Genomic DNA, 57,671 nt, shown 5'->3' on the forward strand with positions numbered 1-57,671 from the left:
TTACAGAGCGATTACGTTTGCAGCAGAAGGGCCTTTGGCACCGTTAGTGATTTCGAACTCTACGCGCTGACCTTCAGCAAGAGTTTTAAAACCATTAGTCTGGATTGCAGAGAAGTGTACGAACACGTCTTTGCTGCCGTCTTCCGGAGTAATGAAACCGAATCCTTTGGACTCATTAAACCACTTAACGTTACCTTTAATCTTAGACATCAAAATTACCTTTACATGAAAAATAGACACAAATGCTGTGTCGGTTACCAGTACACCAATTGTGGTACGCTTTGTCCAGTGCAACTTTACTAAAAAGTGATAAAAGTCGCGTTATTTTTGATGTTAATTATTTTACCCATTGATTTTAAAGAGTTTACTAAAATTTCATTTGTCTCAAAACTGAAAGCGCATCCAGGCAAAGTACACATTGCCATTGTTATAGGTACCCGGAATGTAGGTCATCTGAAAAGTCACTGGACCATAACCCACAGAGGCCAATGGCAGTAGAACCGGGAGAGGGATGTAATTCCAGTTATCGCGTGCCGTTACGCCAGCGGTGAATCCCAGTCCTAAATGAAAATTTTCATCCGCCAGCGGTCGCCAGGTACTTTCCCATCCGTATCCGGCAATCGGTTCCCATTTGTTCCACGAGTCCTTAAATGCCATGGCATACAGGCCATGCCAGTTTCCTTTTTCATCCCATCGCGACTGACCAAAACCGCCACCCCACGGTCGCTCGTTATAGCGATCGGTTTTTTCTTTGTCGTAAGCGAAACGTGCATGCCAGGTGATGGCAGGAATATATAAATCATAATGTTCAGGCTGTTGCCAGGTTTGAGCAATATTTTCTCTAAACGTTGTCATCCACTCATCTGCGTTAGCAAAAACTTTACCAACGCTGATTAACTGAATAAAAACAAAGGAAAAGATAGCAACATATTTACTCACGTTCATTTGTGACCATAAAACATTTATCAAAAATCTACTACTAGCATAGCAAAGCTACAATTAACATAACCTTAATAGCCCCAACATAAAGAACAATCTGAATAGCTGCTCTATTTATTTCCGCTTGTTTAAGTTAAATATTTCCGCGCATCGATTAAAGATGATGTATCGTTTTCTGCGATGGGAATAGTCATAAAAAAACCAAGTCTTTTTTGATGACAAAATACAACCAAGAAAAAATTACTTTATTTTTTAATAGGATACAAAAAACCTCTTAACGAAGAATATATTATATATCGTCAACCTATGCTCATGTTAGATTGTTTTTTGAGCGCACAGCCGCAGCTAACACCATTGCAATTAACAAATTTGCATCAATCCACCATCAATTTACACACATTATTATGTGATAATTGCCAACCGCTAAATATGCGTTTTGTTATCTATGTATAAAAACAGCAAATTCAATGTCTTAATGGCAGTTTTTCTTGATTTTAATCAGCATTCATCGCCAATTTATTGGGCATATTTTTTCCTTAAGCTTTAGGAATTTTTTATTATTTACTTTGGGGCCTGGAGACAGGAAAAATTATGCTGACATTCATTGAACTCCTTATTGGGGTTGTGGTTATTGTGGGTGTAGCTCGCTACATCATTAAAGGGTATTCCGCCACTGGCGTGTTATTTGTCGGTGGCCTGTTATTGCTGATTATCAGTGCCATTATGGGGCACAAAGTGTTACCGTCCAGCCAGGCTTCAACAGGCTACAGCGCCACGGATATCGTTGAATACGTTAAAATATTGCTAATGAGCCGCGGCGGCGACCTCGGCATGATGATTATGATGCTGTGTGGCTTTGCCGCTTACATGACCCATATCGGCGCGAATGATATGGTGGTCAAGCTGGCGTCAAAACCATTGCAGTATATTAACTCCCCTTACCTGCTGATGATTGCCGCCTATTTTGTCGCCTGTCTGATGTCTCTGGCCGTCTCTTCCGCGACCGGTCTGGGTGTTTTGCTGATGGCAACCCTGTTTCCGGTGATGGTAAACGTTGGTATCAGCCGTGGTGCAGCTGCTGCTATTTGTGCCTCCCCGGCGGCGATTATTCTCGCACCGACTTCAGGGGATGTGGTGCTGGCGGCGCAGGCTTCCGAAATGTCGCTGATTGACTTCGCCTTCAAAACGACGCTGCCTATCTCAATTGCTGCAATTATCGGCATGGCGATCGCCCACTTCTTCTGGCAACGTTATCTGGATAAAAAAGAGCACATCTCTCATGAAATGTTAGATGTCAGTGAAATCACCACCACTGCTCCTGCGTTTTATGCCATTTTGCCGTTCACGCCGATCATCGGAGTGCTGATTTTTGACGGCAAATGGGGTCCGCAATTACACATCATCACTATTCTGGTGATTTGTATGCTGATTGCCTCCATTCTGGAGTTCATCCGCAGCTTTAATACCCAGAAAGTTTTCTCTGGTCTGGAAGTGGCTTATCGCGGGATGGCAGATGCGTTTGCTAACGTGGTGATGCTGCTGGTTGCCGCTGGGGTATTCGCTCAGGGGCTTAGCACCATCGGCTTTATTCAAAGTCTGATTTCTATCGCCACCTCGTTTGGTTCGGCGAGTATCATCCTGATGCTGGTATTAGTGATCCTGACAATGCTGGCGGCAGTCACGACCGGTTCAGGCAATGCGCCGTTTTATGCGTTTGTTGAGATGATCCCGAAACTGGCGCACTCTTCCGGCATTAACCCGGCGTATTTGACTATCCCAATGCTGCAGGCGTCAAACCTCGGTCGTACCCTGTCACCCGTTTCTGGCGTAGTCGTTGCGGTTGCCGGGATGGCGAAAATCTCACCATTTGAAGTCGTAAAACGCACCTCGGTGCCGGTGCTTGTTGGGCTGGTGATTGTTATCGTTGCTACAGAGCTGATGGTGCCAGGAACGGCAGCCGCGGTCACAGGCAAGTAAATAGTCATGCCGGAGGCAAGTTTCCTCCGGCTTTATCATGTCACCCACTGTGGTATATGCGTTGCGGTCTGCCAACTTTGCCGTGAACAATTTCAGCAATAATCAGATGGCGGCTGGCGCAATATTCAAGATAACGTCTGGCAGTGGTGCGGCTGATAGTCAGTGCCTGCGCCACCGTTTCTGCCGTATGTTGCACACCAGGCTCTTTAAACAGTTTTCGCACCGCGTTTAGCGTCAAGGGGTCAATGCCGGTCGGCAGTTCGTCTTTGGGTTCACCGCGAGCATAGGCATTAAACATCTCATCAATTTGCTTCTGGCTGGCGCTATCAATACTTTCCAGCATATGTTTACGCTGGCGGAAACGGGTTAGCGTTTGCCCCATCCGTTCATAGGCAATTGGCTTAATGAGATAATCAAATACACCACAACGTACGGCCTCAGACACCGTTTCCATATCGCTGGCTGCAGTGGTAAACACCACGTCGCCGGGATAATGCGCCTGCACCAGTTCATGCAGTAAATTAATCCCTCTACCGTCAGGAAGATAGTTATCGAGCAAGATTAGCCCCGGCTTAAAACGCTCGATCATCATTCGGGCCTGCGCCAGGTTTCCCGCCAGTAATATCTGACTGAATCCGGGAATGTGACGAATATATTCCGCATGCATCTCTGCCAGCGGCGTTTCGTCCTCAACGATCAATAGGGTTAATGGAGCTGTCATTAGGTTTCACTTTCGGAATATAGATTGAAAATAAGGTACCGCAGGGATCATTATCTTCGAGAGTGATAACACCACCGCAGCGCGTTACGTAACTGGCAATCAAGTACAACCCAATGCCATGTTCGCCGGGCTCGTCAGCACGCGTACTGACACCCTGCTCAAATATTTTGTCTCGTAGAGACTCTGGAACGCCGCAGCCCTGATCGGCGACTTCAATCACCACATCATCGCCTTCATCGCTGAGGAATAATTCAACGATCTTGTTTCCTTCATCGCTACGCAGGCTGGCTTCGAAGGCGTTATCAAGTAAATTGCCAACAATGGCTGCAAACTCGGTGCTGTCCAGTCCTGGCGGCAGTTGCGAAAGCTGACTTCCGGGGACGATGACCATTTTTAGCCCCAGTTCGCGGGCGCGCTGCACTTTACCAAAAAGCAGCCCCGCCACCTGGCGATCGGCAAACGCCTCGCGCAGGCTATCAATAAGCTGTTGCTGGGCCTGAGACTCCCCCTGCACCATCGCCAACACGCGATCATACTCTTTCATCTGCAACAGACCATTGAGCGTCGACATCCAATTGAGATGCTCGTGTCGCAATGTGCGCAGGCTCTCGACGTATTGTTTAATTTGCGTCAGTTGCGCATTGAGGGTGGATATTTCGTCTTTACTACGAAAGCTGATAATGGCCCCCAGCAAATCATCACCTGAACGAATAGCTTCCCGGTTGGCAATAACGCTCAGACCGTTAAAGTTCGCCACCACATCCTGACGTTTTTCATCAATCTGTTCGGTAAAGAAATCGGCGGGCCTGACCACTTCAGCAATGGGTTTACCCAACCATTGCCGTCCGGGGGAACTCAGACCCAGCATCTTTCTTGCGTTACGATTGATGGCGGTAATGTAACCATGCGGATCCACCGCAATGAGCCCTTCATAAACCGAACTAAACAGCGCCTCTTGCTGACGGACCACGCGTGCGATTTGCTTTGGCTCCATGCCCATCATCTGCCGACGGATATGCGCGGCCAGGAACCACGATAGCAACATCAGAATCCCTAACAGCACGACAAACACGCCAGCCATCGGTAATAAAAACTCAGCCCGCCAGCTATCGATTTTACTCACCAGGTAGCCAATCGACACCACGCCGATGACTTTTCCATCGTCATCAAAGATTGGCGTTTTGGCACGCATCGCCATGCCAATTGACCCTTTCCCGGTGATGAAGTAGCTCTCCCCTTTCTCCAGCGCGCCCGGTTTGGTGAACTGCATAGGATAACCAATTTTCTCCGGATTAGGATGGTAAAGACGAATCGAGTGCCGATCGCCAATCACCACATAATCGAAATCAGTATCTCTTTGTAATTTGTTAGCGATGGTCGCCAGCCTCTTGTAGTCACGCGTTTTCACTGCGCTGATGATACTGTCATTAGAAGCAATAATTTTTGCCTGATTCATTGCCATGTCGCGCACATGAAGCGTTAAATAGTCCTCAAAACTGGCCGTAAAATATTGCGCCAGGGCTGCAATGACAAATATTGAGAACACCAGAATCAGCAAAAAGATACGCAGCGGAAATGCCAGTCTTTGGAAAAATGCAAACTGTTTATTCTCGTTAAGCTGCAACATTGTTTTCCTTGCGGGTTGTCCCGAGCCTCTTTGACGGATGTAATTAAAATGTTGAATCAAAATACATAGATATTAAATATAATCGTGGCAAATTTTATTCATTAAATCAATTAAATCACTTAAACCTGCGGGTCATTTCGTAATTACATTAATTAAAAAACTTAAAACCATTAAATAAATAAAAAACCACTAACTCTATGTGAAATAAATCAAAATTTCACGCTGCAATACTCCTTAGGATGTATAGCGAAAGGAGAAAAAGATATACCTCGATCGCCCCCCTTTCTCCCAAGTGAAAATAAAAGGTTATCAGTTTGCAACATCGAACAACATTCGTTGCAAATCGATAACAACATGCACCTTCAGGATACTATTTATTATGTTCGGCAATGATATTTTCACCCGTGTAAAACGTTCAGAAAATAAAAAAATGGCGGAAATCGCCCAATTCCTGCATGAAAATGATTTGAGCGTTGACACCACAGTCGAAGTATTTATTACCGTAACCCGCGATGAAAAGCTTATCGCGTGCGGTGGAATTGCCGGAAATATTATTAAATGCGTTGCTATCAGTGAATCCGTTCGCGGTGAAGGACTGGCGCTGACATTAGCCACCGAGCTAATTAACCTCGCCTATGAGCGGCACAGCACGCATCTGTTTATTTATACCAAAACCGAATACGAGGCGCTGTTCCGCCAGTGCGGTTTTTCCACGCTGACCAGTGTACCCGGCGTGATGGTGCTGATGGAAAACAGCGCCACGCGACTGAAACGCTATGCCGAATCGCTGAAAAAATTTCGTCATCCAGGGAACAAGATTGGCTGCATTGTGATGAACGCCAATCCCTTTACGAATGGTCACCGTTATCTGATTCAACAGGCTGCAGCACAGTGCGACTGGTTGCATCTGTTTTTAGTTAAAGAAGATTCTTCACGCTTTCCCTATGAAGACCGGCTGGATCTGGTGTTAAAAGGCACCGCCGATATTCCACGCCTGACTGTGCATCGCGGCTCCGAATACATCATCTCCCGCGCTACGTTCCCTTGCTACTTCATTAAAGAACAGAGCGTCATTAACCATTGTTACACCGAAATTGATCTGAAGATTTTCCGTCAGTACCTCGCTCCCGCGCTGGGTGTAACTCACCGCTTTGTCGGTACTGAACCCTTTTGTCGCGTTACCGCCCAGTACAACCAGGATATGCGCTACTGGCTGGAAACGCCGACTATCTCCGCACCGCCCATCGAACTGGTTGAAATTGAGCGGCTGCGTTACCAGGAGATGCCGATATCCGCTTCCCGGGTACGTCAACTGCTGGCGAAAAACGATCTCACGGCTATCGCGCCGCTGGTCCCTGCAGTCACGCTGCATTATTTGCAGAACCTGCTTGAGCACTCCCGCCAGGACGCGGCAGCTCGTCAAAAGACCCCCGCATGAGAAACAGGTGAAAAATGAAAATAAACCAGCCCGCCGTTGCAGGCACCCTTGAGTCTGGGGATGTGATGATACGCATCGCCCCACTCGATACGCAGGATATCGACCTGCAAATCAACAGCAGCGTTGAGAAACAGTTTGGCGATGCCATTCGCACCACCATTCTGGACGTTCTCGCCCGCTACAACGTGCGCGGCGTACAGCTGAATGTCGATGACAAAGGCGCACTGGACTGCATTTTACGTGCACGACTGGAAGCCCTGCTGGCACGCGCCAGCGGTATCCCGGCTCTGCCATGGGAGGATTGCCAATGATTTCCGCTTCGCTGCAACAACGTAAAACTCGCACCCGCCGCAGCATGCTGTTTGTGCCAGGTGCCAATGCCGCGATGGTCAGCAACTCATTCATCTACCCGGCTGATGCCCTGATGTTTGACCTCGAAGACTCCGTGGCATTGCGTGAAAAAGACACAGCCCGCCGCATGGTTTACCACGCGCTGCAACATCCGCTGTATCGCGATATTGAAACCATTGTGCGTGTAAACGCGCTGGATTCCGAATGGGGTGTTAACGACCTGGAAGCCGTCGTTCGCGGTGGTGCGGACGTTGTGCGTCTGCCGAAAACCGATACCGCTCAGGATGTTCTGGATATCGAAAAAGAGATCCTGCGCATCGAAAAAGCCTGTGGTCGTGAACCCGGCAGCACCGGCCTGCTGGCAGCGATTGAATCCCCGCTGGGCATTACCCGCGCAGTGGAAATCGCTCACGCTTCCGAGCGTTTGATCGGTATCGCCCTCGGTGCAGAAGACTATGTGCGCAACCTGCGTACAGAACGCTCCCCGGAAGGAACTGAACTGCTGTTCGCACGCTGTTCCATTTTGCAGGCCGCGCGCTCTGCGGGTATTCAGGCGTTCGATACCGTCTATTCCGACGCTAATAACGAAGCCGGATTCCTGCAAGAAGCCGCCCACATCAAACAGCTGGGCTTTGACGGCAAATCGCTGATCAACCCGCGTCAGATTGATCTGCTGCACAACCTCTACGCACCGACCCAGAAAGAAGTGGATCACGCCCGCCGCGTCGTAGAAGCCGCTGAAGCCGCCGCTCGCGAAGGCCTCGGCGTGGTTTCCCTGAACGGCAAGATGGTGGACGGTCCGGTTATCGATCGCGCCCGTCTGGTGCTCTCCCGCGCAGAACTTTCCGGCATCCGCGAAGAATAAGGCAATCAAAATGACGCAGAAAATTGAACAATCTCAACGACAAGAACGGGTAGCGGCCTGGAATCGTCGCGCTGAATGCGATCTTGCCGCTTTCCAGAACTCGCCAAAGCAAACCTACCAGGCTGAAAAAGCGCGCGATCGCAAACTGTGCGCCAACCTGGAAGAAGCGATTCGTCGCTCTGGTTTACAGGACGGTATGACGGTTTCCTTCCATCACGCTTTCCGTGGCGGTGACCTGACCGTCAATATGGTGATGGACGTCATCGCGAAGATGGGCTTTAAAAACCTGACCCTGGCCTCCAGCTCCCTGAGTGATTGCCATGCGCCGCTGGTAGAACACATTCGCCAGGGCGTGGTTACCCGCATTTATACCTCTGGCCTGCGCGGTCCACTGGCGGAAGAAATCTCCCGTGGTCTGCTGGCGGAACCGGTGCAAATCCACTCTCACGGCGGACGTGTGCATCTGGTACAGAGCGGCGAACTGAATATCGATGTGGCTTTCCTCGGCGTCCCGTCCTGTGATGAATTCGGTAATGCCAACGGCTACTCCGGTAAAGCCTGCTGCGGCTCCCTCGGCTATGCAATGGTTGATGCCGACAACGCAAAACAGGTCGTGATGCTTACCGAAGAACTGCTGCCTTATCCGCATAATCCGGCAAGCATTGAGCAAGATCAGGTTGATCTGATCGTCAAAGTTGATCGCGTTGGCGATGCTGCAAAAATCGGCGCTGGTGCTACCCGTATGACCACTAACCCGCGCGAACTGCTTATTGCCCGTAGCGCTGCGGATGTGATTGTTAACTCTGGCTACTTCAAAGAAGGTTTCTCCATGCAGACCGGCACCGGCGGCGCTTCGCTGGCGGTAACCCGTTTCCTGGAAGACAAAATGCGTAGCCGCGATATTCGCGCCGACTTCGCCCTCGGCGGTATTACCGCAACGATGGTTGATCTGCACGAAAAAGGTTTGATCCGCAAACTGCTGGATGTGCAGAGCTTTGACAGCCATGCTGCGCAATCGCTGGCCCGTAACCCCAATCACATCGAAATCAGCGCCAACCAGTACGCTAACTGGGGGTCGAAAGGCGCATCGGTTGATCGTCTCGACGTGGTGGTACTGAGTGCGCTGGAAATTGACACCCAGTTCAACGTTAACGTGCTGACCGGCTCTGACGGCGTACTGCGTGGTGCTTCCGGTGGTCACTGCGATACCGCGATTGCCTCTGCGCTTTCCATCATCGTCGCGCCGCTGGTACGCGGTCGTATTCCGACGCTGGTGGATAACGTGCTGACCTGCATCACCCCGGGCTCCAGTGTCGATATTCTGGTCACAGACCACGGTATCGCAGTTAACCCGGCACGTCCGGAACTGGCAGAACGTCTGCAGGAAGCGGGGATCAAAGTGGTTTCTATTGAGTGGCTGCGTGAACGTGCGCGTCTGCTGACCGGTGAACCACAGCCGATTGAATTCACCGACCGCGTCGTTGCCGTTGTGCGTTACCGCGATGGCTCGGTGATCGATGTTGTGCATCAGGTGAAGGAATAAGCCATGCACCTGCTTCCTGAACTCGCCAGCCACCATGCGGTGTCAATTCCCGAGCTGCTCGTCAGCCGGGATGAAAGGCAAGCACGGCAACACGTCTGGCTCAAGCGCCATCCTGTTCCACTGGTCTCCTTTACCGTGGTTGCGCCTGGGCCGATTAAAGACAGCGAGGTCACACGCCGAATTTTTAATCATGGCGTGACAGCCTTGCGTGCCTTAGCCGCAAAACAGGGCTGGCAAATTCAGGAGCAGGCTGCACTGGTTTCCGCCAGCGGGCCGGAGGGCATGTTGAGCATTGCCGCCCCGGCTCGCGACCTCAAGCTCGCCACGATTGAGCTTGAACATAGTCATCCTCTCGGGCGGTTATGGGATATCGATGTCCTGACACCCGAAGGCGAAATTCTCTCCCGCCGCGACTATTCACTGCCGCCTCGCCGCTGCCTGTTGTGCGAGCAAAGCGCAGCTGTTTGCGCGCGTGGAAAAACCCATCAACTGACCGATTTACTCAACCGCATGGAGGCGCTGCTGAACGATGTCGATGCCTGCAACGTCAACTAAAAACACAAAGCTTGCGACGTCATTAATCGATGAGTACGCCCTGCTGGGCTGGCGCGCCATGCTGACTGAAGTCAATCTGTCACCGAAACCAGGCCTCGTGGATCGAATTAACTGCGGTGCGCACAAAGATATGGCGCTGGAAGATTTCCACCGCAGCGCGCTGGCGATTCAGGGCTGGTTACCCCGTTTCATTGAATTTGGTGCCTGTAGTGCTGAAATGGCACCAGAAGCGGTACTCCACGGATTACGCCCAATTGGTATGGCTTGCGAAGGTGATATGTTCCGCGCCACTGCGGGCGTAAACACGCATAAAGGCAGCATTTTTTCTTTAGGGCTACTGTGTGCGGCAATTGGCCGTTTGCTTCAACTCAACCAGTCGGTAACGCCAATAACCATTTGTGCGACGGCGGCAAGTTTCTGCCGTGGCCTGACCGATCGCGAACTGCGTACCAATAATTCACAACTGACGGCAGGTCAACGGTTGTACCAGCAGCTAGGCCTTACCGGCGCACGCGGTGAAGCCGAAGCGGGTTATCCACTGGTGATCAACCACGCCCTGCCGCATTACCTCACTCTGCTGGATCAGGGGTTAAATCCTGAACTGGCATTGCTCGATACCTTGCTCCTACTGATGGCGATCAACGGCGATACCAACGTTGCATCGCGCGGTGGCGAGGGGGGCCTGCGCTGGCTACAGCGCGAGGCGCAAACATTATTGCAAAAAGGGGGCATTCGAACCCCCGCCGATCTCGATTATCTCCGGCAGTTCGACAGGGAGTGTATCGAACGAAATCTCAGTCCAGGCGGCAGTGCCGACCTGCTGATCCTTACCTGGTTTTTAGCACAAATTTAATTATTTAAGCACTTGATAAATTTGGAAATATTAATTTTCGGAGAACCCGTATGTCTTTAGCAAAAGATAATATATGGAAACTATTGGCCCCAGTGGTGGTGATGGGCGTCATGTTTCTTATCCCTGTCCCCGACGGTATGCCACCGCAGGCATGGCATTACTTCGCTGTGTTTGTGGCAATGATTGTCGGCATGATCCTCGAGCCAATTCCGGCAACAGCGATCAGTTTTATTGCGGTTACTATTTGCGTTATTGGCAGTAATTACCTGCTCTTTGATGCCAAAGAATTAGCTGACCCAGCGTTTAATGCGCAAAAACAGGCGCTGAAATGGGGTCTGGCTGGTTTTTCCAGCACCACGGTATGGCTGGTATTTGGCGCATTTATTTTTGCATTAGGGTATGAAGTTTCCGGGTTAGGTCGGCGCATTGCCCTTTTCCTGGTGAAATTCATGGGCAAACGCACGCTGACGTTGGGTTATGCGATTGTCATTATCGACATTCTGCTGGCACCGTTTACACCGTCCAACACCGCGCGTACCGGAGGTACGGTTTTTCCGGTCATTAAAAACCTGCCGCCGCTGTTTAAATCATTCCCGAACGATCCGTCCGCGCGTCGTATTGGCGGCTATTTGATGTGGATGATGGTCATTAGTACCAGTCTGAGTTCGTCCATGTTTGTCACCGGTGCGGCACCAAACGTACTGGGTCTGGAGTTCGTCAGCAAAATTGCCGGTATCCAGATTAGCTGGTTGCAGTGGTTCCTCTGCTTCCTGCCGGTTGGGGTTATCTTGCTTATCATTGCGCCGTGGCTTTCCTACGTGCTGTACAAACCGGAAATCACACACAGTGAAGAAGTGGCAACCTGGGCGGGTGATGAACTAAAAACCATGGGTGCGCTGACACGCAGAGAGTGGACGCTGATTGGTCTTGTATTGCTCAGCTTAGGTTTGTGGGTATTTGGCAGTGAAGTCATTAATGCTACTGCGGTAGGTCTGCTGGCAGTTTCGCTAATGCTGGCCCTGCACGTTGTGCCGTGGAAAGACATTACCCGCTATAACAGCGCATGGAACACACTGGTCAACCTGGCAACTCTGGTTGTGATGGCTAATGGCCTGACTCGTTCTGGTTTTATTGACTGGTTCGCCGGTACCATGAGTACGCACCTGGAAGGATTCTCACCAAACGCAACGGTGATTGTACTGGTTCTGGTGTTCTACTTTGCACACTACCTGTTTGCTAGCCTGTCTGCGCACACCGCAACCATGCTGCCGGTTATTCTGGCCGTCGGTAAAGGTATTCCGGGCGTACCAATGGAACAACTGTGTATCCTGCTGGTGCTGTCTATCGGTATCATGGGCTGTCTGACGCCGTATGCAACCGGTCCTGGGGTGATTATTTACGGCTGTGGCTATGTGAAATCAAAAGATTACTGGCGACTTGGTGCAATCTTCGGGGTGATTTACATCTCTATGCTGCTGTTGGTTGGCTGGCCGATTCTCGCCATGTGGAACTAATACGTTCGCCAAACGCTGAATAAATCATCACGCCCGCCAGGTAAGCCCACCTGGCGGGCTTTTTTATGATTTAATAGATAGTATTCAGTATATGTATGAGTTCCACACCCATTATGAAAGCATTCTGGCGTAACGCCGCGTTGCTCGCGGTTTCTCTGCTTCCCTTCTCTTCTGCCAACGCCGTGGCGTTGCAGGCAAAACAGTATGGCGATTTTGATCGCTATGTCCTGGCCCTCTCCTGGCAAACCGGATTTTGCCAGAGTCAACACGATCGAAATCGTAACGAACGAGATGAATGTCGCCTGCAAACCGAAACGACCAACAAAGCTGATTTTCTGACCGTACATGGTCTGTGGCCAGGATTGCCTAAATCGGTTGCTGCCCGTGGTGTTGATGAACGCCGCTGGATGCGCTTCGGTTGCGCTACTCGCCCAATCCCGAATCTGCCAGAAGCACGTGCCAGCCGGATGTGTTCATCGCCGGAAACCGGGTTATCGCTGGAAACGGCAGCTAAACTAAGTGAAGTCATGCCAGGAGCTGGCGGACGTTCCTGCCTGGAACGCTACGAATATGCCAAACACGGTGCCTGCTTTGGTTTTGATCCAGACGCATACTTCGGCACGATGGTACGTCTGAATCAAGAAATTAAAGAGAGCGAAGCCGGAAAATTCCTTGCGGATAACTACGGTAACACAGTGAGCCGCCGTGACTTTGATGCCGCCTTTGCCAAAAGCTGGGGAAAAGAGAACGTGAAAGCAGTTAAGCTAACGTGCCAGGGTAACCCTGCGTATTTGACTGAAATTCAGATCTCGATCAAAGCTGACGCCATCAACGCTCCGCTTTCTGCCAACTCATTCTTGCCACAACCACACCCAGGCAACTGTGGCAAAACCTTTGTGATTGATAAAGCAGGTTATTAATCCTCTGATTTACAAAACACGCTAATTCGTCTTCCATAAACCATGACGATTAAGATTTATACATAATGCGCTACATTGAGGAATTCCCTGAATGTGACGCAAATCACTTCAAAGAGTGAGCAACAGTCAGTATCATCATGTGAGTTAAACCCTCGCCGCCTGACGGTGAGGGTTTTCTTTTGGGTATGTTTATCTGCGACACTCGCAGTACCGACGACATGGAGTAAAAATGTCCAGACCAACTATCATCATTAACGACCTGGATGCCGAACGCATCGATATTCTGCTGGAGCAACCCGCCTATGCTGGTTTGCCAATCGCCGACGCGTTAAACGCAGAGTTGGATCGCGCCCAAATGTGTTCGCCAGAAGAGATGCCACACGACGTGGTGACAATGAACAGCCGGGTTAAATTCCGCAATCTTAGCGATGGCGAAGTGCGTGTGCGCACGCTGGTGTATCCGGCAAAAATGACCGACAGCAATACTCAGCTTTCCGTTATGGCTCCGGTAGGTGCTGCACTGCTGGGGCTGCGCGTTGGCGATTCCATTCACTGGGAACTTCCGGGCGGCGTTGCAACCCACCTTGAAGTGCTGGAACTCGAATACCAGCCAGAAGCTGCTGGCGACTACCTGCTTTAATCCCATCTGCACAAGCGATAACTCGCTTTGCCCAGAGGATGCACTCGCATCCTCTTTCCGCTCAAATATCAACCAGATTTATCATTTTGCTCTTAAGCGCAGCATTCTAATCTGAACTGGTTATTCATCTGCGGAACCTCATATGAGCGAAGCTCTCGGTATCACTGCATTTTATATATTCATAGCAGCAATTATTGTTGCTGCAGTGCTATACCTTGAACAACGCTGGTAGCGCCTGGTTTTATTTATTTTCCAGCTCAATAGCAAATTCAGATCAAATCAGCCTCGCAAATCATAGATTCATAACCAATAATGTGCTGTTATGTATACATGCAAAAACAAGGAGAGAATGCTTATGTACAAAACAATCATCATGCCAGTGGATGTTTTCGAAATGGAATTGAGCGACAAAGCGGTTCGCCACGCTGAATTCCTCGCCCAGGATGACGGAGTTATTCATCTACTTCACGTACTACCGGGGTCAGCCAGCCTGAGCCTGCACCGTTTTGCCGCTGATGTGCGTCGTTTTGAAGAGCATCTGCAACATGAAGCAGAAGAACGTCTGCAAACGATGGTCAGCCACTTCACCATCGATCCTTCCCGCATTAAGCAACATGTCCGTTTTGGTAGCGTGCGGGATGAAGTCAATGAGTTGGCAGAAGAACTGGGGGCTGATGTTGTAGTTATCGGTTCTCGCAACCCATCGATTTCGACCCATCTGTTAGGTTCTAACGCCTCGAGCGTGATCCGCCACGCCAATCTGCCGGTGCTGGTTGTGCGTTAATTGCCAGAATAAATATCCCGCCCTGCCCGGAGCCATCCCGGCGGGGCTTTTTATTGCCATAAAAAAGCCGCCAGGTTTGACCCCGGCGGCTAAGCAATTGCAGGTGAATCTTACTTCTTCTTATGCTGTTTTGGTGCGAATCAGGTAGTCAAAAGCACTCAGAGAGGCTTTGGCACCTTCGCCAGTGGCGATGATGATCTGCTTGTACGGAACCGTTGTACAGTCACCCGCTGCGAACACGCCTTTCACGTTGGTTTCGCATTTCGCATCAATGATAATCTCACCCATGCGGTTACGTTCGACTGCGCCTTCCAGCCAGTTGGTGTTCGGCAGCAGACCAATCTGGACGAAAATACCGGCCAGTTCGATGTTGTGAATATCGCCGCTGACACGATCGCGATATTCCAGACCAACGACTTTGCTGCCGTCGCCTTTCACTTCCGTGGTTTGCGCATTCAGAATAATTTCGACGTTTTTCAGGCTGCGCAGTTTGTCCTGCAGAACCTGGTCGGCTTTCATTTCTGGCGCAAATTCCAGCAGCGTTACGTGCTCAACGATACCCGCCAGGTCAATTGCCGCTTCCACGCCGGAGTTACCGCCGCCGATAACCGCTACGCGTTTACCTTTAAACAGCGGGCCGTCGCAGTGCGGGCAGTAGGTCACGCCTTTGGTGCGATACTGATCTTCGCCCGGAACGTTCATGTTGCGCCATTTTGCACCGGTCGCCACGATAATGCTGCGTGCTTTCAGTACCGCGCCAGAAGCTGTTTCAATCTGATGCAGGCCACCTTCAACCGCTGCCGGGATCAGTTTGCTGGCGCTCTGGCTGTCGATCACATCAACGTCGTATTCATCAACGTGAACTTTCAGCGCACCTGCCAGTTTCTGGCCTTCGGTCTTCGGTACAGAAATGTAGTTTTCGATATCAACGGTATCGAGGATCTGACCACCAAAACGTTCGCCCATCAGACCGGTACGGATGCCTTTACGTGCGGAGTAAATTGCTGCCGCTGCACCCGCCGGGCCGGAACCGACGATTAATACGTCATAAGCATCACGCTTGTTCAGCTCTTCTGCCGCACGTTTTTCCGCGCCAGTATCAATTTTGGCGACGATTTCAGTCAACGTCATGCGACCCTGACCAAACTCTTTCCCGTTTACGAACACTGCCGGAACGCCCATCACGTTGCGATCGGTGATTTCGTTCTGGAAGGTGCCGCCGTCAATTGCAGTGTGCTTGATGCGCGGGTTCAGTACGCTCATCAGGTTCAGCGCCTGCACCACGTCCGGGCAGTTGTGGCAAGAGAGCGAGTAATAGGTTTCGAATTCAAAATCACCGTCAATATGGCGAATCTGCTCCAGCAGAGACTGCGCTTCTTTCGACGGATGACCACCGGTCCACAACAACGCCAGTACCAGCGAGGTAAACTCGTGGCCCAGCGGGGAACCTGCAAAACGTGGCCCCTGGTTAGAACCTGGGTTGGTGATCAGGAAAGACGGCTTACGCACCGGCAAGCTGTTATCTTCTTTAAAGGTGACTTTGTCTGACAGTTCTGCGATTTCAGCCAACAGTTCCTTGATTTCTGCCGATTTAGCGCTGTCATCCAGCGTGGCAATTAACTCAACAGGCTTGGTCAATTTCTCAAGGTAAGCCTTGAGTTGAGTTTTCATATTTGTGTCGAGCATGTTTATCTCCTGGGCTTTAAACATCATCATGCAAGCGGCCTCTGCGGCTACCTGGATGCAGCTTGCATCATGGTGCGGGGAAGAAAATCGGGTGCCGCAGCACCCGAAGAATTAGGTGAATTTCCGAAGTATTTCGCGCCGGAGTTGGTAGCGCGAAAGACGAAGGAAATTTAGATTTTACCAACCAGGTCCAGAGACGGAGCCAGAGTTGCTTCACCTTCTTTCCATTTAGCCGGGCAAACTTCACCTGGGTGAGAAGCTACGTACTGTGCTGCTTTGATTTTACGCAGCAGGTCAGACGCGTCACGGCCAATGCCTTCAGCGGTAACTTCGATTGCCTGGATGATACCCTGCGGGTCAACAACGAAGGTCGCACGGTCAGCCAGACCTTCATCTTCACGCATGTTGTCGAAGTTACGGGTCAGGGCGCCAGTCGGGTCGCCGATCATCGCATATTTGATTTTAGCGATGGTTTCAGAGCTGCTGTGCCATGCTTTGTGGGTGAAGTGAGTATCGGTAGATACTGCGTATACGTCTACGCCCAGTTTCTGCAGTTCTTCGTAGTGGTCAGCAACGTCACCCAGTTCGGTCGGGCATACGAAAGTAAAGTCAGCCGGGTAGAAGAAGAAGACGCTCCAGCGGCCTTCGGTATCTTTTTCGGTGATTTCGATGAATTCGCCGTTTTTGAATGCCTGGTTTTTAAAAGGTTTAATTTTGGTGTTAATCAAGGACATCTATACTTCCTCCGTGTTTTCGATGAGATGTAAGGTAACCAATTTTTGCCGATTCGGCTAATGCGTTTCCATTATCAAATCGATAAGTTTTACCTTACAACCTTCGTAAGACAACTTTGTGAACTTTGCACCGCCAGCGGCGATAAAAAGTAAAATGGCCCCCTTTCCAGGTGACCGTGTAATCTGAACTACCCTTTGGTATCTTCAGCGCCTGCCTGCAGGCTGAGGTGTTGCCCTTACAAATGCAACAACGACATGGATTACAACACCCTCATAAACAAAGGGCAATCACCTGATCTAAGCTCTTACCTATGACAGTGATAGGTTATGCCTTTTACCCGACTTTTGCACTGACTGAAAAGGACAAATTAATGTTAAAAAAGATACTTTTACTGGCTCTGCTTCCTGCAATCGCCTTCGCAGAGGAACTTCCTGCCCCAGTAAAAGCGATTGAAAAACAGGGCATTACAATCATCAAAACGTTCGATGCTCCCGGAGGAATGAAAGGTTATCTCGGAAAGTATCAGGATATGGGCGTCACCATCTACCTGACTCCAGATGGTAAGCACGCTATCTCCGGTTACATGTACAACGAGAAAGGTGAAAACCTGAGTAACACACTTATCGAAAAAGAAATTTACGCACCAGCCGGACGCGAAATGTGGCAACGGATGGAACAATCCCACTGGCTCCTCGACGGTAAAAAAGATGCGCCGGTCATTGTCTACGTCTTCGCCGATCCGTTTTGCCCATATTGTAAACAGTTCTGGCAGCAGGCTCGCCCGTGGGTAGATTCTGGCAAAGTGCAATTAAGAACATTGTTGGTTGGCGTTATCAAGCCAGAAAGCCCGGCGACAGCAGCGGCAATTCTTGCCGCCAAAGATCCCGCAAAAACCTGGCAAGAATATGAAGCCTCTGGTGGCAAGCTTAAGCTAAACGTGCCTGCAAACGTAAGTACAGAGCAAATGAAAGTGTTAAGCGATAACGAGAAACTGATGGACGATCTGGGGGCAAATGTCACACCAGCTATCTACTACATGAGTAAGGAAAATACACTGCAACAGGCCGTGGGGTTGCCCGATCAGAAAACGCTTAATATCATTATGGGGAATAAATAAAAGATAATTCATGGATGGTTGAAATATATCCCTATTTTTCAACCATCCTAAAAAAGCATGAATTGCTCGCTCTGCCCTAAGTGGCTGTGCTATTTTAGAAAAACTTAATTCTGAGTTAAGCAAAAAAACATAATCAATAAAAATATATACGCAAAAAACATTGATTAAGTGAATATATCATGGAAGAAAAATATAACCGGAGTAGTGTATGGCCAATCTCTACGACTTGAAAAAGTTCGACTTAAATCTTCTTGTCATATTTGAGTGTATTTATCAGCATTTAAGCATTAGCAAGGCTGCTGAATCACTATATATCACCCCGTCAGCCGTGAGCCAGTCGTTACAACGCTTACGTGCGCAATTTAATGATCCTTTATTCATTCGCTCAGGAAAAGGTATCGCGCCGACGACGACAGGGTTAAATCTGCATCACCATCTTGAGAAAAATCTCAGAGGCCTTGAACAAACAATTAATATAGTCAATAAGTCCGAACTAAAGAAAAACTTTATTATCTACGGTCCTCAGCTCATTTCTTGCTCTAATAATAGTATGCTGATCCGCTGCCTACGGCAAGATGCCTCTGTCGAGATTGAGTGCCATGATATCCTCATGTCAGCAGAGAATGCTGAAGAACTGTTGGTTCACCGCAAAGCCGATCTGGTGATCACCCAAATGCCAGTGATCAGCCGTTCCGTCATTTGCATGCCATTGCATACAATTCGCAATACTCTAATTTGTAGTAATAAGCATCCGCGAATTACTGACAATAGCACTTATGAACAAATTATGGCAGAAGAGTTCACCCAATTAATATCCAAATCAGCAGGAGTTGATGATATTCAAATGGAAATAGACGAGAAGTTTATGAATCGCAAAATTTCATTTCGTGGTTCCTCTTTGCTGACAATCATTAATAGCATTGCAGTTACAGATTTACTGGGAATAGTCCCCTATGAACTTTATAACTCCCACCGTGACTTTCTTAATTTAAAAGAGATAAAACTAGAACATCCGTTACCTTCAATAAAGCTTTACATTTCCTATAATAAATCTTCTTTAAACAATCTGGTGTTCTCACGATTTATTGACCGTCTAAATGAGTGTTTTTGATATATAATTTCAGACAGCTACTATAACTTTCACCTATTTATTCACAGCGCGAATGAAAAATAAAACACTCTGCTTTTTAGTGTTTACTTTATAATTAACAGTCTTATCTCACTGATCACCCTGTAACGTTCAGAGAGCGTCTTCAGATGTCTATTTATAAAATTCCTCTTCCGCTCAATATTCTGGAAGCTGCACGAGAGCGTATTACCTGGACACTTAACACCCTACCCCGCGTTTGTGTCTCATTTTCTGGCGGCAAAGACTCTGGTTTAATGCTGCATCTGACAGCCGAACTTGCTCGACAAATGGGCAAAAAAATCTGCGTTTTGTTTATCGACTGGGAGGCGCAATTCTCTTGCACCATTAACTATGTTCAGTCCCTGCGCGAGTTGTACACCGATGTGATCGAAGAGTTTTACTGGGTTGCGCTCCCGCTTACGACGCAAAATTCCCTTTCACAATACCAACCCGAATGGCAGTGCTGGGAACCTGATGTCGAATGGGTGCGTCAGCCCCCGCAAGATGCGATAACCGATCCTGACTTTTTCTCCTTTTACCAGCCAGGCATGACCTTCGAACAATTTGTGCGTGAGTTTGCTGAATGGTTTTCACAAAAACGTCCGGCGGCGATGATGATCGGCATCCGTGCGGATGAGTCCTACAACCGTTTTGTCGCCATCGCCAGTTTAAATAAACAACGTTTTGCCGACGATAAACCCTGGACTACGGCCGCACCAGGCGGTCATAGCTGGTACATTTACCCCATTTACGACTGGAAAGTGGCTGATATCTGGACCTGGTATGCAAATCATCAAAGTCTCTGCAACCCACTGTATAACCTAATGTATCAGGCAGGCGTTCCTCTGCGTCATATGCGAATTTGCGAACCTTTTGGCCCGGAGCAACGACAAGGATTATGGCTCTATCACGTTATCGAACCGGATCGCTGGGCTGCTATGTGCGCACGAGTCAGCGGGGTAAAAAGTGGCGGCATTTACGCCGGACATGACAACCATTTTTATGGCCATCGTAAAATCCTCAAGCCGGAACATTTAGACTGGCAAGAATATGCATTATTGCTGCTCAATAGCATGCCGGAAAAAACAGCTGAGCATTACCGCAATAAAATCGCCATTTATTTGCACTGGTATCAGAAAAAAGGCATCGAGGTTCCACAAACCCAGCAAGGGGACATTGGCGCGAAAGATATCCCCTCCTGGCGGCGGATATGCAAAGTTTTACTCAATAACGATTACTGGTGTCGGGCATTATCATTTAGCCCGACCAAAGCGAAGAACTATCAGCGTTATAACGAACGGATAAAAGGAAAACGTCAGGAATGGGGGATACTATGCAACAACGATTAACGCAGGATTTAACCCAATTTCTCGCCAGCTTGCCGGAAGACGATCGCATCAAAGCGATTAATGAAATCCGCATGGCGATCCATCAGGTTAGCCCCTTTCGAGAAGAGCCAGTGGATTGCGTTCTGTGGGTTAAAAACAGCCAACTTATGCCTAATGATTACAACCCAAACAACGTGGCACCACCCGAAAAAAAACTGCTGAAAAAATCCATTGAAATAGATGGTTTTACCCAACCCATTGTGGTCACGCATACGGATAAAAATGTCCTGGAAATCGTGGATGGTTTTCATCGCCATGAAATTGGTAAAGGCTCATCATCGTTAAAATTACGCTTAAAAGGTTATTTGCCGGTGACCTGTCTGGAAGGTACGCGTAATCAACGCATAGCCGCGACTATTCGTCATAATCGCGCCCGTGGACGTCACCAAATCACTGCCATGTCAGAAATCGTCCGTGAACTCAGCCAGTTGGGATGGGACGATCATAAAATCGGCAAAGAGCTGGGAATGGACGGCGACGAAGTGCTGCGCCTGAAGCAAATTAACGGCCTGCAAGAACTGTTTGCCGACCGTCAATTTTCCCGCGCCTGGACGGTTAAATAACTACAGCTGGCGCAGGCGTTCAGCTGCTGCCAGCAACGTCGATTCCTTCTTGGCAAAACAGAGACGAATCAGTTTATGGGGGAAGGGATCGGCGCAAAACACCGACAGCGGAATCGCCGCTACACCGTGCTCCCGCGTCAGCCACTGGCAAAACTCAACGTCATCCAGGGTAGAAACCGCGCTGTAATCCACCAGCAAAAAGTATGTACCTTCACACGGTAAAATCTCCAGCCGGCTTTCATTTAAAGCATTCACCAGAATATCGCGTTTCTGGCGATAAAAGTCCGGTAACGCAAGATAATGCTCAGGTTCTGCACGTAGCATATCCGCAAGTGCCAGCTGTGCCGGGGTATTCACCGAAAAGGTCAGATACTGGTGTACCTTGCGAATTTCAGCGCTGATGGGCGCTGGCGCAACGCAATAACCCACTTTCCAGCCGGTCATATGATAGGTCTTGCCAAATGAAGAAACTGCCACCGCCCGCTCACGCAGCTGCGGATGCGCCAGCACGCTGGCATGGCCCTGTTGTGAAAAGTTGATGTGCTCGTAAACTTCATCGCTAATGACAAAAATCTCGTGCCCGCCGATCGCCTGCCACAGAGCGGAGAAATCAGCCTGCTGCCAGACAGTTGCACTGGGGTTATGCGGGGTGTTGAGGATCACCAGTCGGGTGCGCTCGCTTAACAATGCGGCAAATTCCTGCCAGTCCACGCGAAAATGCGGTGGTTGCAGTGCAATACGTTTCACTATTCCCCCCGAAAGCGCGATGGCGGGCGCGTAACTGTCATAGCTGGGATCAAAGCAGATCACTTCATCACCATTGCGCACCAATGCGGTAATCGCTGCATATAACGCTTCCGTCGCCCCTGCCGTTACGGTGATATCGCTATCGGCATCCGGTTGATAGCCATACAGACGTTCCGTTTTCTGAGCAATCGCCTCGCGCAAGGCCTGCACGCCAGTCATAGGCGCGTATTGGTTTGCCCCCTGGGCAACGTGGTACGCCAGCCGCTCCTGCAAATAGCGCGGACCATCAAAATCAGGAAAGCCTTGCGACAGGTTAATCGCCTGGTGTTGCTGCGCCAGCGCGCTCATCTGGGTGAAAATAGTGGTGCCAAGTTGTGGAAGTTTGCTTTGTGGAATCAGAGGGTTATTTGTCATTTTTATTGTACCTGACGAAGTTGCGTGTTGAAGGCACTATAACACGATGCTAGTATTTGGCAATCAAGACGTTTAGATGTCTAAATAAAACAATAAGGACAACACAACATGCCTCACAATCCTATCCGCGTGGTCGTCGGCCCGGCTAACTACTTTTCACATCCAGGAAGTTTCAATCACCTGCACGATTTTTTCACTGATGAACAGCTTTCTCACGCGGTGTGGATCTACGGCGAACGCGCCATTGCTGCGGCGCAAACCAAACTTCCGCCAGCGTTTGAACTGCCAGGGGCAAAGCATATTTTGTTTCGCGGTCATTGCAGCGAAAGCGATGTACAGAAACTGGCGGTTGACTCCGGTGACGACCGCAGCGTGGTGATTGGCGTCGGCGGCGGCGCACTGCTCGACACCGCGAAAGCCCTCGCCCGCCGTCTCGGTCTGTCATTTGTTGGCGTTCCGACGATCGCCGCTACCTGCGCCGCCTGGACACCGCTCTCCGTCTGGTATAACGATGCCGGACAGGCGCTGCATTATGAGATTTTCGACGACGCCAATTTTATGGTGCTGGTGGAACCGGAGATTATCCTCAACGCGCCGCAAGAATATCTGCTGGCGGGGATCGGTGACACGCTGGCGAAATGGTATGAAGCGGTGGTGCTGGCCCCACAACCAGAAACGTTGCCGTTAACCGTACGGCTGGGGATCAATAATGCGCAGGCCATTCGCGACGTATTGTTAAACAATAGCGAACAGGCGCTTGCCGATCAGCAAAATCAACAGTTAACGCAATCATTTTGCGATGTGGTGGATGCGATTATCGCCGGAGGTGGAATGGTCGGTGGTCTGGGCGATCGTTTTACGCGTGTGGCGGCGGCCCATGCCGTGCATAACGGTCTGACCGTGCTGCCGCAAACCGAGAAGTTTCTCCACGGCACCAAAGTCGCCTACGGAATTCTGGTGCAAAGCGCCTTGCTGGGTCAGGATGATGTGCTGGCGCAATTAACCGGGGCGTATCAGCGTTTTCATCTGCCGACTACGCTGGCGGAGCTGGAAGTGGATATCAATAATCAGGCGGAGATCGACAAAGTGATTGCCCACACCTTACGTCCGGTGGAATCCATTCATTACCTGCCGGTCACGCTGACACCAGATACGTTGCGTGCAGCGTTCGAAAAAGTGGAATCGTTTAAAGCCTGACGTACATATTTAGCAGCAGCGCGCGCCGCCTTTTCCACCGTAGCGCGCGTCCTGCCGCTCACGGAAAAACTCTTCGTAGGTCATCGGCGTTTGATCGGGATGGTTAACCCGCATATGTTCGACATAGTTGTCGTAATCAGGCATACCAATCATCAGCTTCGCCGCCTGACCTAAATATTTTCCGGCTTTTGCCAGTGAATCAAACATTAATACCTCCGGTAAACAGGTTGCTGAGAGAGTGCTATCAACGCGCTCTGTCAGTCCCCTCGCCCCACAGGAGAGAGGGTTAGGGTGAGGGGGAACCCTCGGCACTATGCCAACATTCTCCCTCACTCTGACTTTAGTGCGCGCCTTTTGCCTGCGCCACAATCTCCTCGACATTTTCCGGCATCGGCTCATACGGCGTTTCTTTCGCCGTTGGCTTCGGCTCTTTCAATGCCGCCAGTGCCGTCTTAATCGAGAACAGCGCCAGAACCACCACGACCACCATAAAGAAGATGGTTAACCCGGCATCCAGACGGTTGTTGAATACCAGTTGCGCCAGTTGTGACTCAGTATACTGCGACGGAATATTGCCGCTGTCGATCATTGCCTGGAACTTGTTAGCAATCGCCAGGAAGCCGACTTTCGCATCCGGGCTAAACGCTTTCTGCCAGCCAGCGGTCAGGGTACAAATCAGCAGCCAGGCCGTTGGTACCAGCGCCACCCAGGCGTAACGTTGACGTTTCATTTTGAACAGCACCACGGCACAAAGCATCAGCGCCATTCCTGCCAGCATCTGGTTGGCAATACCAAACAGCGGCCACAGAGTGTTAATACCGCCCAGCGGATCGACCACGCCCTGATGGAGGAAGTAGCCCCACGCCAGTACGCACAGCGCCGTTGCCAGCAGGTTAGCAGGCAGTGAATCGGTCCGTTTCAGGCCCGGAGACACCACGCCCAGCAGATCCTGCAACATAAAGCGCGCAGCACGCGTACCCGCATCCACCGCCGTCAGAATAAACAGTGCTTCAAACAGAATGGCGAAGTGATACCAGAACGCCACATCCATCATGCCGCCCAGCGCGCCGTGCAGAATGTAGGCCATCCCCACCGCCAGGGTCGGCGCACCGCCCGCACGGGAAATGATCGACTGTTCACCCACTTCGCTGGCAATCTGGTTTAGCGTATCCGGGGTAATCGCAAAGCCCCAGCTACTCACCACTTGCGCTGCAGAAGCGACCACATCCGCCGTACCTGCCGGAGCCAGCACCGCCATCGGGCTGTTCATAGCGAAGTACACACCTGGATCGATGATACAGGCGGAAACCAGCGCCATAATCGCCACGAAGGATTCCATTAACATCCCGCCGTAGCCGATAAAACACGCCTGCCCTTCGTTCGCCAGCATCTTCGGCGTGGTACCGGAAGAGATCAGCGCATGGAAGCCAGACACCGCGCCACAGGCGATGGTGATAAACAGGAACGGGAACAGGTTACCGGTCCATACCGGGCCAGTGCCATCAACAAACTTGGTCAGCGCAGGCATGGTCAGCGTCGGGCGCATGATCAGAATGCCTACCGCCAGACCGACGATAGTCCCGATTTTCAGGAAGGTAGAGAGGTAGTCACGCGGGGCCAGCAGCAACCACACCGGCAGCACCGCCGCCACGAAGCCGTAACCCACCAGCATCCAGGTCAGCTGCACGCCGGTAAAGTCAAAGTACGGTGCCCAAGTCGGGCTTTCTGCCACCCAGCCGCCAGAGATAATGGCGAAAATCAGGAATACCAGGCCAATCACCGACACTTCGCCAATACGCCCCGGACGCAGATAACGCAGGTAGATCCCCATAAACAGCGCCAGCGGAATGGTGAACGCAACGGTATACGTTCCCCACGGGCTATGAGTCAGGGCTTTCACCACGATCATCGCCAGCACGGCAAGGATAATGACCATGATCATAAAGCAGGCCACCAGCGCAATCACCCCGGCGGTTGGCCCCATCTCTTCTTTGACCAGCTCACCCAGCGAGCGACCGTCGCGGCGCGTAGAAACAAACAGCACCATGAAATCCTGCACCGCACCGGCGAGAACCACCCCGGCAAGCAGCCAGATCATCCCCGGCAGGTAACCCATTTGCGCCGCCAGCACCGGCCCCACCAGCGGGCCTGCTCCGGCAATGGCCGCAAAATGGTGACCGAACAGCACTTTCTTGTCCGTCGGCACATAGTCCAGCCCGTCGTTATGGCGCACAGCTGGCGTCATACGCGTCGGGTCAACCGCCAGCACATTTTTGGCGATATACAGGCCATAAAAACGGTAAGCGATCAGATAGATACAGACCGACGCCACCACAATCCACAGCGCGTTGATCTGTTCCCCACGATTTAAAGCAATGTATCCCAGAGCAAATGCTCCCATTACAGAGAGCACTGTCCAGACGAGGTATTTCCCTGATTTGTTCATAGTTGTTATCCGTGTGCGTGTCCATAGAGATGTTACATTTTGTTTCTATAACATCTTTGTACAATTTAACAACACAGCAACCATGTAAATCGGAGTTGAAACCAATATTTAACTTAACAATGTTAACTCGATCACTCCGTTAACCGAGTTTTCCTGCAATCTCATTTAATTCTGTCGGGCTCATCCCAAAACTGCCGTACCCAGCCGACAAGTGCAGCAACGCCGCCCCTGTTCATCGAAAACAACAATTTCCCAACTCTGATTTTGCCGCCCAAGATGCAGCGGCTGGCAGACGCCACGTACCTTGCCTTCAGACACCGGGCGATGATGGGTGGCGTTAAGTTCCGTGCCCACCACACACTGTCCGTCGCGGGTCATCATAAATCCGGCCATCGATCCCAACGTTTCCGCCAGCGCCGCCGACGCGCCGCCATGCAACAGGCCAAACGGCTGATGAGTACGGGTATCAACCGGCATTTCGGCTTCCAGCACATCATCGCCCAGACGGGTATACACAATTCCCAGATGCGCCACCATTGTGTTATCGCTGGTGGCGTTCAGCTCGTCGAGCGTTAAATGGCGTTTCCAGATCATGCTTATGCCCCCAGCGTCGAGCCGCCATCTACCACAATATCCTGTAGGGTGATATGGCTGGCGAGGTCAGAGGCGAGGAACAAAATCGTGTTGGCGATCTCCTGTGGACGGGCGATTTTCCCCAGCGGAATGCCAAGTTTAAACTGCTCGCCAAAGCCGCGAATACGCTGCTCTTCGGCGTCATCGCTTACCCACAGCGTGCGTTGCATATCGGTGTCGGTGGAGCCTGGCGAAACCACATTACAGCGCACGCCGCTACCCGCCAGTTCCAGCCCAACGCTCAACGCCAGGCTTTTCAGCGCCGCTTTCGACGCGCCATAAGCACTCATACCAATGCGCGGCGTGTGTGCGGCGTCGGACGCAACAGTAACAATCGCCCCGCCCCGCTGACGGCGAAACTGGTTCATGGTCTGCTGGAACAGGTTAAACGCACCGCCGACATTGACCGCAAAAGTCTGCTGCCAGTCTTCCTTACTGAGCTGATCGGTCGCGCCCATGCGCAATATTCCCGCCGCATTGACCAGCACGTCCAGTCGCTCCGTTTCAGCTAACAGTCGCTGACATACCTGCGCCACCTGCGCAGCATCGGCAACATCCATCACTTCGGTCGCAAAGGGATATTGCTCCTGCGCGAACGCTTGATCAAAACCAGTGACTTTCGCTCCCGCCTCAACAAACGCCAGCGCCGTGGCGTAGCCGATACCTTTCCCCGCGCCAGTTACCCAGACATTTTTACCGCTGAAATCCATTATTTCACCTCGCGGGAAAGTAGCTTCCACCAGGCGTCGATGGTCGGTTTTTTCGCCAGCATGACAAAGTCGATATCGCCATGCACTTTGCGCCAACGCGCTGCCAGCGCCATCATGCGCACCGAATCCAGACCGTAGTCGATCAGGTTGTCGTCATCGAACGGTTCATCGGACTCGTCCAGCAACGGCAGGATCACCTCACGCAGCGCCGCTTTGCTGGCGGGGACAGGTGCTGGCAGTAATTCTTCAGTCATCACCACCCGGCCAGACCGTCCGGCCACATATTTCAGCGACATCAAATGCTCGTCACGGCTGAAATCGGCCAGCGCATCTGCCACCATAAACGGTTTAATATCGCGCATAAATGCGTCCGTTGCGGTGGTCATACAGCCAATGTGGGCATATACGCCGGTAATAATCAGCTGGTTACGTCCACTCTCTTTCAGCATTTGCTCCAGCAGGGAACGATGAAACGCGCTGTAGCGCCACTTCACCAGCACCGTGTCGTCGGCATCTGGCGTCAGGCGATCCACCACCTTTTGCTGTTCCGGCGAACGGGTCAGGCCCGGCCCCCACATATCATTCAACAGCGCCCTATCTTCATCGCTTTGCTCTTTCGGCTGGGCGGTGTAATAAACCGGGATATTGTGCTGTTTGCAGTAGTCGCGTAATGCCGCAATATTCGCGATCACCTGCGCCATCATCGGGCAGTTCTCACCCCAGAAGCTGACAAAATAGTCCTGCATATCATGGATTAACAACGCGGCACGTTGCGGTTCAAAGGCCCAGTCGACTTTATTCTTAGGGATATCGTGAGACTCCGGCAGTGCGTAAGCCTGTAATTTTGGAATAGCCATCGTGTTCTCTCCTTCAGGCTGATGCGCGTGACGCCAGCCACTGACGTAATTGTTTTTTATCGACTTTCCCGACCGCCGTCAGCGGAAGTGAATCCACACACTCCACGCGATCCGGTAATTTAAATTCGGCAATACCCTGTTCACGCAGGAAACGACGCACCTGCACCGCGCGCAGCGGCTCTTTTACCACCAGATAAGCACAGCTTTTTTCGCCCATCAGCTCATCTTCCATGCTCACCAGTGCGGCGTAGATCACCGCCGGATGGCGCAGCAGCAGGTTTTCGATCTCTTCGGCAGCGATCTTCTCGCCGCCACGGTTAATCTGATCTTTCTCGCGCCCCTGCACGGTGATGTAACCCTCTGGATCAATAGAGATCAGATCGCCGGAACAGTAAAAACCGTTGGCATCAAAGGCGCTGGCATTGTGCTGCGGACTTTTGTAATAACCGCGGAAGGTGTACGGCCCGCGCGTCATCAGGCGTCCAACTTCCCCTTGCGGCAGTGGATTTCCTTCGGCATCGGCAACCCACACTTCATCGTCCGGACACATTGGGTAACCCTGGGTATGGATAATTTTCTCCGCGCTATCATCAAGTCGGGTGTAGTTCACCAGCCCTTCCGCCATGCCAAACACCTGCTGCAACTGACAGCCAATCTCAGCGGGAATACGCGCCGCAAGGGTGGCAGAAAGACGTGCGCCGCCGACCTGTAACAGTTTCAGCGAGGCAAGCTGCGCCCGGCTTTCGCCTTCAGCCAGTGCCTGCAACCACAGGCTGACTGCTGGCGGCACCAGCGCGGTAACGTTGACCTGATGTTTTTCAATCAATGGGAAGCAAAGCGTAGCGCTGGGGTCGGCAGCCAGAACGACAGTGCCGCCAGCGAGAAATACCCCCAGCGATCCTGGCGAACTCATGGCGTAGTTATGAGCCGCCGGGATCGCGCACAGGTAGCGTGTCTGTTGTGTGAACTGACAAATCTCGACGCTACGACGCACGCTGTAGTAGTAGTCGTTATGAGTGCGCGGGATCAGTTTCGGTGTGCCGGTGGTGCCGCCGGAAAGCTGGAAATAGGCCACTTCATCAGCAGGTGACGGCGTGGCAGTAAAATCCTCAGCCGGATGGTTAATCGCATCCTGCAAATTATGCTCACCGCTGTCGTTGTGCAGTTGCACCACGCGAATGGAGGAATGCTCTGCAACAAATGTATTGAGGAAATCATCCCCGCTAAACAGCCCATGCTGGCGATCGGCAATCAGTAACGCCGGTTCAATCTGGCTGGCATAGGCGTTCAGTTCACTACGCTGATGGCTGAACAGCGCCAGCACCGGCGCAACGCCCAGCTTCAGCAGCGCGAAAAAGGTAATATACAATTCAGCGACGTTACCCAGTTGTACCAGCGCGGTTTCACCAGGTTTAATGCCCTGACGGCGCAAACTACAGGCGAGGTTATCCGCCGCCTGATTCAGCTCCCGGTAACTCAACTGCCGCTCGCCGTCGATGACCGCGATGCTGTCGCTTGCGGCATGACGGGTCAGAATGTCGGTCAGCGGCAAATCCTGCCAGTAGCCTTTTTCCCGATAGCGACGGGCAAACTCTTCCGGCCAGCGGGTGAATGGAATGCTCATCCTCACTCCTTAATGCAATCCAAAAACGTTCAACATGGTAGAAAGTTTGACGCCCGTTTCGCGCCACTCACCCAACGGTGACGACGCAGGCACAATCCCCGCTCCGGCAAACAGACGCACCTGATTTTCCCGCAGCTTCGCGCAGCGGATGGTCACCACCCACTCGCCGTTACCTTCGCTGTCACACCAACCCACAATGCCGCCAAACAGTTCGCGGTCGAACGGCTCCAGTTCAGCAATAACCTGGGTCGCGGCCTGATGCGGGAAACCGCTCAGCGCGGGGGTCGGATGCAGCAGACAGGCCAGAGTCAGTGCGTTTTCTTGCGAATTCGCTTTACCTTCAAAGGGAGTTGCGAGATGCCACAGCGTCGGCGTGGTGATCAATTGTGGAGAGGAAGGAACGTGTAACTCACTACTGCGTTCGCGCAGTACCTCTTTCATCGCCTGAGTCACCAGTTCATGTTCATGGCGATCTTTTTCTGACGCCAACAGACGATTACCCGCTTCGCGATCGAGCACTTCATCCGGCTGACGACGCGCGGAACCGGCTAACGGAATGGAGCTAAAACGCTCGCCGTCTTTACGTAGCAGCAGTTCCGGGCTGGCCCCCAGCAGAACGCCACCATCAGCCAGCGGGACATGGAAGTTGTAACTAACCGGGTTTTGCGCAATCAACCGTTCCAGCAATACGCCACTATCAATGGCGGCGTCAGTGGTGATATCAATCAACCGTGACAACACCACTTTGTCGACCTGCGGCGTGGCGGTAAGTGCGGCAGCGCGGGCAACCATCTGTTCAAACGTGGTTTGTTCCGGAATTGCCTGACGTTCCACCACGTTCAGCGACTGGCTGCGAGTGAAACGGCGTGCGGAAGCTTGTTTTTCCTGACGGGAGAACGACTGCCAGGATTCAGGTATATATAGCGACGAAGGCTGACGTGGATCGAAGGGAATCGCCCCGACCATCACCGGATTTTTGATGCCCTGCGCTTTGGCATCGGCAAACAACGCGGCGAGTTTTTGCTGGAAGGGACTGTCGGGTGAATCCCCGTTCACAGCGGGTTCATCGAAGCGGGCGAAACATCCTGACGTCGTAAAACTGCGGTACGGCGACATAAAGAAAAAGCGATTGGGCGCAAGTGTTGCCATGGTCTGCTGTACTTCCTCAGCCAGTGACGTATCCATATCATCCTCCACAAAATGATAAAGGCTTTAATAATGATTATCATTTATATTTTCGGTCGCTAACCTAAAAGCAAACGCGCACTATGTCAACTCTTGAGGTAACGCAATCTGCAACTCGGGGTTGCATCTGGTTGTGGTTACAATGAAAATGAGAAGCATTAACTTCATTAATAACAGGAAGCTGATTTGTGAGACTCGCCTCGCTCTACCGCAACGCCCTTCTATTAACAGGACTTTTGCTTTCAGGAATAGTCGCAGTTCAGGCCGCCGACTGGCCGCGTCAGATTACTGACAGCCGTGGCACTCATTCCCTGGAAAGCCAGCCGCAGCGTATTGTTTCCACCAGCGTCACCCTGACCGGCTCACTGCTGGCGATTGATGCTCCGGTGATTGCCAGCGGCGCGACCACACCGAATAACCGCGTCGCGGATGACCAGGGCTTTTTACGCCAGTGGAGCAAGGTGGCGAAAGAACGCAAACTGCAACGGCTCTATATCGGCGAACCGAGCGCCGAAGCCGTTGCCGCGCAAATGCCGGATCTGATTTTAATTAGCGCAACCGGCGGTGATTCAGCGCTGGCGCTGTACGATCAGCTTTCCACCATCGCCCCGACATTAATCATCAATTACGACGACAAAAGCTGGCAGTCGCTGTTAACGCGACTTGGCGAAATTACCGGGCATGAGAAACAAGCGGCAGAGCGGATTGCACAGTTTGATAAGCAACTGGCAGCGGCGAAAGAGCAAATCAAATTACCTCCGCAGCCGGTCACGGCCATTGTCTATACCGCCGCTGCACACAGTGCCAATCTCTGGACGCCTGAATCAGCACAAGGGCAGATGCTGGAACAACTCGGCTTTACGCTGGCGAAGTTGCCCGCAGACTTAAACGCCAGCCAAAGCCAGGGCAAACGCCATGACATCATTCAGCTTGGTGGGGAAAATCTGGCTGCAGGGTTAAATGGCGAGTCACTATTCCTGTTCGCCGGTGATCAGAAAGATGCCGATGCGATTTATGCTAATCCACTGCTCGCGCACCTGCCTGCAGTACAAAACAAGCAAGTTTATGCGCTGGGAACCGAGACGTTCCGTCTGGATTACTACAGCGCCATGCAAGTGCTGGAACGACTTAAGGCGCTGTTTTAAGCATTAACCGTCAGACGCTGTCACCTGCGGCGGCGTCTGGCGAAAACGCCGCAACTCCACCAGCACCAGCAACAACAACACGCCGATAATCAACAAACCAAAACCGCTCGCGCTTGCGGAAGCAACCGGTGTCATCATCGCTCCCAGACCGCCTAACAGCGCCGCACCTATGGCATCGCCCGTCACGTTTTGCGCCGTCCACAAACCGTTAATCCGCCCTAACATCGCTTCCGGGGTTTGCGTTTGCAGCATTGTATATTGCAGCAACGAACTAACCGCGCTCAGCCAGCCGAACAGCGCCAGACAAACCACGCCTAAAATCCACATCGGCATCAGGCCAAACAGACCAATGGCGAGGAACGATCCCAGCGTGGAGAGCAGCATCAATAACCCTGGTCGCGCGCTATGTGCCAGCTTCCCGCTGGTTAACGCGCCAATAGCCGCGCCGAGCGGGATCGCCGCATAGAGAAAACCAATCTGTGCCGCCGACATCTGCCAGTTGTCAGCCAGCGCCGGATACAGTACCCGCACCGCGCTCGCCATCGTCAATAAACCACCCAACAGCGCAATCCCTCCTACCAGCGGGCTGGCGAGCAGAAAACGAAATCCTGCCAGTAATGATTTCAACGGATGCTCACGCGGCTGCGGTGGCGGTGGCAACGCCGGAAGGCTTAATAACGGCAGCAAGGTAATAAACGTGCCCGCCGCCGCCAGCCCGTAGTTCCAGGCTACGCCGCCGGTCGCCAGCAATAAACCGCCAATCATAGGCGAAATCACCGACCCCAGACGCACAGTCAACATGGTGATCGCCCCGGCCTGCATTAAGTTTTCACGCCCTACCAGTGCAGGTGTCGCCGCCAGTAGCGCCGTAACGCCAAGCGATGCGAAAAAACCATCCCATAAACCGAGTAAATAGATTGCCAGCAAAGATGGCTCCGGCAGCAACGCGTTCAGGCACAGTCCAATGAAGCCAATGCCACAGGTGCCGCGCGCCAGCAAAATCACTTTTTTGCGTTCATAGCGATCCGCCAGCACACCGCCGACCATCAGGCCAACAAACATCGCGCCGCCGGTCAGCGTCACCGAAAGCCCCACCTGCCAGGTAGAATGCGTCATCATCTGGATCTGCACCGGCACCGCGACGCCGAGCAAACCCAGAGACACAATTGAGATAAAACGAGCGAGGAATACTGCGCGAAACGCCGGGTGCGTTTTCAACAGGCTGAGGTTAAGCAGCCAGGATTGTTTATTCATTACAATACCTTGCCATCAAATATTTTAAATACCTATTCTTAGGCTGCACATGCTAACATATCCAAATAAGATCGATAACGATAATTAATTTCATTATCATGGAAGTTCGTATGTCTGGTTCTGTTGCCGTGACACGCGCCATTGTCGTGCCCGGATTGCTGTTCTTACTGATTATCGCGACGGCATTAAGCCTGCTCATTGGGGCAAAATCACTCCCCGCTTCCGTAGTGCTGGAGGCGCTCTCCGGCACCTGCCAGAGCGCCGACTGCACCATCGTGCTCGACGCGCGACTGCCGCGCACCCTTGCCGGTTTACTGGCAGGCGGTGCGCTTGGGCTTGCCGGGGCGCTGATGCAAACCCTCACCCGAAACCCACTTGCCGACCCCGGCTTGCTTGGTGTGAACGCCGGAGCCAGCTTTGCCATTGTGCTGGGTGCGGCGCTGTTTGGTTACTCATCCGCGCAGGAACAACTGGCGATGGCCTTCGCCGGGGCGCTGGTGGCCTCATTGATTGTTGCCTTTACCGGCAGTCAGGGCGGAGGGCAGTTAAGTCCGGTGCGTTTAACCCTGGCGGGCGTGGCGCTGGCGGCGGTGCTGGAAGGGCTGACCAGCGGCATCGCCCTGCTTAATCCTGACGTCTACGATCAACTGCGTTTCTGGCAAGCCGGTTCGCTGGATATTCGTAATTTACACACCTTAAAAGTAGTGCTGATCCCGGTGCTGATCGCCGGAGTAACCGCGCTATTACTGAGCCGCGCACTGAACAGTTTAAGCCTTGGCAGTGACACCGCGACGGCGCTGGGCAGTCGCGTGGCGCGCACACAGTTGATTGGTCTGCTGGCGATTACCGTGCTTTGCGGTAGTGCAACGGCGGTAGTTGGCCCGATTGCCTTTATTGGCCTGATGATGCCGCACATGGCGCGCTGGCTGGTAGGTGCCGATCATCGCTGGTCGCTGCCCGTCACGCTACTTGCCACCCCTGCCCTGCTGCTGTTTGCCGATATCATCGGGCGGGTGATTGTGCCCGGCGAGTTGCGCGTTTCTGTGGTCAGTGCCTTTATTGGCGCACCGGTGCTGATCTTCCTCGTGCGACGTAAAACGCGAGGTGGCGCATGATTTACGTCTCTCGCCGATTAATCATCACCTGTTTGCTGCTAATTACCGCCTGTGTGGTTGCAGGTATCTGGGGATTACGCAGCGGTACCGTCACGCTGGAAACCTCGCAGATATTCGCCGCGTTGATGGGCGATGCGCCGCGCAGTATGACGATGGTGGTCACCGAATGGCGTTTACCACGCGTGCTGATGGCGCTGTTAATTGGCGCGGCTCTGGGCGTCAGTGGCGCGATTTTTCAGTCGCTGATGCGTAACCCACTCGGCAGTCCTGACGTAATGGGCTTTAACACCGGGGCGTGGAGCGGCGTGCTGGTGGCGATGGTGCTGTTTGGTCAGGACCTGACGGCTATCGCCCTAGCAGCAATGGCGGGCGGCATTGTCACCTCGCTGCTGGTCTGGCTGCTCGCATGGCGTAACGGCATCGACACCTTTCGGTTGATTATTATCGGTATCGGTGTTCGCGCCATGCTGGTGGCCTTTAATACCTGGCTGTTGCTGAAAGCGTCTTTAGAAACGGCACTAACAGCGGGTTTGTGGAATGCCGGATCGCTCAACGGCCTGACGTGGGCAAAAACCTCGCCTTCCGCACCCATCATTATATTGATGCTAATTGCCGCCGCCTTACTGGTACGCCGGATGCGCTTGCTGGAAATGGGCGATGATACCGCGTGTGCGCTGGGCGTCAGCGTCGAACGTTCGCGGCTATTAATGATGCTGGTCGCCGTAGTGCTTACCGCAGCTGCCACTGCCCTGGCGGGGCCGATTTCCTTTATTGCTTTAGTCGCGCCACACATTGCCCGGCGCATTAGCGGCACCGCTCGCTGGGGGCTGACCCAGGCGGCGCTGTGCGGGGCGTTGTTACTGCTGGCGGCCGATCTCTGCGCCCAACAACTGTTTATGCCGTATCAACTTCCGGTTGGCGTCGTTACCGTCAGCCTCGGTGGTATTTACCTTATCGTCTTGTTAATTCAGGAGTCTCGCAAAAAATGACCGAATCAGTAGCCCGTTTGCGTGGCGAACAGTTAACCCTCGGATATGGCAAATATACCGTTGCGGAAAATCTGACTGTAGAAATTCCTGATGGTCACTTCACGGCAATTATCGGGCCAAATGGCTGCGGTAAATCCACGTTACTGCGTACTTTAAGCCGCCTGATGACGCCTGCTCACGGGCATGTCTGGCTGGATGGTGAGCACATTCAACATTACGCCAGTAAAGAGGTTGCACGCCGGATTGGCCTGTTGGCGCAAAATGCTACCACGCCGGGCGATATCACCGTGCAGGAGCTGGTGGCGCGTGGACGTTACCCGCATCAACCGCTGTTTACCCGCTGGCGCAAAGAGGATGAAGAAGCGGTAACGAAAGCGATGCAGGCCACGGGAATCACTCATCTGGCAGATCAAAGCGTGGATACCCTTTCTGGCGGACAACGCCAGCGAGCGTGGATAGCAATGGTGCTGGCCCAGGAAACGGCAATTATGCTGCTCGATGAACCAACGACCTGGCTGGATATCAGTCATCAGATTGATTTGCTGGAACTGTTAAGCGAACTGAACCGCGAGAAAGGCTATACCCTGGCGGCGGTGCTGCACGATCTTAATCAGGCCTGTCGTTACGCCAGCCATTTGATTGCATTGCGGGAAGGGAAAATTGTTGCTCAGGGAGCGCCGAAAGAGATTGTCACTGCTGAATTGATCGAGCGCATTTATGGTCTGCGCTGCATGATTATTGACGACCCGGTTGCCGGAACGCCGCTCGTGGTGCCGCTCGGACGAACGGCACCTTCAACTGCCAAGATTTAAACTAAGTGCTCTTCCATCACGGCATCCTGTTTTCTGGATGCCATCGCATAGCGCAACAGCACGCCACCACAAGCCACCATCCCGCCGACCATCGCAGAAAGGATCACAATAATCGCCTTACCCGGACCGTCTTTTTTCACTGGCAATGACGGGCTTAACTGATATTTAAACGGCGTAAAATTCACATCGTTGATATTTGCTTTTGTTAATTGCTCGACAAGATACTGACGATTACGTAATTCACCGTTCAGTTCCGCAACATCAGTAACCGCTTTTTCAATTTCCAGTTTGCGTTCAATACCGTCTGCGCCGAGAGAAATAGAGAAATCGGGGTCATCTTTAACGGCCTGACCATTACTGTAAACGGGCTTTTTAATTCCTGCCGCGTTGGCAATGTCGAGTGAATAATTGAGGCGCTGAATGTTTGCATCAAGTTGATTTTTCATTTTAATGCGGTCCTGAGCCAGTTTTTCTTTTTCAAACTGGGTTTTAAGCTCCAGTCTATTGCGCTCATTTTCTATCGACTCTTTCACCACCAGAGCAGAGATATAATCGATATACCCGCTCAAAACGGTTTGCGCCTCTTCATTGGTTGGCGCGGTAAAACTTAGCGTCCAGGAGGTATAAAGTGACGGTTCATCTTTTTTCTTACTGGCATTGTCATCAACCGCTTTCATTTTTTCGCTCAATGCGACAATTGCGCGATGCAAATCCAGTTCGTCGATTTTCGCCTCTTTTAATTGGTCCATCACATAAGGTGTTGAGCGCAGGTACTCTTCCAGCAAGCTAACCGACTGAAACTTCTTGATAAACAGGTTAAATGCTTCTGTACGATCAATTTTGATATCCAGATCCAGCACTCGAAGCTTAGTGAATGTTTTCTCAAGCGCCTGCCACTGAACAGGTTCTGGAGGCGTGACAACCGCCGCGCTGGTCCATTTTTGCGGCAGGATGAAAGAGATCAGCAAGCCTGCGCAGGCAAACGCAAAAATGACCGCCATGACCGTTTTTTTGGCCCGCCATAAAACTGCGATTAGATTAAGTAAATCAATTTCATTATTACTGGGCGACGCCAGAGGATACTCAGGAAAATGAGCGTCACTTCCCTGTTTAATATTCAGTGATGACATGGGGTATAACCTGAAAATGAGTCCAATAGGGGAAATCTCCACGGCGCTCACTTTACCAGTTGGTGATAATTATCCGAAGCTGAAGTTTGTAAATTCCTTCCACTGAATGCAACATTCACTCTATTTAAGAGAAATATTCATCAAACCTATAAATCAAACAAATAAAAAACCCATAATTATTTCCTGTAATTATGGGTTTATAGATAATGTTAATTTATCTGTTTAGCGTCGCACGAATAATCGGCCCAATTTTTTCAAACGCCACCGGAGAGATAATATCCACATGCGCACAATCCTGACGATAGATATCCAGCTCAGCAATCCACGGTGCCCAGGCCTGTTCAGGACTCATACCTTCCTGAAGCGTGCGTTCGGCAACAAATAGCGTCGCTTTACCGTCAAACGGTACACTATGAGCAGTCGTCAGCAGGCGCACAGCATCAGCGTAGTTGCCTTCAATGGTGGTAAACAACTCCGTTGAAGTACTTCCCTGCTGTGCCGCCAGGAAGGCCTCGCGCTCGCGGTTAATCTCCGCCAGCACTTCCGGGTCCAGGCCATTAGCCTCTTTTTCCTGCCAGTTTTGCGTTTCTGGCGGCCAGGTATCCAGCAAGCCAAGAAATGCCACCTGTTCACCACGGGCACGCAGCCGCGCCGCAATACCCTGCGCCAGCGTACCGCCCAGCGAATACCCCAGCAGGTAATAAGGGCCGTGCGGTTGTTGTTCAAGTAACGTTGCCAGATGCGCTTCGCAGACTTCATCCAGATTTGCCGCGGTCTGCATGGGGCCATTGGGGCGCGGCGACTGAATGCCGATAATAGACCATTGTGGATCGAGATAACGCGAGAGCACGCTGAACTGCCAGGCAAAACCGGACGCAGGATGGAAACAAAACAGCGTCGGGCCATTACCTTCACGCAACGGCAGAATGGTTTCGAATCCCATGCGCCGGGAGCTGTCCTCGTCACCATCAATAATCGTTGCCAGTTTGGCGACGGTTGATGCGACCATCACCTGCCCCGGCGTCACCTGACGGGCAAACTGCCGACTTAACTGCGCTGCCAATTTCATTGCCAGTAGCGAATGACCACCAAGCGCGAAGAAGTCAGCATCGGCATCCTGCACGTCACAACCCAGCAACGACGCGAATGCCGCAGCGATAATCGTTTCACTGCCCGCTTTCGGCGCACGCCCCGGCGCTTGTGCTTTCAGTTCAGGCAACGGTAAGGCTTTGCGATCCAGCTTGCCGTTGGCGCTAAGCGGCAACTGCGGAAGTTGCAGCAGAACCACGGGCACCATATGCGGTGGCAATGTTTCGCGCAACTGCGCCTGCAATGCAGTGGTATCCAACGGCAGGCCCGATTGCGACACCAGATAGCCCACCAACTGACGCGCATCACCACCAGTGGCTGCCGCCTGGTTAATCACACAGGCGTGGGTAACGGCCTGTTCGACATCCGGCAGCGCCTGCATCACGCGATCAATTTCGCCTAGTTCGATACGCTGCCCGCGAATTTTTAGCTGATCGTCACTGCGCCCGAGGTACTCCACTGCGCCGTTATCCAGCCAGCGGGCAACGTCTCCGGTACGGTACATCCGTTCACCTGGGGCAAAAGGATCGGCAATAAAGCGACTGGCGGTCAGATCGGGTCGTCCCAGATACCCCTGCGCCAGTTGAATACCGGTGAGATAGAGATCACCCGCCACACCTGGCGGCACCGGATGCATCATCGCATCAAGAATACGCAGGCCCGTATTCCACACCGGATAACCAATCGGCACACTGCTACCGCGCACCTGTGCCAGTTCCTCGCCAAAAGCCGGATACCAGCTGACATCTACCGCCGCTTCCGTCGGGCCATATAGATTATGCAACGGCACGCTGGTTAACTGTTGCCATTCGCGGCATAAATCAGCGGGTAAGGCCTCACCACTACAGAAAACCTGTTTCAACGTCGCGCAATTCTGACGAGCGGTTTGCGGAGTCAGCGATGCAACAAATGCCGCCAGCATCGACGGCACAAAGTGCGTGGTCGTTACGCCATATTCGGCAAAGAATTGCTGCATAGCGAGCGGGTCGCGGTGCGCTTCCGGTTCAGCCATCACCAGTTTAGCCCCGGCAATAAACGGCCAGAAAAACTCCCACACCGAGACATCAAAACTGCACGGCGTTTTTTGGGCAACGATATCTTCGCCTGTAAGCGGGTAGTGGTTTTGCATCCAAAGCAGGCGGTTAACGATAGCCGTCTGCCCGACCATTACCCCTTTCGGCCTGCCGGTGGAGCCAGAGGTAAAGATGATATAAGCCGTGTGGTGCGGTTGTGAAAGTTGCAGCGGCGCACTGCCCTGCGGTGTAAGCGGGGCGTTATAGCAAAGGCTGGTTAAATCTGGAACATCGGCAAAGCGCGGCAGTTGATCGTCGGTGGTGATTAACAGCGACGGACGCGCATCTTCCAGCATCATTTTCAGGCGATCGTCCGGATAGCCGGTATCCAGCGGTAACCAGGCCGCACCTGTTTCAACAATCGCATGTAGTGCCAGAGTCAAAAAGACCGAGCGCGGTAGCGCCACCGCCACGCTGTCGCCTGGTTTAACGCCGCGCTCACGCAGCAGATTCGCCAGCGCCACCACCTGCTCGCGCATTTCCCGATAGCTGAACAGGTAACGCGCATCTGCCAGCGCCGGAGCATCCGGTGTTTTTGCCGCTTGTTCTGCCACCAGCGCGCTCAGCGTGGTTTCTGGAATCTCAACCTGAGTGGCGTTGATCTGCGCCAGCTGCACATATTCACCTGGCAGCATAATATCGACATCGCCGCACAACAGCGCCGGATCCGCGGCGAACTGGGCAATCAGCATTTTCAGGCGTTCAGCATGTTGAATTAACGTTGGCTCATCGTAACGCTGTTTATTGGCGAGGATCTCAATACTCAAATCACCGTGTTCATCCGGGAACAGGGCCAGTTCAAGGTCATTAACCGGACCGGTTGCCAGGGTATGGGTTTGCGCCTGAACACCAGGAATATCCAGTTGGTAATCAAATACCTTGATATTGAGTACCGGACCAAACAGCGGTTCATCACCTGCCGCTCGCCCGCTGTCACGGACAATTTGTTCGGCATCGTAACGTTGATGACGACGCATTTTTTTCAGTTGTGCTGCCAGTCGGGTTGCCAGTTGCGGCAGCGTTTCTTGCGCCGCAATGTGAATACCCAACGGCAAAACGTTGAGCACGGGTCCGGTAGCCGTCAGCGCCGCCGAGCCCAGTCGACGCATAAAGATAAACCCGGCAGCGTAGTCCATGCGGTTGCACAATCGCCCCAGCCACAAGGCTGCCAACGCAAGTGCTAAATCGGTACGCTGCACACCTGAAAGTTGCGTAGCCAGCTGGCGGAATTCCCCGTCGGTAAATTCCAGTTTCAGGCGTAGAATATCTGCCGAGGCGCTGCGCCCCGGTAAAGGTGCCGGAGAAAGTGACGCGGGCGGCGGCAATTGACGACGCTGTTCCGCCCAGAATGCCGCATCACGCTGCCAGGCTTCGCTTTCGCGGTATTGCTGGTACTCTTCCACTACATCAGCGAAAGGCGTAAACGGCGAAGCAGGCGTTGGTTCGCCACGCAGCCATGCGCAGTAAATATTGGCGATCTGGCGGGTAATGGCTGGGAAACTGAAGCCATCGACCAGCAAATGGTGATAACGCTGATACCAGTACCAGCGGTTATCCGCCACCTGTATCAACTGATGAAAGACCAGTGGTTTACCGCTATCGACGCGCAGATCTTGTTGCAAATCTGCCTGCATTAATGCCCGCGCAGTACCGTGCGGATCAATGTTGGTTCGCAGGTCGATAATTTCTGGCAGTTCGAACGTCAGCGCATCATCGACCCACTGCCAGACTTCGCCGTTATCTTCCGTAAAACGCATCCGCAGCGTATCTGCTTGCGCTAATCCGGCAACCACCGCGCGGGCCAGTAATGGCGCATCAACCTCTCCGGTTAACTCAACGTAATGCGCCACGCTCCAGGCGGAGGGTAAATCCGACAGTTTTTCTGCCATCCAGATGCCGGGCTGTGCGGCGACCAAAGGTAAATGCTGGCTCATTGCGCCTCCTGCAACTGGGTGAAATTCGACGGTGTCAGAGTACGCCAGTGGGCTTCCAGCCACTGCTGGCAGGACGCCTGTGACTGCGGCTGACACACAACGTCCCAGCCTGCCGGTAAGGCGCATTGTTGCGGCCACAGACTGAATTGCCCCTGCGCATTGCGCAAAATGTAAAACGCTCCCTGCGGATCATCGAAGGGATTACTGAATGCCATATTCAACTCCTGTCATGGAAAAGTGGTTGCCAGAGGTCGATTAGCCCCTGCATCAAGCCACCGCGCCAACAAAGCGCATCATGTCCGCCGTCAACCTGACGCCAGAAAATGGATTCTTTTATGGGGTGTAATTGCGCATACAGCGCCTGATTGGCCCGCATAATCATCGGCTCGCGAATACCCGCTTCCAGCACAATGCGCAGACCTTCGGCGCTAACTTCACCAGCTTTAAGTTGCTCAAGTAAAACACCTTCTTGCTGCCCGCCCCGATGCGGCCACCAGTACGATCCTGACTGGCTTAATACACAGCCAAAGCGTTCAGGCCAGTGCAGTCCGGCATACAGCGCGGAAAGCCCACCAAAACTCTGCCCGGCGACCACGGTGCGATCGGCGCGATCGTTAAAAGGGGCAATAGCTTTCACCAGGGGTAATAACTCTTGCTGTACTGCCAGCCAGAAATCCGCATTACACGGCAGTTCGTGGGCGCGGTGCGTGGTGTCGATAGCGTCGATCAACACATACACGGCGGGAGGAAGTTGCCGACGATGGGTCAGCGAAGTTAGCGCAGGCCAGACGGGCATACTTTGCGCCCAAAATTCGCCATCGAGCAAAACTGCCAGCGGGCGTTCTTCTGCTGTTGCATCGCCGGTGGTAAAAATCCATACACGGCGTGAATTTTTCAACCGTTCACTTTTCCAGATAATTTCTTTGGCAGGCGTTTCTGGCGCTTGCGGACAATTCCAACCCGGTTGTAGGGGCGCTTGCGGCATTTCGAGTGCAGAAACAGCGTGCCCTCGCCCGCCTTTCCAGCTTTGTGGATTCAGCGGATCGGCTATCGCCTGGGGTAATAGTTTTCGCCAGCCTTCGCGTAATTCGAGGCGATCGGGGGATGGTGCAGAAAAAATGTCATCGCGTTCAGTAGGAATAAAGCAGTAGCTGCCGCGCCAGTTGGCATTGAGTTGTGTCGTCCACTGCCAAACATCGGTTCCTGCAATTCGCTGCATCGACTGGGGCTGGCTGTTCTGATGGTGATCGGTCACACCAGTGATGTAGACCCATACGCGCTTTATCGTCGAGTATTCTTCAGAACCTTGGGGATCACGCCACCAGAAAGTGACCTCAAACATTTCGTCATTCAGACGCTGCCATTCCGGGCCATGTTTCGACTGCCACCAGCTCTCACTTCCTACTTTTAACGCCGTCACACCATAACCCCATGTTTACTGTGCAATTTTTCATTGATTGCAGAAATATATTGATAATATTATTGATAACTATTTGCATTTGCAATAGCGTAATGGCGCGCCGTGGGAAGCGCGGACATTAATTAACCAACTGCACTGCGTGTCTTTCAGGATCAAAGGTTTTCGCGGTAGCGGGATGCGTCGTGTTGATGACGACCATGCCCGACAGTTGCAATTCGTGGCAAAAATGCAGGAATAAAACAATGAACAAGAAGATTCATTCCCTGGCCTTGTTGGTCAATCTGGGGATTTATGGGGTAGCGCAGGCACAAGAGCCGACCGATACTCCTGTTTCACATGACGATACCATTGTCGTTACCGCCGCCGAGCAGAACTTGCAGGCACCTGGCGTTTCGACCATCACCGCAGATGAAATCCGCAAAAACCCGGTTGCCCGCGATGTGTCGGAGATCATCCGTACCATGCCAGGCGTTAACCTGACCGGTAACTCCACCAGTGGTCAGCGTGGGAATAACCGACAGATTGATATTCGCGGCATGGGTCCGGAAAACACGCTGATTTTGATTGACGGCAAGCCGGTAAGCAGCCGTAACTCGGTGCGTCAGGGCTGGCGTGGCGAGCGCGATACCCGTGGTGATACCTCCTGGGTGCCACCTGAAATGATTGAACGTATTGAAGTTCTGCGTGGTCCGGCAGCTGCGCGTTATGGCAACGGCGCGGCGGGCGGCGTGGTTAACATCATTACCAAAAAAGGCAGCGGTGAGTGGCACGGCTCCTGGGACGCTTATTTCAATGCGCCAGAACATAAAGAGGAAGGTGCCACCAAACGCACTAACTTTAGCCTCACCGGTCCGCTGGGCGACGAATTCAGCTTCCGCTTGTATGGCAACCTCGACAAAACTCAGGCTGACGCGTGGGATATCAACCAGGGCCATCAGTCCGCGCGTGCCGGAACGTATGCCACGACGTTACCAGCCGGGCGCGAAGGGGTAATTAACAAAGATATTAATGGCGTGGTGCGCTGGGACTTCGCGCCTCTGCAATCACTCGAACTGGAAGCGGGCTACAGCCGCCAGGGTAACCTGTATGCGGGCGACACCCAGAACACCAACTCTGACTCCTATACCCGCTCGAAATATGGCGATGAAACCAACCGTCTGTATCGCCAGAACTACTCGCTGACATGGAACGGCGGCTGGGATAACGGCGTGACCACCAGCAACTGGGTGCAGTACGAACACACCCGTAACTCGCGTATTCCGGAAGGTCTGGCGGGCGGTACCGAAGGGAAATTTAACGAAAAAGCGACACAGGATTTCGTCGATATCGATCTCGATGACGTGATGCTGCACAGCGAAGTTAACCTGCCGATTGATTTCCTCGTTAACCAGACGCTGACGCTGGGTACGGAGTGGAATCAGCAGCGGATGAAGGATTTAAGTTCCAACACCCAGGCGCTCACTGGGACGAATACCGGCGGTGCTATTGATGGCGTGAGTGCCACCGACCGTAGCCCGTATTCAAAAGCAGAAATTTTCTCGCTATTTGCCGAAAACAATATGGAGCTGACTGACAGCACCATCGTAACGCCGGGGCTGCGTTTCGATCATCACAGCATTGTTGGCAATAACTGGAGTCCGGCGCTGAACATCTCGCAAGGTTTAGGCGATGACTTCACGCTGAAAATGGGCATTGCCCGTGCTTATAAAGCGCCGAGTCTGTACCAGACTAACCCGAACTACATTCTCTACAGTAAAGGTCAGGGCTGCTATGCCAGCGCGGGCGGCTGCTATCTGCAAGGTAATGATGACCTGAAAGCAGAAACCAGCATCAACAAAGAGATTGGTCTGGAGTTCAAACGCGACGGCTGGCTGGCGGGCGTCACCTGGTTCCGTAACGATTATCGCAATAAGATTGAAGCGGGCTATGTGGCTGTAGGGCAAAACGCAGTCGGCACCGATCTCTATCAGTGGGATAACGTACCGAAAGCGGTGGTTGAAGGTCTGGAAGGATCGTTAAACGTACCGGTTAGCGAAACGGTGATGTGGACCAATAACATCACTTATATGCTGAAGAGTGAAAACAAAACCACGGGCGACCGTTTGTCGATCATCCCGGAGTATACGTTGAACTCAACGCTGAGCTGGCAGGCACGGGAAGATTTGTCGATGCAAACAACCTTCACCTGGTACGGCAAGCAGCAGCCGAAGAAGTACAACTATAAAGGTCAGCCAGCGGTTGGACCGGAAACCAAAGAAATCAGCCCGTACAGCATTGTTGGCCTGAGCGCGACCTGGGATGTAACGAAGAATGTCAGTCTGACCGGCGGCGTGGACAACCTGTTCGACAAACGTTTGTGGCGTGCGGGTAATGCCCAGACCACAGGCGATCTGGCAGGAGCCAACTATATCGCCGGTGCCGGGGCATATACCTATAACGAGCCGGGACGTACGTGGTATATGAGCATTAATACTCACTTCTGATGCTAACGTCAGATTGTTGACAAAGTGCGCGTCGTTCATGCCGGATGCGGCGTGAACGCCTTATCCGGCCTACAAAAATCTTGCCAATTCAATATATTGCAGGACCACGTAGGCCTGATAAGCGTAGCGCATCAGGCAGTTTTGTGTTTGTCATCATTCTCTAATATGGTCGACATGAAAACTACGCATACCGCCCTCCCCTTTGCAGGACATACGCTGCATTTTGTTGAGTTTGATCCGGCGAGTTTTCGCGAGCAGGATTTACTCTGGCTGCCGCACTACGCGCAACTGCAACACGCTGGACGTAAACGTAAAACAGAGCATTTAGCCGGACGGATCGCTGCAGTTTATGCGCTGCGGGAATATGGCTATAAATGTGTGCCCGCAATCGGCGAGCTACGCCAACCTGTGTGGCCTGCGGAGGTATACGGCAGTATTAGCCACTGTGGGGCTACGGCATTAGCCGTGGTATCTCGTCAACCGATTGGCATTGATATCGAAGAGATTTTCTCTGTACAAACCGCAAGAGAATTGACAAACAACATTATTACACCAGCAGAACACGAGCGACTCGCAGAATGCGGTTTAACCTTTTCTCTGGCGCTGACACTGGCATTTTCCGCCAAAGAGAGCGCATTTAAGGCAAGCAAGATACAGGCCACTCAAGGTTTTCTGGATTATCAGATAATTAGCTGGAATAAACAGCAGATCATCATTCGACTAGAGGATGAGCAGTTTGCTGTGCACTGGCAGATAAAAGAAAAAATAGTCATAACGCTGTGCCAACACGATTAATTGACAACATCTGGTACGATTCGCCCGCAGCCATCACTGACCACGGGCGAAAGTGTAAAGCAGGTGCCTTACCATCCTGACCTGACAACCGGATATGCGGGGATTACTCCCCGCACAACGGCTACTTCTTCGGTTCGTAAGCGAGAACAGCCTTAAACTCAATATTACGTTCCTTCACCGTAAACTCACACAGCGAGTCGCGGACCAGAAGCGTAAATCCCAGCACCGTTAAACACAGCACTATGACTGCCACAAGGGCATATTTCGTCAGCATGTTTATATTGCCTCCATGCGAAGAAGGGACTACCATCCGAGTTGTTGAGGTTCGGAGTGGCAGCCCCAGGATTGATAGAAATATCTCCTGGGGCTTCATCTTTCCAGACCTCAGAGTAAACCTGAAACCGGAAAGCTTCAGGCACCCGCTGTTATCTTACCCTTCCTTAGCAAAATAACTGTTTATTTATACAGCTAGTCCTGTTTCGGACTTCTGTTGGCAACACTCGTTATTGCTCGTAAAACGACATCGCCCGCAGCCATTGCTGACCGCGGGCGAAAGTGTAAAGCAGGTGCCTTACCACCCTGACCTGACAACCGGATATGCGGGGATTACTCCCCGCACAACGGCTACTTCTTCGGTTCGTAAGCGAGAACAGCCTTAAACTCAATATTACGTTCCTTCACCGTAAACTCACACAGCGAGTCTCCGACCAGAAGCGTAAATCCCAGCACCGTCAAACACAGCACTATGACTGCCGCAAGGGCATATTTCGTCAGCATGTTTATATTGCCTCCATGCGAAGAAGGGACTACCATCCAAATTGTTTGGGTTTGGAGTGGCAGCCCCAGGGTTGATAGAAATATCGTCCTGGGGCTTCATCTTTCCAGACCTCAGAGTAAACCTGAAACCGGAAAGCTTCAGGCACCCGCCGTTATCTTACCCTTCCTTAGCAAAATGGCTGTTTATTTATACAGTAAGTCCTGTTTCGGACTTCTCAATCCTCATTTGATCAACTGAAGCTGAACCCGTTTTTTTCTGCATGCCTCAATCGTCAAAATTCTTCGCCACCAGTCCGCACTGCCATAACTTGTCATATTGCAAAATGTAGCCAATTTGCTTCAGTCACCATCACCAAAAAAAAGAAACATTCCAGAACTTCCGCATCTCGCCCAGTCGCGCCCACTTCTATACTGAATAGAAAACGCCAACATAAGAGAAACCTATGCCATTACCCGATTTTCATGTTTCTGAACCTTTTACCCTCGGTATTGAACTGGAAATGCAGGTGGTTAATCCGCCGGGCTATGACTTAAGCCAGGACTCTTCAATGCTGATTGACGCGGTTAAAAATAAGATCACGGCCGGAGAGGTAAAGCACGATATCACCGAAAGTATGCTGGAGCTGGCGACGGATGTTTGCCGTGATATCAACCAGGCTGCAGGGCAATTTTCAGCGATGCAGAAAGTCGTATTGCAGGCAGCCGCAGATCATCATCTGGAAATTTGCGGCGGTGGCACGCACCCGTTTCAGAAATGGCAGCGTCAGGAGGTATGCGATAACGAACGCTATCAACGAACGCTGGAAAACTTTGGTTATCTCATTCAACAGGCGACCGTTTTTGGTCAGCATGTCCATGTTGGTTGCGCCAGTGGCGATGACGCCATTTATTTGCTGCACGGCCTGTCACAGTTTGTGCCGCACTTTATCGCCCTTTCCGCCGCGTCACCATATATGCAAGGAACGGATACGCGTTTTGCCTCCTCACGACCGAATATTTTTTCCGCCTTTCCCGATAATGGCCCGATGCCGTGGGTCAGTAACTGGCAACAATTTGAAGCCCTGTTTCGTTGCCTGAGTTACACCACGATGATCGACAGCATTAAAGATCTGCACTGGGATATTCGCCCCAGCCCTCATTTTGGCACGGTGGAGGTTCGGGTAATGGATACCCCGTTAACCCTTAGCCATGCGGTAAATATGGCAGGATTGATTCAGGCTACCGCCCACTGGTTACTGACGGAACGCCCGTTTAAACATCAGGAGAAAGATTACCTGCTGTATAAATTCAACCGTTTCCAGGCCTGCCGCTATGGGCTGGAAGGCGTCATTACCGATCCGCATACTGGCGATCGTCGGTCACTAACGGAAGACACCTTGCGTTTACTGGAAAAAATCGCCCCTTCGGCACATAAAATTGGTGCATCGAGCGCAATTGAAGCACTGCACCGCCAGGTCGTCAGTGGTCTGAATGAAGCGCAGCTAATGCGTGATTTCGTCGCCGATGGTGGCTCGCTAATTGGGCTGGTGAAAAAGCATTGTGAGATCTGGGCTGGTGACTAAGCCGGGAATTGCCTTACAGAAGAATATCCCTGACAATGGTGTTTTAACTTACATTTAACAATGTTATGAAACACCCTTTAGAAACCTTGACCACCGCAGCAGGCATTTTGCTGATGGCTTTCCTTTCTTGCCTGCTGCTGCCCGCCCCCGCACTGGGGCTGACGCTGGCACAAAAACTGGTGACCATGTTCCATCTGATGGATCTTAGCCAGCTTTACACTTTATTGTTTTGTCTGTGGTTTTTAGTGCTGGGCGCTATTGAGTATTTTGTTCTGCGCTTTATCTGGCGACGCTGGTTCTCACTGGCGGATTAAACGTCGATTATCGCCGTACTTCGCGGCATACTTTGCTTATTCTCCTTCGCCTAAAGGAACGTTTATGGATAAGCAATCACTGCACGAAACGGCGAAACGCCTGGCCCTTGAGTTACCCTTTGTCGAGCTTTGCTGGCCGTTTGGCCCGGAGTTCGATGTTTTTAAAATTGGCGGCAAGATTTTTATGCTGTCGTCGGAGCTGCGCGGCGTCCCCTTTATCAATCTGAAGTCCGATCCACAAAAATCCCTGCTAAATCAGCAAATATACCCAAGCATCAAGCCAGGGTATCACATGAATAAAAAGCACTGGATTTCGGTGTATCCCGGCGAGGAAATCTCCGAAGCGTTACTTCGCGATCTGATCAACGATTCGTGGAATCTGGTGGTTGATGGTCTGGCTAAACGCGATCAAAAACGACTGCGTCCTGACTCAACCGTAAATCAATAGCGCATTTTTCTCGCTTACCATTTCATCTCGATCCTTGTAATCTGCTGGCACGCAAAATTACTTTCACATGGAGTCTTTATGGATATCATTTCTGTCGCCTTAAAGCGTCATTCCACTAAGGCATTTGATGCCAGCAAAAAACTTACCCCGGAACAGGCCGAGCAGATCAAAACTCTCCTGCAATACAGCCCATCCAGCACCAACTCCCAGCCATGGCATTTTATTGTTGCCAGCACGGAAGAAGGTAAAGCGCGTGTTGCCAAATCCGCTGCCGATAATTACGTGTTCAACGAGCGTAAAATGCTTGATGCCTCGCACGTCGTGGTGTTCTGTGCAAAAACCGCGATGGACGATGCCTGGCTGAAGCTGGTTGTTGACCAGGAAGATGCCGATGGCCGCTTTGCCACGCCGGAAGCGAAAGCCGCGAACGATAAAGGTCGCAAGTTCTTCGCCGATATGCACCGTAAAGATCTGCATGATGATGCGCAGTGGATGGCAAAACAGGTTTATCTCAACGTCGGTAACTTCCTGCTCGGCGTGGCGGCGCTGGGTCTGGACGCGGTGCCCATCGAAGGTTTTGACGCCGCCATCCTCGATGAAGAATTTGGTCTGAAAGAGAAAGGCTACACCAGTCTGGTGGTTGTTCCGGTAGGTCATCACAGCGTTGAAGATTTTAACGCTACGCTGCCGAAATCTCGTCTGCCGCAAAACATCACCTTAACCGAAGTGTAATTCTCTCTTGCCGGGCATCTGCCCGGCTATTTCCCCTCAGATTCTCCTGATTTGCATAACCCTGTTTCAGCCGTCATCATAGGCTGCTGTTGTATAAAGGAGACGTTATGCAGGATTTAATATCCCAGGTTGAAGATTTAGCGGGTATTGAGATCGATCACACCACCTCAATGGTGATGATTTTCGGTATTATTTTTCTGACCGCCGTCGTGGTGCATATTATTTTGCATTGGGTGGTACTGCGGACCTTCGAAAAACGCGCCATTGCCAGTTCACGGCTTTGGTTGCAAATCATTACCCAGAATAAACTCTTCCACCGTTTAGCTTTTACCCTGCAGGGGATTATCGTCAATATTCAGGCGGTATTCTGGCTGCAAAAAGGCACCGAAGCGGCAGATATTCTGACTACCTGCGCGCAGTTGTGGATCATGATGTATGCGCTGCTTTCAGTCTTCTCGTTGCTGGATGTTATTTTGAATCTGGCGCAGAAATTCCCGGCGGCATCTCAGTTACCGCTGAAAGGGATATTTCAGGGGATTAAACTGATCGGCGCGATTCTGGTCGGCATTTTGATGATCTCGCTGCTGATTGGTCAGTCGCCAGCGATTCTGATCAGCGGTCTTGGTGCAATGGCTGCCGTGCTGATGTTGGTATTTAAAGATCCGATTCTTGGTCTGGTGGCAGGTATTCAGCTTTCCGCGAACGATATGCTGAAACTGGGCGACTGGCTGGAGATGCCGAAATACGGCGCGGATGGCGCGGTGATCGATATTGGGTTAACCACCGTCAAAGTGCGTAACTGGGACAATACCATTACCACTATTCCCACCTGGTCTCTGGTCTCTGACTCCTTTAAAAACTGGAGCGGGATGTCAGCATCTGGCGGGCGACGTATTAAGCGCAGTATCAGTATTGATGTCACCAGTATTCGTTTTCTTGATGAAGGCGAAATGGAACGTCTGAATAAAGCGCATTTGTTAAAGCCATATTTAACCAGCCGCCATCAGGAAATTAATGAGTGGAATCGCCAGCAAGGTTCTACGGAGTCGGTATTAAACCTGCGCCGAATGACCAATATTGGAACCTTTCGTGCCTATCTGAACGAATATCTGCGGAATCATCCGCGGATTCGCAAAGATATGACCTTAATGGTACGCCAACTGGCTCCTGGTGATAACGGTTTACCGCTCGAGATCTATGCGTTTACCAACACCGTGGTGTGGCTGGAATATGAAAGCATTCAGGCTGATATATTCGACCATATATTTGCGATTGTCGAAGAGTTTGGTCTGCGACTTCATCAGTCGCCAACTGGCAATGATATTCGCTCTCTGGCGGGTGCATTTAAGCAGTAATTAAAAAAACCGCTCTTATCGAATGGATGAGAGCGGTTTCGGATGGTTGACATCGTTTTGTCGGATGTAGCGTGAATGCCTTATTTCCGACGCAGCGTTTTAAACGCTACAAACAGGAATACAATCCACACTGGCAGCAGAATCGCTGACAAGCGCATATCATCCATCGTGCACATCAGCAGCCAAATCATGCCGAGGAAGGCGATGCAAAGATAGTTGCCGAACGGATAGAGCAGCGCCTTAAACTGTGTTTCACGTCCCTGACGTCGCATCGCCGCGCGAAAACGCAGATGCGCCAGGCAGATCATAATCCAGTTCAACAGCAGCGTTGCTACCACCAGCGCCATCAGCAGACCAAACGCTTTTTGCGGCAGCAGATAGTTGATTAACACCACCAGCGAAGTGATGGCTCCGGAAAGCATCAGCGAGTTAATCGGCACGCCGCGACGGCTGACGCGAGTCAAAAACTTCGGCGCATTACCCTGCACAGAAAGGCCAAACAGCATCCGACTGTTAGAGTAAACCCCGCTGTTATACACCGACAGCGATGCCACCAGAATGACGAAGTTCAGCGCAGAAGCTACCACGTTGCTGTCGAGATTATGGAAAATCATCACAAACGGGCTACTGTTAGATTTCACTTCCACCCACGGATAGAGTGCCAGTAAAACCACCAGTGAACCGATGTAAAACAGCAGGATGCGATACACTACCTGATTTACCGCTTTCGGAATGCTTTTTTCCGGATCGCGCGCTTCAGCGGCAGTAATCCCAATCAGCTCCAGACCGCCGAAGGAGAACATAATCACCGCCAGCGACAAAATCAGCCCATTCCAGCCGGTGGCAAAGAAACCACCGTAGCGCCAGAGGTTGTCGATACTGGCTTTCTCGCCGCCGTGACCAGAAAACAGCAGCCACAGGCCAAAGCCGATCATACCGATGATCGCCAGCACTTTAATCAGCGCAAACCAGAACTCGGTTTCGCCATATAAGCGCACGTTCACCAGGTTAACGGCGTTGATGATAATAAAGAAGGCGGCAGCCCAAATCCACGTTGGAACATCCGGGAACCAGTACTGCATATAGATGCCCGCAGCGGTCAGCTCTGCCATTCCCACCAGCACGAACATCACCCAGTAGTTCCAGCCGGAGAGGAACCCGGCGAACGGTCCCCAGTATTTATAGGCAAAGTGGGCAAATGAACCAGATACCGGCTCTTCGACCACCATCTCGCCGAGCTGGCGCATAATCAGGAAAGCGATGATCCCGGCGACGCCGTAGCCCAGCAATACAGCCGGACCCGCCATCTGAATCGCCGGGCCAATGCCAAGAAACAGACCAGTACCAATTGCGCCACCCAGCGCAATCAGTTGAATATGACGGTTATGTAATCCGCGATGAAGCGTCGGCTCTTGATTCGACGCAGTATCTTCCGATACGGTTGACGCGTTTTTCACGCCTTTCCCCTGTGTGTCTTTTTTGTTGAGGGGCACCTTTTAACATTTAGTGCCCATCGTCGCAAGACACAATCCACACGGTTAAACCGGGTATCCTGCTTTTATTTCCGTACCCGATGTCGGTGCAGCCACATCAGCTTATACGCCGCCGGGATAATAAACAGCGACAGCAAAGGCGCGGTGATCATGCCGCCAATCATCGGCGCGGCAATCCGGCTCATCACCTCTGATCCTGCCCCCGTTCCCCACAGAATCGGCAGCAGACCGGCGATAATCACCGCCACCGTCATCGCTTTCGGGCGCACGCGCAGGACCGCGCCGTGATATAACGCCTCATCCAGCTTCTGCTCGCTGAATGTTTGTGGATTATTCAACGACGGCTCGGCCTCTATGGCGTGACGTAAATACATCAGCATCACCACGCCAAATTCGGCGGCGACCCCCGCAAGGGCAATAAAACCGGTGCCCGTTGCCACAGAAAGATGAAAGCCCATCCACCACAGCAACCAGATGCCGCCCACCAGCGCAAACGGTACGCTGCTGATAATCAGCAACGCTTCGCCCACCCGACGGAACGCCAGATACAACAGCACGAAGATGATCATCAACGTCATCGGCACCATGAGTTTCAGCTTATGGTTGGCGCGCTCCAGTAGTTCGAACTGCCCGGAGAATGCCACGCTGGTGCCCGGTTTTAACTGCACTTTTTCAGCTATCGCTTTTTGCAGATCGTGAACCACCGACACCATGTCACGATCGCGGGCATCGATATAAATCCAGCTCGTCGGGCGCGCATTCTCGGTTTTCAGCATCGACGGTCCGGTAGAGACTTTAACGTCGGCCACGTCTGCCAGGGTGATTTGCTGCTTCATCGGCGTCAGGATCGGCAACTGGCGCAGCGCCTGCGGACTATCGCGCCAGCTTTGCGGATAACGCAGATTAATTGGATAACGGGCAATCCCTTCCACCGTTTCGCCAACCATCGCCCCGCCCACCGCAGAAGTCACAAACAATTGCACATCCGCCACCGTCATACCGTAACGCGCGGCTTTTTCACGGTTAATCTCAACGTTGATATAGCGCCCACCTTCCAGACGCTCAGCAAGCGCAGAAGCCACGCCTGGCACCGTTCGTGCCACTTCTTCAATTTGCTCCGCCATCGCGTCGATATCCGCCAGCACAGTGCCGGAAACTTTAATGCCGATAGGGCTTTTAATGCCGGTTGAGAGCATATCGATACGGTTACGAATTGGCGGCACCCACAGATTCGCCAGCCCCGGCAGACGCACGGTGTTATCCAGTTCCTCAATGATTTTGTCCATCGTCATGCCAGGCCGCCACTGATCCTGCGGCTTAAGCTGGATGGTCGTTTCTACCATCTCCAGCGGAGCAGAATCGGTGGCGGTTTCCGCTTTCCCGGTTTTGCCAAATACCCGCGCCACTTCAGGTACGCTCATAATCAGCTTGTCGGTTTTTTGCAGCATACTCGCCGCCTCTGCTGCGGAAATCCCCGGCAGCGTCGATGGCATATACAACAAGTCGCCTTCATTGATCTGCGGTAAAAATTCCCCGCCAACTTTATTGAGCGGCCAGAGAACCGTCAGCACCGAAAGCGTGGCCACCAGCAGCGTGGTTTTCGGCCAGTGCAGTACTTTCAGCAACAGCGGATGATAAACACGAATCAAAAAGCGATTGAGCGGGTTACTGCTTTCCGGCGGAATTTTGCCACGGATCCAGTAACCCATCAGGATAGGGATCACTACGATCGCCAGCAGCGCCGCGCCCGCCATCGCATAGGTTTTAGTGAACGCCAACGGGCCAAACAGACGCCCTTCCTGCCCTTCCAGGGTGAAGATCGGGATAAACGACAGTGTGATAATCAGCAGACTGATAAACAGCGCCGGACCCACTTCAACAGACGCATCGGTGATCACCTGCCAGCGCGTTTTATTATCCAGCGTGGCGTCAGGATGCTGGTGCTGCCACTCTTCCAGCCGTTTATGTGCATTCTCGATCATGACGATAGCGGCATCGACCATCGCCCCGACGGCAATCGCAATACCGCCCAGCGACATAATATTGGCGTTCAGTCCCTGAAAGTGCATGACAATAAAAGCAATACACAACCCCAGCGGCAACGAAATAATCGCCACCAGCGCCGAGCGCACATGCCAGAGAAACAGCGCACAGACTACCGCCACCACAATAAACTCTTCCAGCAACTTGCCGCTGAGGTTGTCGATGGCGCGGTCAATGAGCTGGCTGCGATCGTATGTTGTAACTATCTCCACGCCTTCCGGCAGACTACTTTTCAGCGTTTCCAGTTTGTCTTTCACGGCGGCGATCACTTCTCGGGCGTTTTTGCCGGAGCGCAGGATCACCACCCCGCCCGCCACTTCGCCTTCGCCGTTCAGTTCGGCAATGCCCCGGCGCATTTCCGGGCCAATCTGGACCTTCGCAACATCACGCAGATAAACGGGCACGCCATTTTCACTGGCTTTTAAAACGATGTGATTAAAGTCGTCGAGCGTTTGCAGATAGCCGCTGGCTCGCACCATATATTCCGCTTCCGCCAGTTCGATCGACGAACCGCCCGCTTCCTGGTTTGAAGCATCCAGCGCGCTTTTTACTTCGGCGAGACTGATGCCATATTGCGCCAGGCGCTGAGGATCGATAACCACCTGATACTCTTTCACCACACCGCCTACCGACGCCACTTCCGCAACGTCAGGAATGGTTTTCAGCTCATATTTGAGAAACCAGTCCTGCAATGAGCGTAAATCGGCCAGATCGTGCTTACCGCTGCGATCCACCAATGCATATTCATAGATCCAGCCAACACCCGTGGCATCTGGCCCCAGCTCGGCGCTGACTCCCGCAGGCAGCTTACCCTGTACCTGGTTGAGGTACTCCAGCACCCGCGAGCGCGCCCAGTACGGATCGGTGCCATCTTCGAAAATGACATACACATAAGAGTCGCCAAACTGCGAGAAACCGCGCACAGTCTTCGCGCCAGGCACCGACAACATGGTGGTGGTTAGCGGATAAGTCACCTGATTTTCAACGATTTGCGGTGCCTGACCGGGATAGCTGGTTTTAATAATCACCTGCACATCGGAGAGATCCGGCAGCGCATCCACTGGCGTGTTAATGATGGTCCAGGTGCCCCAGATACTCAGAAACAACGCGCCCATCAGCACCAGAAAACGGTTCGCCACCGAGCAACGAATAATCCATTCAATCATTGGTTATTCCCTCAATGCGCATGGGTAGCACTTTCAGAGCGCATCCGCTCCAGTGCGCCAGAAATATTGGCTTCGGAATCAATCAGGAACAGGCCGCTGGAAACCACCTTTTCACCTTCCGCCAGACCAGAGCGTAATGCGGTGACACCTTGCGATGCCTGGAAAACGGCAACGCGTTTCGGTACAAAGCGCCCGTCGGCATCAACGGTAATCACCCGCTGTTCGCTGCCGGTATCAATCAGCGCCTGTGACGGAATGAGCAGCATCGGTTCGCTGGTGGTATTGAGTTGCAACCAGGCGTTCATGCCCGGTTTTAGCGCCTCGTCGGCGTTGTCGACTTCCAGACGCAGCTGCAGCGTGCGGGTCGCGGCATCCACGCCGGGTAGCAGCGTCCATTTGCGGATGGTGAGTGTTTTATCCGGTCGTGCCGGAACGGTGAGCGTAAACTGCGAGGCATCTTTCACCAGCCAGGCGATAGACTCCGGGATCGCAGCAGTGACCCACACCGGGTCCATACCCTGAATTTTCGCGACCACGTTATCTTTGGCGATATTCATACCCGCGCGCAGATCAAACGCGGTGATCACGCCATCAATGGGCGCTTTGAGCGTAAAACGCGTCTGGATTTTTTGCGTGGCGATCAGTCGGCGAATATCCGCCTCCGGCATTCCCGCCAGTCGCAGCCGCTCAAGAATGCCTTCAGTCTGGGTCGCCGTACCGCCGGTTTCGCGCAGCAGTAAATACTCACTCTGCGCTTCCACCCAGTCGGGAATGGTCAGGTCGAGAAGCGGTGTGCCCTTTTGCACTTTATCGCCCACGGTAAGCGGATACACCTTGTCGATAAACCCGGCAGCGCGAGCCTGCACAATGGCATACTGATACTCGTTGTAACTGACATTCGCCGGGAAACTCTGGGCAAAAGTCAGCGGCCCGCGCGTGACGGTAGCCGTTTTCACCCCCAGATTCTGCGTCTGAGTCGGGTCAATGCGCACACCAGACGCAGAACTCTCTTCATCGGCATATTTCGGCACCAGATCCATATCCATAAACGGCGATTTACCTGGTTTATCGAACCGCGTATTGGGATACATCGGGTCGTACCAGAATAAAATTTTACGTTCTGCGGTCGACGTTTTTTCTGCGGGCGGTTCAGCCCGGTCAAACCAGGTAAAACCTGCCGCAGAAATAATACCGCCCGCGATCATGCTGCCGATAATAAGCGCGATTTTTTTCATCTCATTAAACCTGGGTTACTGGCTGACTTTAATATCTTGTAATAAAGAAAGGCTGCCCTGCTGGACAAAATTAAACGCTACTTTGTCGCCGGTTTTAATTTCGCTCATTTTCGTCTGCGGGGTGATGGTAAAGCGCATGGTCATCTCCG

The 57,671-nt window shown here is 52.1% G+C and carries 54 protein-coding genes and 1 pseudogene (1 of these 55 only partly in view); 30 read left to right on the forward strand and 25 right to left on the reverse strand.

The features are described from left to right. The gene (gene cspE, locus ACJHXB_RS18895; protein WP_000034825.1) at positions 1-210 is read right to left on the reverse strand and encodes a transcription antiterminator/RNA stability regulator CspE; all 210 of its coding nucleotides are present in this window, start codon (positions 208-210) and stop codon (positions 1-3) included. 174 nt (positions 211-384) lie between these two features. Next, positions 385-945, reverse strand: coding sequence for a lipid IV(A) palmitoyltransferase PagP (pagP, locus tag ACJHXB_RS18900; protein WP_001314557.1), 561 nt, complete (start codon positions 943-945; stop codon positions 385-387). Between the two features lie 585 nt (positions 946-1,530). Here pagP and dcuC point away from each other — a divergent pair. Beyond that, complete coding sequence (dcuC, locus tag ACJHXB_RS18905) at positions 1,531-2,916, forward strand: anaerobic C4-dicarboxylate transporter DcuC (RefSeq protein ID WP_000955057.1); 1,386 nt, start codon at positions 1,531-1,533, stop codon at positions 2,914-2,916. 40 nt (positions 2,917-2,956) lie between these two features. Here dcuC and dpiA read toward each other — a convergent pair whose 3' ends face one another. Together dpiA and dpiB are read right to left on the reverse strand one after the other, a co-directional pair. Beyond that, entirely contained in the window at positions 2,957-3,637 is a 681-nt protein-coding gene (gene dpiA / locus ACJHXB_RS18910; RefSeq protein WP_000126507.1) for a two-component response regulator DpiA, read from the reverse strand. After that, complete coding sequence (gene dpiB, locus ACJHXB_RS18915) at positions 3,606-5,264, reverse strand: sensor histidine kinase DpiB (RefSeq protein WP_001353363.1); 1,659 nt, start codon at positions 5,262-5,264, stop codon at positions 3,606-3,608. The genes dpiA and dpiB overlap by 32 nt, the downstream gene beginning before the upstream one ends. 379 nt (positions 5,265-5,643) lie before the next feature. Between dpiB and citC the strand changes: the two genes are divergently transcribed. From citC to uspG, 11 genes are all read left to right on the forward strand, one after another. Continuing rightward, positions 5,644-6,702: a [citrate (pro-3S)-lyase] ligase gene (citC, locus tag ACJHXB_RS18920; RefSeq protein ID WP_000467705.1), complete on the forward strand. Its 1,059-nt coding sequence runs from the start codon at positions 5,644-5,646 to the stop codon at positions 6,700-6,702. A gap of 14 nt (positions 6,703-6,716) precedes the next feature. Continuing rightward, positions 6,717-7,013: a citrate lyase acyl carrier protein gene (gene citD, locus ACJHXB_RS18925; protein ID WP_000700703.1), complete on the forward strand. Its 297-nt coding sequence runs from the start codon at positions 6,717-6,719 to the stop codon at positions 7,011-7,013. Next, positions 7,010-7,918, forward strand: coding sequence for a citrate (pro-3S)-lyase subunit beta (gene citE / locus ACJHXB_RS18930; RefSeq protein ID WP_000622357.1), 909 nt, complete (start codon positions 7,010-7,012; stop codon positions 7,916-7,918). The genes citD and citE overlap by 4 nt, the downstream gene beginning before the upstream one ends. Positions 7,919-7,928: 10 nt before the next feature. Further along, positions 7,929-9,461, forward strand: a complete 1,533-nt coding sequence (citF, locus tag ACJHXB_RS18935) for a citrate lyase subunit alpha (protein ID WP_000192239.1) — start codon at positions 7,929-7,931, stop codon at positions 9,459-9,461. A gap of 3 nt (positions 9,462-9,464) precedes the next feature. Next, positions 9,465-10,016 (forward strand): citrate lyase holo-[acyl-carrier protein] synthase, encoded by a 552-nt coding sequence (gene citX / locus ACJHXB_RS18940; RefSeq protein ID WP_000550422.1) that lies wholly within the window; start codon positions 9,465-9,467, stop codon positions 10,014-10,016. Further along, entirely contained in the window at positions 9,991-10,869 is an 879-nt protein-coding gene (gene citG, locus ACJHXB_RS18945) for a triphosphoribosyl-dephospho-CoA synthase CitG (RefSeq protein ID WP_000062438.1), read from the forward strand. The genes citX and citG overlap by 26 nt, the downstream gene beginning before the upstream one ends. Before the next feature lie 50 nt (positions 10,870-10,919). Next, positions 10,920-12,383, forward strand: a complete 1,464-nt coding sequence (gene citT, locus ACJHXB_RS18950; RefSeq protein WP_000050344.1) for a citrate/succinate antiporter CitT — start codon at positions 10,920-10,922, stop codon at positions 12,381-12,383. A 113-nt stretch (positions 12,384-12,496) separates the two neighbouring features. Beyond that, positions 12,497-13,303 (forward strand): ribonuclease I, encoded by an 807-nt coding sequence (gene rna, locus ACJHXB_RS18955; RefSeq protein WP_001298345.1) that lies wholly within the window; start codon positions 12,497-12,499, stop codon positions 13,301-13,303. Positions 13,304-13,532: 229 nt separating this feature from the next. Next, entirely contained in the window at positions 13,533-13,943 is a 411-nt protein-coding gene (gene rnk / locus ACJHXB_RS18960) for a nucleoside diphosphate kinase regulator (RefSeq protein WP_000089731.1), read from the forward strand. A 142-nt stretch (positions 13,944-14,085) separates the two neighbouring features. Then, the gene (yldA, locus tag ACJHXB_RS18965; protein WP_001287361.1) at positions 14,086-14,175 is read left to right on the forward strand and encodes a small membrane protein YldA; all 90 of its coding nucleotides are present in this window, start codon (positions 14,086-14,088) and stop codon (positions 14,173-14,175) included. A 123-nt stretch (positions 14,176-14,298) separates the two neighbouring features. After that, a complete protein-coding gene (uspG, locus tag ACJHXB_RS18970) occupies positions 14,299-14,727 on the forward strand; it encodes a universal stress protein UspG (RefSeq protein WP_000278505.1) in 429 nt (142 codons plus the stop codon). Between the two features lie 120 nt (positions 14,728-14,847). Here the strand turns inward: uspG and ahpF are convergent, their stop codons facing one another. Then, positions 14,848-16,413 (reverse strand): alkyl hydroperoxide reductase subunit F, encoded by a 1,566-nt coding sequence (gene ahpF / locus ACJHXB_RS18975; protein WP_001314555.1) that lies wholly within the window; start codon positions 16,411-16,413, stop codon positions 14,848-14,850. Between the two features lie 170 nt (positions 16,414-16,583). Then, positions 16,584-17,147 (reverse strand): alkyl hydroperoxide reductase subunit C, encoded by a 564-nt coding sequence (gene ahpC, locus ACJHXB_RS18980; protein WP_000052796.1) that lies wholly within the window; start codon positions 17,145-17,147, stop codon positions 16,584-16,586. Between the two features lie 371 nt (positions 17,148-17,518). On the opposite strand from ahpC, the gene dsbG reads away from it, so the two are divergent. From dsbG to ACJHXB_RS19000, 4 genes are all read left to right on the forward strand, one after another. Then, a complete protein-coding gene (gene dsbG / locus ACJHXB_RS18985; RefSeq protein ID WP_001469131.1) occupies positions 17,519-18,265 on the forward strand; it encodes a thiol:disulfide interchange protein DsbG in 747 nt (248 codons plus the stop codon). Between the two features lie 208 nt (positions 18,266-18,473). Then, on the forward strand, positions 18,474-19,376 hold the full coding sequence (gene citR, locus ACJHXB_RS18990; RefSeq protein WP_000002465.1) for a DNA-binding transcriptional repressor CitR: 903 nt from the start codon (positions 18,474-18,476) through the stop codon (positions 19,374-19,376). Between the two features lie 146 nt (positions 19,377-19,522). Further along, positions 19,523-20,743: a phosphoadenosine phosphosulfate reductase gene (locus ACJHXB_RS18995; protein WP_000029824.1), complete on the forward strand. Its 1,221-nt coding sequence runs from the start codon at positions 19,523-19,525 to the stop codon at positions 20,741-20,743. Continuing rightward, positions 20,716-21,345 (forward strand): IbrB-like domain-containing protein, encoded by a 630-nt coding sequence (locus ACJHXB_RS19000; protein ID WP_001605123.1) that lies wholly within the window; start codon positions 20,716-20,718, stop codon positions 21,343-21,345. Before ACJHXB_RS18995 ends, ACJHXB_RS19000 begins: the two co-directional genes overlap by 28 nt. Here ACJHXB_RS19000 and ybdL read toward each other — a convergent pair whose 3' ends face one another. Then, the gene (gene ybdL / locus ACJHXB_RS19005; RefSeq protein WP_000183921.1) at positions 21,346-22,506 is read right to left on the reverse strand and encodes a methionine-oxo-acid transaminase; all 1,161 of its coding nucleotides are present in this window, start codon (positions 22,504-22,506) and stop codon (positions 21,346-21,348) included. It abuts the gene before it with no gap. Between the two features lie 108 nt (positions 22,507-22,614). Here ybdL and hcxA point away from each other — a divergent pair, with 108 nt between their 5' ends. Next, complete coding sequence (gene hcxA, locus ACJHXB_RS19010) at positions 22,615-23,703, forward strand: hydroxycarboxylate dehydrogenase HcxA (RefSeq protein ID WP_001120402.1); 1,089 nt, start codon at positions 22,615-22,617, stop codon at positions 23,701-23,703. 9 nt (positions 23,704-23,712) lie between these two features. Here hcxA and ACJHXB_RS19015 read toward each other — a convergent pair whose 3' ends face one another. The 7 genes from ACJHXB_RS19015 to entC all read right to left on the reverse strand — a co-directional run bounded on the left by ACJHXB_RS19015 (position 23,713) and on the right by entC (position 31,158). Continuing rightward, positions 23,713-23,910: a YbdD/YjiX family protein gene (locus ACJHXB_RS19015; protein WP_000460431.1), complete on the reverse strand. Its 198-nt coding sequence runs from the start codon at positions 23,908-23,910 to the stop codon at positions 23,713-23,715. A 133-nt stretch (positions 23,911-24,043) separates the two neighbouring features. Further along, positions 24,044-26,149: a pyruvate/proton symporter CstA gene (cstA, locus tag ACJHXB_RS19020; protein WP_001043146.1), complete on the reverse strand. Its 2,106-nt coding sequence runs from the start codon at positions 26,147-26,149 to the stop codon at positions 24,044-24,046. A gap of 180 nt (positions 26,150-26,329) precedes the next feature. Continuing rightward, the gene (gene entH, locus ACJHXB_RS19025) at positions 26,330-26,743 is read right to left on the reverse strand and encodes a proofreading thioesterase EntH (RefSeq protein WP_000637953.1); all 414 of its coding nucleotides are present in this window, start codon (positions 26,741-26,743) and stop codon (positions 26,330-26,332) included. 2 nt (positions 26,744-26,745) lie between these two features. After that, on the reverse strand, positions 26,746-27,492 hold the full coding sequence (gene entA / locus ACJHXB_RS19030; RefSeq protein ID WP_000347633.1) for a 2,3-dihydro-2,3-dihydroxybenzoate dehydrogenase EntA: 747 nt from the start codon (positions 27,490-27,492) through the stop codon (positions 26,746-26,748). Then, on the reverse strand, positions 27,492-28,349 hold the full coding sequence (gene entB / locus ACJHXB_RS19035) for an enterobactin biosynthesis bifunctional isochorismatase/aryl carrier protein EntB (protein WP_410233526.1): 858 nt from the start codon (positions 28,347-28,349) through the stop codon (positions 27,492-27,494). Before entB ends, entA begins: the two co-directional genes overlap by 1 nt. A gap of 13 nt (positions 28,350-28,362) precedes the next feature. Further along, positions 28,363-29,973 (reverse strand): (2,3-dihydroxybenzoyl)adenylate synthase EntE, encoded by a 1,611-nt coding sequence (gene entE, locus ACJHXB_RS19040; RefSeq protein WP_000026816.1) that lies wholly within the window; start codon positions 29,971-29,973, stop codon positions 28,363-28,365. Positions 29,974-29,982: 9 nt separating this feature from the next. Then, complete coding sequence (gene entC / locus ACJHXB_RS19045) at positions 29,983-31,158, reverse strand: isochorismate synthase EntC (RefSeq protein ID WP_000381303.1); 1,176 nt, start codon at positions 31,156-31,158, stop codon at positions 29,983-29,985. Positions 31,159-31,346: 188 nt separating this feature from the next. Between entC and fepB the strand changes: the two genes are divergently transcribed. After that, positions 31,347-32,303, forward strand: coding sequence for a Fe2+-enterobactin ABC transporter substrate-binding protein (gene fepB / locus ACJHXB_RS19050; RefSeq protein WP_001234368.1), 957 nt, complete (start codon positions 31,347-31,349; stop codon positions 32,301-32,303). A gap of 3 nt (positions 32,304-32,306) precedes the next feature. Here fepB and entS read toward each other — a convergent pair whose 3' ends face one another. Further along, on the reverse strand, positions 32,307-33,557 hold the full coding sequence (gene entS / locus ACJHXB_RS19055; RefSeq protein ID WP_001041788.1) for an enterobactin transporter EntS: 1,251 nt from the start codon (positions 33,555-33,557) through the stop codon (positions 32,307-32,309). Positions 33,558-33,667: 110 nt separating this feature from the next. Between entS and fepD the strand changes: the two genes are divergently transcribed. From fepD to fepC, 3 genes are read left to right on the forward strand one after another with little or no spacing between them, the layout of a single operon-like run. Then, complete coding sequence (gene fepD, locus ACJHXB_RS19060; protein ID WP_001469130.1) at positions 33,668-34,672, forward strand: Fe(3+)-siderophore ABC transporter permease; 1,005 nt, start codon at positions 33,668-33,670, stop codon at positions 34,670-34,672. Then, entirely contained in the window at positions 34,669-35,661 is a 993-nt protein-coding gene (gene fepG, locus ACJHXB_RS19065) for an iron-enterobactin ABC transporter permease (RefSeq protein WP_000640924.1), read from the forward strand. Before fepD ends, fepG begins: the two co-directional genes overlap by 4 nt. Next, positions 35,658-36,473: an iron-enterobactin ABC transporter ATP-binding protein gene (gene fepC / locus ACJHXB_RS19070; RefSeq protein WP_000140646.1), complete on the forward strand. Its 816-nt coding sequence runs from the start codon at positions 35,658-35,660 to the stop codon at positions 36,471-36,473. Before fepG ends, fepC begins: the two co-directional genes overlap by 4 nt. On the opposite strand, the gene wzz(fepE) is transcribed toward fepC, so the two are convergent. The 4 genes from wzz(fepE) to fes form a co-directional block, all read right to left on the reverse strand. Beyond that, on the reverse strand, positions 36,470-37,603 hold the full coding sequence (gene wzz(fepE) / locus ACJHXB_RS19075; protein WP_000096709.1) for an LPS O-antigen length regulator Wzz(fepE): 1,134 nt from the start codon (positions 37,601-37,603) through the stop codon (positions 36,470-36,472). The genes fepC and wzz(fepE) overlap by 4 nt on opposite strands. 214 nt (positions 37,604-37,817) lie before the next feature. Continuing rightward, positions 37,818-41,699 (reverse strand): enterobactin non-ribosomal peptide synthetase EntF, encoded by a 3,882-nt coding sequence (entF, locus tag ACJHXB_RS19080; protein ID WP_000077750.1) that lies wholly within the window; start codon positions 41,697-41,699, stop codon positions 37,818-37,820. Continuing rightward, positions 41,696-41,914, reverse strand: coding sequence for an enterobactin biosynthesis protein YbdZ (gene ybdZ, locus ACJHXB_RS19085; protein ID WP_000885788.1), 219 nt, complete (start codon positions 41,912-41,914; stop codon positions 41,696-41,698). The genes entF and ybdZ overlap by 4 nt, the downstream gene beginning before the upstream one ends. A gap of 2 nt (positions 41,915-41,916) precedes the next feature. Then, complete coding sequence (gene fes / locus ACJHXB_RS19090; protein ID WP_000125831.1) at positions 41,917-43,119, reverse strand: enterochelin esterase; 1,203 nt, start codon at positions 43,117-43,119, stop codon at positions 41,917-41,919. A 242-nt stretch (positions 43,120-43,361) separates the two neighbouring features. On the opposite strand from fes, the gene fepA reads away from it, so the two are divergent. Then, on the forward strand, positions 43,362-45,602 hold the full coding sequence (gene fepA / locus ACJHXB_RS19095) for a siderophore enterobactin receptor FepA (RefSeq protein ID WP_001034923.1): 2,241 nt from the start codon (positions 43,362-43,364) through the stop codon (positions 45,600-45,602). A 174-nt stretch (positions 45,603-45,776) separates the two neighbouring features. Continuing rightward, positions 45,777-46,397 carry an enterobactin synthase subunit EntD gene (gene entD / locus ACJHXB_RS19100; RefSeq protein ID WP_001366506.1) on the forward strand — a complete coding sequence of 207 codons (621 nt, stop codon included), beginning with the start codon at positions 45,777-45,779 and terminating at the stop codon, positions 46,395-46,397. A gap of 121 nt (positions 46,398-46,518) precedes the next feature. On the opposite strand, the gene hokE (ACJHXB_RS19105) is transcribed toward entD, so the two are convergent. Next, complete coding sequence (hokE, locus tag ACJHXB_RS19105; protein WP_000956470.1) at positions 46,519-46,671, reverse strand: type I toxin-antitoxin system toxin HokE; 153 nt, start codon at positions 46,669-46,671, stop codon at positions 46,519-46,521. Between hokE (ACJHXB_RS19105) and ACJHXB_RS19110 the strand changes: the two are divergent. After that, positions 46,640-46,869, forward strand: a pseudogene (locus tag ACJHXB_RS19110) (hypothetical protein). The gene hokE (ACJHXB_RS19105) and the pseudogene ACJHXB_RS19110 sit on opposite strands and share 32 nt — an antisense overlap. A gap of 152 nt (positions 46,870-47,021) precedes the next feature. Here the strand turns inward: ACJHXB_RS19110 and hokE (ACJHXB_RS19115) are convergent. Beyond that, positions 47,022-47,174, reverse strand: a complete 153-nt coding sequence (gene hokE, locus ACJHXB_RS19115) for a type I toxin-antitoxin system toxin HokE (RefSeq protein ID WP_000956455.1) — start codon at positions 47,172-47,174, stop codon at positions 47,022-47,024. Between hokE (ACJHXB_RS19115) and ACJHXB_RS19120 the strand changes: the two genes are divergently transcribed. From ACJHXB_RS19120 to ybdG, 6 genes are all read left to right on the forward strand, one after another. Beyond that, entirely contained in the window at positions 47,143-47,412 is a 270-nt protein-coding gene (locus ACJHXB_RS19120) for a hypothetical protein (RefSeq protein ID WP_071526521.1), read from the forward strand. The two genes, hokE (ACJHXB_RS19115) and ACJHXB_RS19120, sit on opposite strands and share 32 nt — an antisense overlap. 205 nt (positions 47,413-47,617) lie before the next feature. Then, positions 47,618-48,736 (forward strand): YbdK family carboxylate-amine ligase, encoded by a 1,119-nt coding sequence (locus ACJHXB_RS19125; protein ID WP_001130628.1) that lies wholly within the window; start codon positions 47,618-47,620, stop codon positions 48,734-48,736. 65 nt (positions 48,737-48,801) lie between these two features. Beyond that, complete coding sequence (locus ACJHXB_RS19130) at positions 48,802-49,050, forward strand: DUF1158 domain-containing protein (RefSeq protein ID WP_000682518.1); 249 nt, start codon at positions 48,802-48,804, stop codon at positions 49,048-49,050. Between the two features lie 64 nt (positions 49,051-49,114). Then, on the forward strand, positions 49,115-49,498 hold the full coding sequence (locus tag ACJHXB_RS19135) for an MmcQ/YjbR family DNA-binding protein (protein ID WP_000360948.1): 384 nt from the start codon (positions 49,115-49,117) through the stop codon (positions 49,496-49,498). A gap of 78 nt (positions 49,499-49,576) precedes the next feature. Further along, positions 49,577-50,230 carry an oxygen-insensitive NAD(P)H nitroreductase gene (nfsB, locus tag ACJHXB_RS19140; protein WP_000351452.1) on the forward strand — a complete coding sequence of 218 codons (654 nt, stop codon included), beginning with the start codon at positions 49,577-49,579 and terminating at the stop codon, positions 50,228-50,230. A 107-nt stretch (positions 50,231-50,337) separates the two neighbouring features. Continuing rightward, positions 50,338-51,585 (forward strand): mechanosensitive ion channel YbdG, encoded by a 1,248-nt coding sequence (ybdG, locus tag ACJHXB_RS19145; protein ID WP_001153150.1) that lies wholly within the window; start codon positions 50,338-50,340, stop codon positions 51,583-51,585. A gap of 80 nt (positions 51,586-51,665) precedes the next feature. On the opposite strand, the gene pheP is transcribed toward ybdG, so the two are convergent. The 4 genes from pheP to cusF form a co-directional block, all read right to left on the reverse strand. Then, complete coding sequence (gene pheP, locus ACJHXB_RS19150; protein WP_000786323.1) at positions 51,666-53,042, reverse strand: phenylalanine transporter; 1,377 nt, start codon at positions 53,040-53,042, stop codon at positions 51,666-51,668. 101 nt (positions 53,043-53,143) lie between these two features. Then, positions 53,144-56,287, reverse strand: a complete 3,144-nt coding sequence (gene cusA / locus ACJHXB_RS19155; protein ID WP_000573893.1) for a Cu(+)/Ag(+) efflux RND transporter permease subunit CusA — start codon at positions 56,285-56,287, stop codon at positions 53,144-53,146. A gap of 11 nt (positions 56,288-56,298) precedes the next feature. Further along, positions 56,299-57,522, reverse strand: a complete 1,224-nt coding sequence (cusB, locus tag ACJHXB_RS19160) for a Cu(+)/Ag(+) efflux RND transporter periplasmic adaptor subunit CusB (RefSeq protein WP_000717149.1) — start codon at positions 57,520-57,522, stop codon at positions 56,299-56,301. A gap of 15 nt (positions 57,523-57,537) precedes the next feature. Next, positions 57,538-57,671 carry the 3' end of a Cu(+)/Ag(+) efflux RND transporter periplasmic metallochaperone CusF gene (gene cusF / locus ACJHXB_RS19165; RefSeq protein ID WP_000709874.1) on the reverse strand. It continues 199 nt past the right edge of the window, so only the last 134 of its 333 coding nucleotides appear in the window; the start codon falls outside the window, past its right edge — the gene reads right to left on this strand; the stop codon is at positions 57,538-57,540.

It is taken from the genome of Escherichia sp. WS3227_2 (assembly GCF_046486495.1).
Taxonomy (GTDB): Bacteria; Pseudomonadota; Gammaproteobacteria; order Enterobacterales; family Enterobacteriaceae; genus Escherichia; species Escherichia coli.

Coding starts and splice junctions, on each gene's coding strand:
- fepG (WP_000640924.1), top strand. CDS start 34,669: ATGATTTACGTCTCTCGCCGATTAATCATCACCTGTTTGCTGCTAATT.
- pagP (WP_001314557.1), bottom strand. CDS start 945: ATGAACGTGAGTAAATATGTTGCTATCTTTTCCTTTGTTTTTATTCAG.
- citT (WP_000050344.1), top strand. CDS start 10,920: ATGTCTTTAGCAAAAGATAATATATGGAAACTATTGGCCCCAGTGGTG.
- dpiA (WP_000126507.1), bottom strand. CDS start 3,637: ATGACAGCTCCATTAACCCTATTGATCGTTGAGGACGAAACGCCGCTG.
- hokE (WP_000956470.1), bottom strand. CDS start 46,671: ATGCTGACGAAATATGCCCTTGTGGCAGTCATAGTGCTGTGTTTAACG.
- ACJHXB_RS19120 (WP_071526521.1), top strand. CDS start 47,143: ATGACTGCCGCAAGGGCATATTTCGTCAGCATGTTTATATTGCCTCCA.
- cusA (WP_000573893.1), bottom strand. CDS start 56,287: ATGATTGAATGGATTATTCGTTGCTCGGTGGCGAACCGTTTTCTGGTG.
- entC (WP_000381303.1), bottom strand. CDS start 31,158: ATGGATACGTCACTGGCTGAGGAAGTACAGCAGACCATGGCAACACTT.
- ACJHXB_RS19000 (WP_001605123.1), top strand. CDS start 20,716: ATGGGGGATACTATGCAACAACGATTAACGCAGGATTTAACCCAATTT.
- ybdZ (WP_000885788.1), bottom strand. CDS start 41,914: ATGGCATTCAGTAATCCCTTCGATGATCCGCAGGGAGCGTTTTACATT.
- citG (WP_000062438.1), top strand. CDS start 9,991: ATGTCGATGCCTGCAACGTCAACTAAAAACACAAAGCTTGCGACGTCA.
- cspE (WP_000034825.1), bottom strand. CDS start 210: ATGTCTAAGATTAAAGGTAACGTTAAGTGGTTTAATGAGTCCAAAGGA.
- cusB (WP_000717149.1), bottom strand. CDS start 57,522: ATGAAAAAAATCGCGCTTATTATCGGCAGCATGATCGCGGGCGGTATT.
- dsbG (WP_001469131.1), top strand. CDS start 17,519: ATGTTAAAAAAGATACTTTTACTGGCTCTGCTTCCTGCAATCGCCTTC.
- hcxA (WP_001120402.1), top strand. CDS start 22,615: ATGCCTCACAATCCTATCCGCGTGGTCGTCGGCCCGGCTAACTACTTT.
- fepC (WP_000140646.1), top strand. CDS start 35,658: ATGACCGAATCAGTAGCCCGTTTGCGTGGCGAACAGTTAACCCTCGGA.
- ybdG (WP_001153150.1), top strand. CDS start 50,338: ATGCAGGATTTAATATCCCAGGTTGAAGATTTAGCGGGTATTGAGATC.
- uspG (WP_000278505.1), top strand. CDS start 14,299: ATGTACAAAACAATCATCATGCCAGTGGATGTTTTCGAAATGGAATTG.
- entS (WP_001041788.1), bottom strand. CDS start 33,557: ATGAATAAACAATCCTGGCTGCTTAACCTCAGCCTGTTGAAAACGCAC.
- citE (WP_000622357.1), top strand. CDS start 7,010: ATGATTTCCGCTTCGCTGCAACAACGTAAAACTCGCACCCGCCGCAGC.
- entB (WP_410233526.1), bottom strand. CDS start 28,349: ATGGCTATTCCAAAATTACAGGCTTACGCACTGCCGGAGTCTCACGAT.
- entD (WP_001366506.1), top strand. CDS start 45,777: ATGAAAACTACGCATACCGCCCTCCCCTTTGCAGGACATACGCTGCAT.
- citF (WP_000192239.1), top strand. CDS start 7,929: ATGACGCAGAAAATTGAACAATCTCAACGACAAGAACGGGTAGCGGCC.
- dpiB (WP_001353363.1), bottom strand. CDS start 5,264: ATGTTGCAGCTTAACGAGAATAAACAGTTTGCATTTTTCCAAAGACTG.
- entH (WP_000637953.1), bottom strand. CDS start 26,743: ATGATCTGGAAACGCCATTTAACGCTCGACGAGCTGAACGCCACCAGC.
- ACJHXB_RS19130 (WP_000682518.1), top strand. CDS start 48,802: ATGAAACACCCTTTAGAAACCTTGACCACCGCAGCAGGCATTTTGCTG.
- cstA (WP_001043146.1), bottom strand. CDS start 26,149: ATGAACAAATCAGGGAAATACCTCGTCTGGACAGTGCTCTCTGTAATG.
- ACJHXB_RS19125 (WP_001130628.1), top strand. CDS start 47,618: ATGCCATTACCCGATTTTCATGTTTCTGAACCTTTTACCCTCGGTATT.
- rna (WP_001298345.1), top strand. CDS start 12,497: ATGAAAGCATTCTGGCGTAACGCCGCGTTGCTCGCGGTTTCTCTGCTT.
- hokE (WP_000956455.1), bottom strand. CDS start 47,174: ATGCTGACGAAATATGCCCTTGCGGCAGTCATAGTGCTGTGTTTGACG.
- entE (WP_000026816.1), bottom strand. CDS start 29,973: ATGAGCATTCCATTCACCCGCTGGCCGGAAGAGTTTGCCCGTCGCTAT.
- citD (WP_000700703.1), top strand. CDS start 6,717: ATGAAAATAAACCAGCCCGCCGTTGCAGGCACCCTTGAGTCTGGGGAT.
- citX (WP_000550422.1), top strand. CDS start 9,465: ATGCACCTGCTTCCTGAACTCGCCAGCCACCATGCGGTGTCAATTCCC.
- fepD (WP_001469130.1), top strand. CDS start 33,668: ATGTCTGGTTCTGTTGCCGTGACACGCGCCATTGTCGTGCCCGGATTG.
- nfsB (WP_000351452.1), top strand. CDS start 49,577: ATGGATATCATTTCTGTCGCCTTAAAGCGTCATTCCACTAAGGCATTT.
- rnk (WP_000089731.1), top strand. CDS start 13,533: ATGTCCAGACCAACTATCATCATTAACGACCTGGATGCCGAACGCATC.
- ybdL (WP_000183921.1), bottom strand. CDS start 22,506: ATGACAAATAACCCTCTGATTCCACAAAGCAAACTTCCACAACTTGGC.
- entF (WP_000077750.1), bottom strand. CDS start 41,699: ATGAGCCAGCATTTACCTTTGGTCGCCGCACAGCCCGGCATCTGGATG.
- dcuC (WP_000955057.1), top strand. CDS start 1,531: ATGCTGACATTCATTGAACTCCTTATTGGGGTTGTGGTTATTGTGGGT.
- ACJHXB_RS18995 (WP_000029824.1), top strand. CDS start 19,523: ATGTCTATTTATAAAATTCCTCTTCCGCTCAATATTCTGGAAGCTGCA.
- ACJHXB_RS19015 (WP_000460431.1), bottom strand. CDS start 23,910: ATGTTTGATTCACTGGCAAAAGCCGGAAAATATTTAGGTCAGGCGGCG.
- citC (WP_000467705.1), top strand. CDS start 5,644: ATGTTCGGCAATGATATTTTCACCCGTGTAAAACGTTCAGAAAATAAA.
- entA (WP_000347633.1), bottom strand. CDS start 27,492: ATGGATTTCAGCGGTAAAAATGTCTGGGTAACTGGCGCGGGGAAAGGT.
- citR (WP_000002465.1), top strand. CDS start 18,474: ATGGCCAATCTCTACGACTTGAAAAAGTTCGACTTAAATCTTCTTGTC.
- fepA (WP_001034923.1), top strand. CDS start 43,362: ATGAACAAGAAGATTCATTCCCTGGCCTTGTTGGTCAATCTGGGGATT.
- yldA (WP_001287361.1), top strand. CDS start 14,086: ATGAGCGAAGCTCTCGGTATCACTGCATTTTATATATTCATAGCAGCA.
- ahpF (WP_001314555.1), bottom strand. CDS start 16,413: ATGCTCGACACAAATATGAAAACTCAACTCAAGGCTTACCTTGAGAAA.
- ahpC (WP_000052796.1), bottom strand. CDS start 17,147: ATGTCCTTGATTAACACCAAAATTAAACCTTTTAAAAACCAGGCATTC.
- ACJHXB_RS19135 (WP_000360948.1), top strand. CDS start 49,115: ATGGATAAGCAATCACTGCACGAAACGGCGAAACGCCTGGCCCTTGAG.